Genomic DNA, 43,785 nt, shown 5'->3' on the forward strand with positions numbered 1-43,785 from the left:
CGGCCGACGGCGCGGACAGCGGGTAGCCGAACCAGGTCCACTCGCCGGTCGCGACGTCGTACCGCCCGATGCGGGCGTAGCCGCCCACACCGTCGTCGCTGGTCAGGCCGCGCTGCAGCGCGACGAACAGGTGCTCGCCCGTACGGTCAACGGTCCCGGTCACGCCCTCGATGCCCCACTTGCCGAGGCCGGCGGCGACGTCGTCGGGCAGGCTTACGCGCTCCTGCACCCGGCCCGAGGCCGATACGCGCACCAGCGCGTTCTCCGGCCCGGTCTCGCCTTCGACGCCGAGCCAGAAGCCGCCCGCCCGGCCCTTGACCGACGGCTGGGCCCAGATGCCCTCGGCGTCCAGTCCGACCGGTGCGCCGTTCTCCGTGACGACGATCTCGCGGTCGATCACCGCGGGTCCGGCCTTCCTGCCGCGCTGGCCTGCGGTCGAGACGGAGAGGATCGACGTCGGCGACATCGCGGCGTCAGTCACGGTCCAGAGGCGGTCCCGCTTCTTCGGGTCGGCGGAGAGTGCGCCGAGCGCGGTCCAACCGATCGGCTTCGCCGCACCGGTCTCGGTGCGCGCGTCGGCGGAGACCACCGACGGGAACGCAGGCGTCCCGGCGTCGCGGGCGTACCGGTGGCCCTTGCCGAACACGGACACGGAGGCGCGGACGCCGTCCTCGGCCGAGTCCTCCTCGGAGGACACGACGAGCAGGTTCCGCGACGGCACCGGCAGGAGCCCTTCCGGACCGTTGGTGGTGGCCAGGACCTGCACGAACCGCGGGGAAGCCGGGTCGGACACGTCGTAGACGGCCACGAAGTTGGACCGCTCGGAGCCCACGAACGCGTAGCGGACGCCGTCGAGCGTCGCTACCGAGAGGCCCTCGATCTCCACGCCCTTCTTGCCGGCGCGGTCATCGTTGTGCAGGCCGACGCGCACGGCGAGCTCCTCGAGCTCGGCACCCGCGTCCCACACGACGTCGCCCGTCGCGGCCTCGAAGACCGTCCAGCCGCGCGTGCCGCCCTTCCAGTCGCCCTCGTTCGCGGTCGCGACGTGCTCGTCGTCGACCCAGCCGATGGCGTCGGGCTCGCGCGGGGCCGCCTCGACGGAGCCGGTCTGGTCGACGGCGCCGTCGTCATCGGTGTCCACGCCCTCCAGTGCGACTTCGCCGGCCGAGAACACGTTCAGGAGCTCGCCGGATACGACGTCGAGCACGGCGACGCCGTTGTTCTCCTGGAGGGTCACCGCGACCTTGGTGTCGGACGGGTTGATCGACACGTACTCCGGTTCGACGTCCTGCGGGGTGTCGAGCCCGGCCGCGGCGAGCGCCGGGACGTCGAGCGTCACGGGACGGGTCTGCCAGGCCGCCGGGTCCGTGCCCCGGAGATCGACGAACTGCAGGAATCCCGCCGGCGCCTGCGGCAGGTCGCCCTCCTCCCCCTCGCCGGTGTCAGCAAGGACGTCCTCGTCCCGCTGGTTCTCCATGGCGATGACGGCGCGGGCACCGTCGTGCGTGACGGCTATCGAGTCGGGCTGGCCGCCCAGGTCGATCGAGCGGACGCGGGTGCGCGTCGCGAGGTCGACGACGTCGAGGCGACCCGACGGCGCGGTGAACGACGTCGAGCTGTCGACCACGACGAGCACGTACTCGCCGACGACGGCGACCGACGTCGGCTCGTCGTGCTCGGAGCCGAGCTCGGCGAGCGACAGCGACCCGAGGCCCTGTGGGTCGGCGGGGTCGCTGATGTCGACGAACCCGATGCGGCGCGCGGCGGCGTCGGTGTGGATGAGGGTGCTGCCGTCCTCGCTGACGGCGGAGATCTCGGCGACCGTCTCGTCCGCGGGGTCAGCGTCGGCGGGCGCGTTCTGGAAGACGGGGTAGGTGGCGAGGCGGTGGAAGGTCTCGCGGGGCTTGGTCGAGCCAAACCCGCTGGCCGAGCTGAACCCGCTGGTCGAGCTGGTCGAGCTTGTCGAGACCTGCTGCCCGGCGGCGAATGCCGGGAACGCGCTCAGCCCCAGTGCGAGGGCGGCGCCGGAGGCGATGAAGGCCGCGTGGCGGCGGTTGGGGGACACGCTGCGCACGCTGGCCCCATCGGGTGGCGACCTGGCTGACCTGAGATGTCGACGGAGCGACCTTGCGGTGAACGTTCTAGCGGGCATACGGGGCGGGAGGATGTGCTCCTCCCACCCCATACGTCGGTCCGGCGCCCAGAGTCACAGCACGCGGAGCGCTGCCTCCGCCGCCTGTCGGCGCAGCTCGCCGACCGCCGTGCAGGTGAACGGCACCTGGGAGCCGTCGTCGAGCACGAGCCAGTGCCGGCGCGACGCGAGGGCGCGCGGCTCTCCGCTGATCAGCGCGCGCGCCGTCGCCTCGAGGCCGCCAACGCGCACCCTGCCGCCGTCGTGCAGCTCGATCCGGGTCTTGCCTGGTGGCACGGAGGTCGGTCCGGGAGGAGGCACGTCGTCGGGCAGCACCTGTACCGCGAGACCGGGGCCGCCTGATCGGGCGGCCAGGTCCCTGACCAGGAACGAGCCGTAGATCAGGACGGCTGGGACCGCGACGATCCCCACACCGACCACCACCTCGGTGGTGGTGATACCGGACCGGGCCCGGACCGCGAGCACGAGGACGCCCGCGAAGGCCACCGGAAGCATGCGGAGCCCGTGCCGACGCCAGCTCGCTCCGATCCCGGCGCGTGGCTCGTCCTGCCCGCGCAGCACCCGCCAACCGGTCCAGCGGCGCACGTCGTCGTTCTCGAGCGCGACCAATGCCATCCCGTCACCGAAGCGCCACCAGGCCCGTGCGGTAGCGAACAGCCCGGTCAGGAACACAGGCACCGCGGCGGGGAGCAGCACGGCGGTGCCCGCGAGGTCGTCCTGGTCAAGGGCGATCACGATCAGGAGCACCCCCACGGCGAGGATCACCGGATAGAAGCACGCCCGGAGGAAGTCGAGGAACCCGTCGACGCCACCGTGGGAACGGAATCCAAAGGTGTTGACGAGCTCGGCGCGGTCACGGGTGCGATAGACACTCTGGTTCTCGGGATCGGTGCCCCACTCCGACGACGTGCCTCGCTCGGGCAGCGCCAGGACGTCGGGGCGACGGAGGGCTCGCGACCAGGCGTGACGCAGCCGGCGCGCCCGCACCCAGTCGCGCCGGTACCAGAACCACCAGGTCAGGGTGCCCAGCATGAGCGCCGTGCCGACGACGAGCGCCGCGGTGTCTGCTTCTTCCCCCGCGCTGCCGCCCCCGACCAGCACCAAGAGCGGTGCCGTCGCCATGTTCAGGCCGACGATGGTGAGCAGCAGCATCCCCAGCCCGGCCGCGAGCCGCCTTGCGCCGGAGTCCTTCTTCTCGGCCCGTCCCAGGTTCACCGCCGCCAGGTCGTGCCAGTCGCCGAACGTCGCCGGGAGCGGCACCTCGCCGGGAAAGGGGGGCAAGGGCCGTCGCGTTCTCCTCGCCATCGATCAGGCCTCCGACGGCGGGGCACTCGCCCCGTTCGTCGGCGGACCGGAGGCGGGCAGGGGGGTGATCGTCGCAGGCCCCGCGATCCTGGCCAGCAGCATGCCGAGTGTGTTGCGCTGGGCGGGGTCGAGCGACCACCCAGCGAGCACAAGGCTCGGTCCGCCGTTCGCCGGGACCGCCACGACTGTGGCGAGGCCCACCGTGCGCGTCGTCGGCTCGGCGCCCGCCGGGGCTCCCGGAACCTCGATCGGCATCTCGTACTCGGTGGTCATACCGATCGCGGGGCCGATACCGGTCTCGAAGAGCTCGGTGTACGCATCGTCCGGCTCGAACCCCATCTTGGCGGGGAGCACGTGCCGCAGGACCTCCTGGGTCGACAGCGGCCCGTCGAACTGCTTGATCTCGGTCACCGTCCCGATGACGTCCCAGAAGACCTCCGTGCCCGTCGCCGTGGTGCCCTCGTACTCGGCCCCCTGGTACACGAACCCGTGGATGACGAGGTTCTGCTGGCGGGAGATGTCGTGCCACGCCTCGATGCCGCCGCGCAGCAGCTCGATGTCCTGGGCAGCGACCTCGACGCCCACGTCGTCGAAGGCGGCCCGGATGACACCGAGCGACTCCTCGACCGAGACGGACCCGGACAGGTCCACCCAGTCATCGGGGACGCGGGTGCTCAGCGTCCAGCGCGTCGGGTTGTCGGCCTCGGCCGAGGTCAGGACCGTCACCGGGCCTCCTGGTTCTCGAGAGTGTTGGCAAGCAGCGCGCCGTCGCCGTCCCGCTTGACGTTCCACCCCATGTTCATGACACCCAGCGGGTTGGTCACGATCCAGGTGGCTTGGTCAATGGTGACGTCCAGCGCGCGCCAGCCTAGCTCGGCCGTCGTCGCGATCGACCCACCCTTGGCCGCCATGCTGAAGAAGCCGGGGAACGCGGCGACCGCGGACGTGCCCACCCGCGACATCGGGTTCATGAACTGCCCGAACGTCGGTGCGACGCGACCGGCTGCGGTCGCGGCGGAGGCCACGCCGCGGAACGTGGCGAAAACCGCTCCCGCACCCAGGGCGGTCCCGATGGCCCCGACGATGACGCCCGGGGTCAGCCCCGCCGACCAGCTGCCGCCCTGGCCTGCCGCCGAGAGGAAGCCCGCCAGGGTGCTTGCCGCACCCAGGCCGACGCTGAGGCCGGCCAGGAAGGGCGACCACGGACCGGGGATGAGCGAGGCGAATCCCGCGATCATGCTTCCGATGGACAGGATGTTGGACAGCGAGTTCAGCAGCCCCGCGTGCTCGGCCGCCCACTCGAGGATGATGTCCCCGATCGCGGCGAACCCGTCCTTGATCGCGTCGACCTGGTCACCGGCCCAGTCCACGGCCTTGTCCCACCAGGACGGGTCGTCGGGAGCCATGGCGGCGGCCGTCTCGAACGCGCTGAGCAGAGCCTGTGCGGCGGTGGCGTAGTCACCGACGAGCACCTCGATCTCTGACCAGATGCCGTCGACGACGCCCTGTGCGGACGACATGTTCTCGGCAGCCTGCTGACGATGGCGCTGGTCGGCCTGGTACTCGTCCTGCTCGGCATCGGTGGCGTCGTCCCCAGGACGGGCCGGGTCCTCGGCGCCGTAGTAGCTCGACTGCGCGGCCTCCAGCTCAGCCTTGGCCACGCCCAGCCGACGGTTCAGGCCGTCGGCGTCGGTACGGAACTGGCGCAACTTGCCCGCCCAGGTCGCGAGGGCGGTGGCCGCCTGCTCGAAGGCCTTCTCGACCTCGCTCACCTTGGGCGCGAAGTCGTCGCTCATCGTGGAACGGAAGGCGATCGCGACCGAGCCGGCCCACTCGCCCTCGTTGATGTTGCTGAGCAGGAAGTGGATGCGCCGGATAGTCTCGTGCCCCGCCGTCAGGTCGTCGGACATCCCGCCGACCACCTCGTGCTCGCCCGGCGTCGGGTCGTACCCGATGTGCTCGTAGTGGGCCATCACTTGCCTCCGAGCGCGGCGGCGAGGCTCGCGTCGATCTTCGCGAACTCGGCACGGATGATCTCGAGCTGCTTCTTCGCGTTCTCGGCGCCCTCGCACATCTTGTCGATGCTGTGGTCCCACTTGTTCTTGAAGTGGTCCACCTTGTCGACGAGCTCGGGTTCGCCGACGGCGCTCGTGTCAGCGGCCCTCAGATCGTCGAGCGGCTCATAGAGCCGGTTCTTGACCTCACCCAGATCGTTCTCGACCCGAGCAAGGAACTCGTCGTCCATGACGAGATCGCCCATGCGCATTCCACCCGTTCTTCAGTGCCGACCGTACCGTGCAGCACCCTCGCACCCCCTCGCCTGCCGGACAACGGGTAGCCCTACCCTTGCCCGGCGGCCGCACTACTGTGAGCAAGTGACCGTCCTGGCCGAACTGCGCGCACTGCTACGCCTGCCCGGGTTCCGCAAGCTGTTCGCGGTCCGCCTGGTGTCCCAGGCCGCCGACGGCATGTTCCAAGTAGGTCTCGCCAACCTGTTGTTCTTCAGCCCGCAGTCACAGGGGTCAGCCGCGGCGATCGCAGGCGCGTTCGCCATCATGCTCGCGCCGTTCACGATCGTCGGCCCGTTCGCCGGCGTCTTCCTGGACCGGTGGCAGCGCCGGCAGGTGCTGGTGCTCGGCAACGCGGTGCGCGTGCTGATCACCGGCACGATGGCGGTGCTCATGCTCACGCAGGGCGTCACCCCCGCGATCTACGTGCTGGGGCTCGCCGCCCTGAGCGTCAACCGATTCCTCCTCGCGGGCCTCTCGGCCGGCCTGCCGCGCGTGGTCCAGGGCGACCTGCTGCTCACGGCCAACGCGCTCACACCGACGCTCGGCGCGGGCGCGGCGTTCCTCGGCGGTGGCCTGAGCTTCGTGCTCGGCTTCGCGATGCCTGCCGGCCGCATCCAGGACGCGACCGCCCTGATCTGCGCCTGCGTCGTCATGGGCTGCGCCGCGCTGTTGGGCCTGCGGATGTCCCGCACGCTGCTGGGCCCGACACGGCCCGCCGTCGGCTCGATCCGGAACGAGCTGGTGGTCGTCGCCCGCGGTCTGGCCGACGGCGCCCGCTACCTGGCCGCACGCCGCACCCCTGGCCAGGCGTTGCTGGTGATGGCGTTCCACCGCTTCCTGTACGGGGTGGTGTTCATCGCGTCGATCCTGATGTCGCGCAACCTGCTGGTCGAACCAGGCGACCACACGGCTGGCCTCGCCACCTTCGCCACGGTGATCGGCGCGACCGGCGTAGGCGGCGGGCTCGCGATCCTCCTCACCGCCGTGCTGGCACGGCGCATGGCCCCGCAGTCCTGGATCGCCGTGATGCTGCTGGTGGCAGGGCTGTCACAGCTGATCCTCGTGCCCGAACCCGGCTTCGTCACCGTGGTCACTGCCGCCGCCTTGCTCGGGCTCGCGGCGCAGGGCGCGAAGATCGCCGTCGACACGATCGTGCAGCGCGACTCCGAGGACGCCTATCGCGGCCGCGCGTTCGCCTTCTACGACGTCCTCTACAACGCGGCGTTCGTGGGCGCCGCCGCCCTCGCGGCCTTCCTCGTGCCCGACGCCGGATGGTCGCCCGGGCTCTTCGTCGCCCTGTCCGTGGGTTACCTGGCGGCGGCGATCCTGTTCGGCCTCCGCGGCACACGCACCGCTGTCCTGCCAAGGCAAACGCCGAGCGGGTGAATTTGTGGATGAGGTCCGGCTCCCAGAGCCGATCATGTCTGATTTGCCTGCCGAACGGTGCAAGGATTGAGGCAACTTACCTAAAGGGACTGGAGGTATCCGCTCATGTCCGACGCACCCGCCGTCGCCCCGACGCCCACCTGGGGTGAGGTGTTCCCCTGGTTCCGCGAGGTCATGGCCGAAGACGACGCCTGGTACGTCGGTCAGGTCGACAGCAAGACCGACGTCGGTACTGCCCGCCTCGCCGAGGCCGCCGTTACCCGGCTCAAGTCGCTGCCCGTCGGCCGGCTCTTTCCCGCAGTGCGGCGGGTCGAGCGCCTCGACGAGCTCGGCTGGCCCAAGCACCGGCTCCTCAACGCTCTGCACCGCGGCGGCTGCTTCACCGGGGACGACCTGTCCTACATGGTAATCGCCGAGATGCTGTCGTGGGAGTCGGTCGGCCCGATCATCGTGAAGCAGATTCTCGAGGTCGTCGCACTCGAGGAGATCCGGGTCAGCTCCGCGCGGTAAGGCTCCCGGATCCGGCGCCGGTCCGGCGGGCTGCCGCCAGCCGCCGACCCGCGACCACCGCGAGCGGCACGGCCGCCAGCGTGATCAGCCCCTGCACGATCTGGACCGCCCCGTACACCCCGCCGATCGCAGCGATCGCACGGCTACCCGCCACGATCCCGAGTATGCCGACCACGGCAGCGAGCAGCGCGCCGATCCGCCGCGTGGTGGGCGCGGCCCAGCCACACAGCGCCACCGCCGCGACGACGAGCAGGCTCAGGGCCATGGTCAGCAGCAGGGACCAGATCCATCCGGGCGCCGGCCCGCCGTAGGGCAGGACCGCGACAAGCGGCAGCAGCACGTTTGTCCACAGGGTGTGGATAACCGCGCCGACCAGGGCCACCACCAGGCCGGCGCGGCGGGCCGTCGTCGGATCGCGCATGAGGCGCGCGAGCAGCACACCCGCCAGGGCCAGCAGCAGCACGAGGATCCCGGCAAGAGTGCCGAGGATCAGCTCGGGCGGGGCACCCTTCATGAGCTGAACCGCCGCCGTGCCGAGCTGGAACAGCAGGTGCACGCCGACCACGACCACCGCACCGGTGAGGACGCGTCTGCCCCGGACTGCCGCGGATCCGACCGCCAGCACGACGGTGCCTGCCATCGCCGCGTTCTCGATCACGAAGATCGCGTTGTCCAGGGTGAAGCCGAAGTCGAGCTCGCTCCCGGGGATCAGCAGGCGCAGCGGAACGGACATCCACAGGGCGATCGCGAGAACGAGGACGCTGAGCGCGGCGGGCCGACGTCCGGCGTCGGGCAGGGTGTGCATGCCGATACTCTCCCAGAGGCCACCAACATCGTGGAGTTGAGGGCACGCTGTGGATAACTCCACGGACCAGTCGTCCGGGCGTGGAACCATGGTGGGGTGCCCATGACCGTTCCCGCCCCGCGTATCCACCCCGCGGCGATCAAGCTGCTGGTGGGCAGTGGCGCCTACCAGCGCGGCGAGGACTATCAGGAGCAGGGTCGGGTCATCTCGTGGGAGTGGCTGCCGGACGACCTCCTCCTCATCTCCTGGGTACGCGGCAGCGGCCGCAGCACCTACTCGTGCTCTATCGAGTTCAAGACCAACCGACCAGGGCCGCCCGTCGTCGTCGGCACGGACTGCACCTGCCCGGTCAGGTCCGCCTGCAAGCACGTGGCCGCGACGCTCCTCGAGGCCGGCTCGGACGGGCTCGCTTCGATGGTCCGGCCCGCGTCGTCGCTGAAGCGCGCACCGCAGGTCCCGGAGTGGAAGGCGGCGGTGCAGCGGCTCGTGCCGACGGCACCGGTCGCGCCACCACCCGCATACCCCGCGGCGACCGAGGCCCGGCCGGTGCTGGCACTGCAGTTCCGGGTCGACGGCGCGCCCTCCGGCGACACGCTGTCCCTGTCGATCCGGCCGGTCCAGCGCAACGACCGCGGCTCATGGGTGGGCGGCTCGGCATCGTGGAACTACATCCGCAACGGGTTCCTCCGCGGCATAGAACCCAGCGTGCGGGAGTGGTTCACCACCCTGGACGCGCTGCGTGCCACCAGCCCGCGCGGCTACGGCTACGTCAGCTCCGGCGACTGGATCGGCCTGGACGACGTGCTCCCCCGCCCGTTCTGGCGCCATCTCGCCGACGCTGCCGACCTCGGCATCGAGCTCGTCGGCAAGTCCAAGCGGGAGTCGATGCGCCTGGCCGGCGAGGCCTCCATCGCCCTGGACCTCTCCCTGCCCGACGGCGGCGCGCGCCTCGAGCGGACCGTCGCCTTCGACGGCGCCGTCAGCCTGGCGACATCCGTCGGAGCCCTGGGCCACCATGGCCTGTTCGCGGTCGAGGAGTCGTCCCCGGGCCGCACCATCACCCTCGGCCCGACGGCGGCGCCACTCACCGACCAGGAGCACGCGGCGGTCCACCTGGCCGACGTCGCGATCCCGGCCGAAGCCGTCGACGAGTTCCTCGCGGACTACCTGCCCCTGCTCCGCCGCGAGGTACAGGTCCACGCCGACGCCGGCGTCGAGCTGCCGGATCTGCCGCATCCCGAGCTCGTGGCGTCGGTGGACGTCGTGACGCCACAGGAGATCAGCGTGGTGTGGCGGTGGGCGTACCCGCCGTCGGACAAGGAGTATCCGCTGACCACCGCCCTGGAGGCGGGCGCGGGCCTGCGCGACCTCGCGGCGGAGGCCGCGACGCTCGGCAACGTGGTCGCCTCAGTGCGCGACGTGCCGGGGTTCGGCCATTTCCGTGTGGCGCCCGAATCGTTCCACGGGCTCCAGGCGATGGACTTCGCCACCACCGTGCTGCCGGTGCTCAGGGAGCTGCCGGACGTTCGCGTCGAGAGCGAGAAGCTGCCCGAGTACGAAGGCCTCGAGGCCACTCCGGTGGTCAGCATGCGCGCGGACGACAGCACCGACCTGGACTGGTTCGACCTGGGCGTCATGGTCACGGTCAACGGGCGCGAGATCCCGTTCGGGCCGCTGTTCGACGCCCTTGCCCGGGGCAAGAAGCGGTTCATGCTGACCGACGGCACCTGGCTGCGCACCGATCTGCCCGTGTTCGCGCAGCTGCGTGCCCTGATCGACGAGGCCCAGCGACTGTCGGACCAGCCGGGCAAGCTGCGGATCAGCCGGTTCAACGCCGGTCTGTGGGCGGAGCTGGAGGAGATCGCCGACGTCGTCGAACAGTCGGACAGGTGGCGGCGCTCGGTGAGCGACCTGGTCGCGCTGACCGCCGACGGCGTCGACGGGCCGGAGGCGGTGCCGCCGCCGGTGGGGCTGAAGGCCGAGCTGCGGCCGTACCAGCAGCACGGCTTCGAGTGGCTGACGTTCCTGTGGCGGCACGGGCTGGGCGGCATACTCGCCGACGACATGGGGCTCGGCAAGACCGTCCAGACCCTCGCCTTCATCGCGCAGGCCCGCGACGAGATGCCTGACGCCGATCGGCCCCCGTTCCTGGTGGTCGCGCCGGCGTCCGTGGTGAGCAACTGGGCGGCAGAGGCCGCCAAGTTCACGCCGGACCTGAAGGTGGCGATGCTGTCGACCACCGCCGCGAAGGCGCGGACCACCGTCGCGCAGGTGGCAGCGGGCGCGGACATCGTCGTGACGTCGTACGCGATCTTCCGCCTGGACTTCGAGTCGTTCGCCGACGTCGAGTGGGGCGGTTTGATCCTGGACGAGGCGCAGTTCGCGAAGAACCACCAGACCCGCGCCAACGAGTCGGCCCGCCGCCTCAAGGCACCGTTCAAGCTGGCGATCACGGGCACGCCCATGGAGAACAACCTCATGGAGCTGTGGGCGATGCTCGCGATCGTGGCGCCCGGGCTGTACGGGTCACCGACCAAGTTCCGCGAGGACTACGTCAAGCCGGTCTCGGGCGAGGGCGACTCGACGCCGCTGCTGGCCCGGCTCCGCCGTCGGATCCGGCCGTTGCTGCTGCGCCGCACGAAGGAACAGGTGGCGCCCGAGCTGCCCGAGCGGCAGGAGCAGGTGCTCCGCGTGACCCTGGACGCGAAGCATCGCCGAATCTACGACACGCACCTGCAGCGGGAACGGTCGCGTTTGCTCGGCCTGCTCGAGAGCTTCGACGAGAACCGGGTGGCGGTCTTCCGCGCGCTGACCACGCTGCGGCGGATGGCGTTGGACGCCTCGCTGGTGGACCCGTCGTACGACGGAGTGCCGTCGGCCAAGCTGAGCCTGCTCGCCGATCAGCTCGCCGAGGTCGCGGCAGAGGGGCATCGCGCACTCGTGTTCTCCCAGTTCACGTCGTTCCTGGCCAAGGCGGCCGAGGTGTGCGACTCGCTGGGCATCCCCTACGAATACCTCGACGGGTCCACGCGGAAGCGGGCCGAGGTGATCAACCGGTTCAAGGACGGCACGGCGCCCGTGTTCCTGATCAGCCTCAAGGCCGGCGGGTTCGGGCTCAACCTGACGGAGGCCGACTACGTCTATCTGCTCGACCCCTGGTGGAACCCGGCGACGGAGGCCCAGGCGATCGACCGGACGCACCGGATCGGGCAGACGCGAAACGTGAACGTGTTCCGGATGGTCTCGGAGAACACGATCGAGGACAAGGTGATGGCGCTCAAGGAGCGTAAGGCGCGGCTCTTCGACGCTGTGCTGAGTGATGACGCAGGGGCGTTTGCTGGGGCGCTGGGGGCGGAGGAGATCCGGGGGTTGCTGGAGGGCTGACCTGCCCGGCCGCTGGTCGAGCTTGTCGAGACCCCACCACCGCTGACCGAGCCGCCTACCGCAGGTCGAGCTTGTCGAGACCTACCCGGCCGCAAATCAGCGCACCGGCGGCCCCGCGTACGCAGCCTGTGCTTCCCGCAGGTCCGTCTCGTGTTCGACGGCCCACTCCCCCAGCGCGATGACCAGGGGAAGCAGGCTGCGCCCGAGCGGCGTCGCGGCGTATTCGACGCGTTCGACCGCACCATGGTGCGAGACCCCGAGCACCGAGCGTTGCACGAGTCCGTCCCGTTCGAGGGTCCGAAGGGTTCTCGTGAGGATCCGGCGGCTCAGCCCTTCGATCGCGCGGTCGAGCTCGTTGAACCCGTACGTCCGATCGGCCACGAGACTGAGGACAAGCACGCTCCAGCGCTCGCCCACCCTCGCCATCACATCGGAGACGTGGCATTCCGCCCGCTGCTCGGTGGTGACGGGTACCTCGACCAGTGACATGGATGTTCCTTCTTTCGGTGATGCCGGACCGATCCCAGACTTCAGCGTATGGCGACAACAGTGATCACCGGCGGCACCAACGGCATCGGGGCAGCCCTGGCTGGCAGACTCGTTCAGGCGGGACACCGGGTACTGGTGGTGGGGCGGTCCGCGGCTGCGCCTGCGGGCGCTGAGCTCGTCCAGGCAGACCTCAGCACGCTTGCCGGAACGGCACAGGCCGCGGACGAGATCGCCGAGCGGACGTCCGGCATCGACGGGCTGGTGCTCGGCGCGGGACGGTTCAACCGCCGTCGGACGCTGACGCCCGACGGACTCGAGCAGACCTTCGCGCTCCACGTCGTCAGCCGGTACCTGTTGACCGACCTGCTCGTATCGCGCCTTACGAGCGACGCCGTGATGGTGAGCCTGTGCGGTGTGGCCGGCCTGGGCGGCCCGGGTATTCGCTGGGACGATCTGAACTTTGGGAAGTCGTACCGGCCGTTCGCAGCGGTCTCGCAGGTGGCGCGGGCTTCGGATCTGCTCGGGGCGGGTTTCCACGACCGATATGCGTCGGTCGCGGATCAGCCAGCTGGCTCTGCCGCTCGCGGGTCCGCCGGGGGCCTGCGTTATGTGCTGCACAATCCGATGTTCGTCGACTCCGGCCTCGGTCGGCAGGTGGGCGGCATGGCCGGCAAGGCGCTCGACGGCGTCGCGCGAGTCCTCGGTCAGCCGACCGACAAGGCGGCTGCGCTGGTAGAGCCATTTGTCCGTGACGCGGGAGCTACCGTCGGTCCGTTGACGGTGTCGCGGCGCGGTGTGCTGCTGGGAGTCGACCGGCCTGAGCTCGACCGGACTGCTGCCGCGCGGCTGTACGGGGTGCTCGAAACGTTGACGGTGGCTAATCGCTGAGCCGCGCCCCGTTGGTCGAGCTTGTCGAGACCCCGGTGCGTCGCCCTTCGAGCCTCACCGGCGGCCCTATCGCGATCCCGCCGATCGAGGCCTACGCCTCATCCAGTTCCGCGAGCAACCGTTTCGGCGCGACCTGCCGGTAGGCGTCCTCGATGATGGCGGCGATCTCGTCCCAGTCCACATCGACATCCAGCCGTACGCCCAGCCACCCGCGCACCCCGACGTACGGCGGGCGGAAGAAGCGGTCCGGTTCCTTCTCGACCGCTTCCTCTTGCGCGCCGGGCGCAGCCGCGCACCAGATCGCGAGCGGGCCACCGTGCGTGTGGTCGGCGAAGCTCACGAAGGTCTTCTTCACGAACCACGTGGGCGAGCCGTGGCTCAGCTTCTCGGTCACCTCGGGCAGCGCGAGGCAGATCTCGCGAACACGGTCGAGCGGCTCGGTCACTGGTGGATCCCCGTTGTTCGGCAGTGCCTGGCGTTTGTCCACCCCATCATCCTCTGACCGGTACGTTTACCCCGTGGCCGACCTGATCAGCGCTATCGCCGCCCTGTTGTGGCCCCTGCTCGTCATCGTCGTACTGCTGGTATTCGGGCGGCAGCTCCTGTCTAAGCTGAGAAACTCCGATGACGTGACGCTTGAGATCGGCGGTCAGCGGCTCAACTTCAAGCAGGCGACGGATCAGCAGTCGGACATGATCACCGACCTGCAGCGGGAGGTGGCGTCGTTGAAGGCCCGCCTGGTGGATCTCGAGGTCACTGGCGGTGCGAGCCTCCGGCTTCGTCCTACCGATCTACGGCCCTACGAGTCCTCCGAGGGTGGGGTCGACAACGGCTGGACCGGACCATTCGCGACGCCGGACGAAGTCGTGCCGGAAGGGACCGCGGACGAAAGCGATCGGGTGCCCGAGTCGGTCCCTTGGAGCGGAACGGGTCCCGAAAGGCCGAACCATCCGGACCGCCGGACGTCGCATTCGATTCTCTGGGTCGACGACCATCCCGAGAACAACGCGGTACTCGCCGACTCCTGGCGGCGTGACGGCGCGCACGTCGAGACCGCACGCTCAACCAGTGAGGCGTTGCACCTGCTCGAGACGCAGGCGTACGGCCTGATCATCTCGGACATGGGACGTCGAGAATCCGGCACGGATGTGCCCGACGCCGGACTAAGACTGCTGGCGAAGGTCCGAGCAAGTGACCCCGTCACGCCGTTCGTGCTCTACGGCAATGTCGGGCCGTTCTCGGATCCCGCGCGGGCGGCTGGCGCGACACTGGTGACGGGCTCGACGTTCGAGCTGATGGAGTTCGCGAGCGGACTGGGGATGCTCGACGGGGCATAGGGATAGGCGGTAGACCTGGGCTGCACCGGCCGCCTCTTGCCGGTATATTTTCTGGCATGTTCTCGCCCAGAGATTCGCATACGGTACTTGACGAGCTCGGCAGCAAGTTCCTCCTCGCCCTCGTGCGAGCCACCGACTCCGCCCGCGACGACCTCGCCTCAATGCGGACGTGGAATCCGGGATGGTTCCCGTACTTCTTTCAGCGGGACGTCGCCTGCCTGGTGCACTCACGTATCTGGGCGGCGCTCATGTCTGAACTCGAGGGTGTCGATGGCGTGAATCTTCGGACAGAGGAGCCGTTCCGGGAGGTCCGCATATCCACGGTCTCAGGTCGCACATACACGCTCCGGATCAAGCGTCACTCCGAGGACGATCAGATCCGCTCGTACGCGACGCCGACGGACATCGCCTTTTGGGGCGGGATCTCCGCGACCTTCGAAGGCATGGAGGAGGTTCGTCTTGCCGCCGGGTACCGTTGGCTTGCAGCATCAGGCGACGTTGGCAACCCGGTGGTCTCCTACCGAGAGGGCAAGGAAAACCCGATCTGGGCAGTCGAGATCGATACCGGTGCCGCAGGCTCTGTGACACCCATCGAGTACTACCCGGTCGAGCCGACGATGCCGCAGGTCGACCTGATTCAAAACGAGCAAGCGAAGGACGAAGACACAGCATGACTGGAATCGGTGAAGTCCTCGAGACCGCTCGCCGAGCCCGCGGACTATCCCAGCACGACGTCGCTGACGCCATCGGGATCACCCAGGCCGCACTGTCCAGGTATGAGCACGATCTGCGTGCACCTGACCGCGATGTGCTGAGCCGACTTGCCGAAGCGCTCGGTGTGACGCCAAGCCTGCTGGAGCACGGTGAGCGGATGGAGGGTGGGATCGCCGTCGGTTCCCACATGCGCCGGCGTGCCACTGCTCGCCCCACGGTCTGGCGCGAGCTCGAAGCTCGGCTCAACATGCTGCGGTTGCATGCGTCACGCCTGATGGAAGAAGTGAGCATCCGGGCGGATCGACAGATCCCAACCTTCGATCCGATCGACACGTCTCCAGAAGCCGCGGCTCGGATGCTGCGAGCACAGTGGCGCATTCCTGTCGGGCCCATCCACTCGCTGACGAACTGGCTCGATGCTGCAGGCGTATTGGTTGTCGAGGATGACTTCGGCACGGCAGCGCGCGTGGATGGTCTCTCCCAGTGGGTCGGTGCCTATCCTGTCGTCCTCATCAACAGTTCTGCACCCACCGACAGAAAGCGCCTCACGCTGGCCCACGAGTTGGGCCACCTGGTGCTGCATTCCGAGTACGTGGACGAGGACGCAGAGTTGCAGGCCAACGCTTTTGCCGCGGAACTGCTTATGCCGGCCGCGGAGATCACGCCGATCCTTCGCGGGCGCATGACGTTGGACACGTTGCTCGACCTCAAGCGCTACTGGGGCACGTCGATGCAGTCGTTGATCGAACGAGCGTTCACACTTGGAACGATCACCGCGCAGGAACGCAGCAACCTCTACAAGCGCCTGAGCGCGCGCGGTATGCGGACCCAGGAGCCAGCCTCAAATCAGCTGGCCCCGGAGGTTCCGCGCCTGGCAAGGCACATCGCAGAGTCGCTGCATAGCAAGGGCTTGGACGCCGGCGAAATAGCCCAACTCGCCGGCTTCAGTTCGCCGCGGGAGAACCTGGTCTTCTCAGTGGGCGAGCCTCGTCCGCTGCACGCGGTCTGAGCCTGCTGACTGGAAGTCCACCAACCGATCTCGTCCCGGCCGTTCCGGTGGTCCAACTGGTCGACTTCAGTTGAACACGCGGAAGAGTCCACCGATACCGCGCAAGACCGCCCCGACAACCCTGCCGATGGCATGCACCAGCTCCAAGATGTCGAGCAGGCCGCTGAGCGTCTCCCGCGCGCCCGGGGTAGTCGCAGCGAGCAGACCCCAGGTGACGAGCGCCGAAACGATGCCGCCGACGGCGAAGATGCCTGGCGTCGACCAGGGATTGTCACGCGTGAACACCATGACGACGCCGATCACCGCGCAGACCACGCTGAGGATGGCGAGGATTCCGAAGGGGATGACGAGGATCCCTGCGAGGATGCGGACTGCGCGGAGGAGCCAGCGGAAGAACGGCATGGGAGAAGGATCGTGGACGGCGCCCATTGGTCCAAGACGGTTTCGCTGGTTGGCGTTGTCGCCGCTGGTCGAGGTCCCGCTGCTGGTCGACCTCTCTCGCCGGTTGAGCTCCCTCGGTGGTCGAGCTCCCTCGGCGGTCGAGCTCCCTCGGCGGTCGAGCTTGTCGAGACCCCTACCGACGGGTAGTAGCCCACGCCCAGGCAATCAGCACCGGCTGACCCAGTAGCCGCAGCGCGCGCTTCCGATCGGTGTCCAGGCCGAACGCGTCCCGGTGCTCCACGAGCTGTGCGATGTTCCCTGGGAAGACCGCCACGAAGAACGCTGCGACCAACGCACCGAGCCGCCGCCGGGCCGGCTGCTTCCAGGTGGCGACGAGCGCGGTGCCGAGGCCGATCTCGACAATGCCGGAACCGACGACGACCGTGTCGGGCTCGACCGGGAACCACGTGGGGACCTGGGCTTGGAACTCCTTGCGCGCCTTGGTGAGGTGGCCGATCCCTGCGGTGAGGAGGGCGGCGCCGAGTGCCACTTGTCCGATGCCGCGGATGGTGCTGCTGGTGGTCGCCATGGGCCCATCTTGCCTTCTGTCAGTGTGGACTTCCTGGTCACAAGCGCAGCACCCCACACAACTCACCCCACGCTGGGGTATCCCGGTCCACGTCCATCTGATGAAGTGTCCTCATGGAATCCGCGGTTGAACACGCCCTGCGCGCCCAAATTATCTCGTGGGTCCAGGAGCGCGCCGAAGCCAACGGGGGCTTCCTTCGGCGACTCGAGCTTCTCGATTTTCGGATTGGCGATCAAAAGCTTCCTATCATCGACTACTCCCGCGGTATTCGTAACCCAGCATCCTTTGAATCGACGCTTTCGATCGTCAGCGCCACAAATGGGCCCTACGACGATACAGAGTCCGAGGATGGTCTGCTCCACTACGCCTACCGTGAAGGCGATCCGTGGTCCGGAGACAACCGGAAACTCCGCAATGCGATGACGACCGGTGCGCCTCTGATTTTGTTCCGGAAAGAGGTGCCAAATATCTACACACCAGTGGCTCCGGTGTACGTCGTTGACGACTATCCCGAGGAACGCACCTTCATCATCGCTCTGGATGAGTCCTTCAATTTTGTTCCAGACGTCATGCAGATGCCGGAGCCGCAGCGCGACTATGCTCGCCGCCTTGCGAAGCAGCGGTTGCACCAGCCTGCGTTCCGCACGCGGGTGCTAGTCGCGTATGAGATCCGTTGCGCCGTATGTGAGCTCAAGCATGGCTCCTTGCTCGACGCAGCACACATCGTTCCGGACTCGGATGAGCGTGGCGTCCCGACCGTCAACAACGGCCTGGCCCTATGCAAGATCCACCACGCCGCCTACGACCAGAACATGCTCGGCGTGACACCCGACTTCGAGGTCCGCATTGCCCACAAACTGCTCGATGAGGTGGACGGGCCGATGCTGAAGCACGGTCTGCAGGAGATGCACGGGCGCCACATCAAGCTTCCGAATCGCCGAGCTGACCGACCGAGTGCGGACCTTCTCGCCTGGCGGTATGAGCGCTTCGGGGTTCATGCGTGACCAGCTCGAAGCATGTCCGCGGAATGGATCGGTCTCGTGGCAACCGCAGATTCATCACCCGATAGCTGGCAACCCATCACCCTTCGCAGGTAGTCGAGCGTGGGCATTGCCCCCTACGAAGGTACGCGGCGACAAGGCCTACGCCTCGGCGGGCAATCACCGCCTGCTGCGGCGCCGGGGCATCCGCCCAACGATCCCGGACAAGAAGGACCACCGCGCCCACCGGCTCGCGAAGGGCTCCAAGGGTGGACGGCCTCCGAAGGCGAGGGCCCTCGTGAAGGCCGCCTGAGGTTGGCGTCCTGGGACGCGTGGAGTTCTAGCCGAAGCCGAGGGCGCCACCCGCCTGCCGAACCCGACCCGCACCGGCCTGATCGGCCTGATCGACGAGCTGGACGAGACCGACAACACGTTCATCGTCGTCCACTCCGACGACGTGCTGGACTGGATCAGCCGACGCTGACCCATTCCCAAACCGGCCCTAGTCCTGCACGAGCATCTGGAGTTCGCCGATGCGAATCTGGGTGTTTTTGGACTGCGGCGGAACGTCTATCTGACCGGCCTGCTCACCGCCTTCCCATTCAACGGACCAGTAAGCCGTGCCCGTCAGCGTGAGGGTCCCCGAACTGCTGTTTAGGTCCGCCCCGAATCCACAGGTAGGCGACGGCTCCGCGCTGTCACGTCCGTCGTAAGGCGTTCCCGGTGCGTTGACCCCGTCGCACGTAATAGCACCCACTGTGGTGCCATTCGCATCGGTAAGCGTCCACTCGACGCGGTTAAGCGTGCCTGTCGCACTGACGGTCAGTCCGCCGTCGCTCGCAGTGCGTGTGATCGGGCCGATCGTATTCTCTGCGCGGTTGGCGATCCACAGCCAAATTGGCAAGCCGATTGCACCGACAGCATTCGTAGTAGTGGACGCCGGCGGGGTGGAGCCGATCTCACCCATGGTGAGTTGCATCTCGGCATAGGCACGACGAGCGAGTTCCTCGGCGGACGGGCCAGGTGCCGCCGGAGCCGTGGCCGACCAATAGAAGCTCCTGTCCGGACATGGGGCTGCGCCACCCACGCAGCTCGGTGGGTTGCACTCCAGAATTACCCCGTCGTCGTTGCCTTCCCAAACGGGTGTTGACTGCGGCGGCTGCGGTGCTGCGGACCGCGCATAGCAACGCCCGTCCCAAACCCCGAAGGCGCTCACACACGGAATCTCACTCTCATTGAACTCACATGTGCGATCGCCAGTGCCACCCCCACCACCGCCGGGGTCGTCTGGACCACCACCACCACCGCCGCCATCGTCGCAAATAACTTTGACCGTACCGTCGGGAAGAGGAACCTCACGGCAATCTTCCCCAGCCGTCGCTGGAGATGCACCACCCAGCAGGCCGACCAGAATCAGGCCAAGCCCGAAGACGACAGTAGACATCCTCGCCGACCGGGCGCGGCTCAACATGCCTGCCCCACGTGTCGCTCCTCGTCATTCACAGTCCAGACTCCGCCCACCCCTTGGTGGAGCATTACGTACGTAAACATGTACCGGCTTGGAACACCCTCACTACGCCGGATCGCCGTCCCATCCTCTTCGAACGTCGCAACATCCGAGAAATCGACACAGACGTCCATAGTCACGCGCTCAAAACGATTGTCGTCCGGCTCGTACTTAGTTACTTTCACGCTTTCAACATTCGCGGCACCGGTCGTATAAGTACCCGATTTTGCACTTTCTTCGTATACTGCTGTCCGTGAGGCCGCGATAACCGGATGCCCCCAGAATTTGGAGAGCTTCTTCTCCCACCCCTTATAGCCGTTGTTTGCCACCTGCGCCGTCTTCTCGTAGTACTCCACGAGCCGCGCCTTCGCGTCCGCGATGTTCTTCGCCTTGATCTGCGCTGGCGTCGTCGGCTTTGGCGAGGCTGTCGGAGCCGAAGACGGCAAAGCCGTAGGGCTCTCAGAGGGAGACGGTGAAGCCGAAGGCGACGACGAGCCCGGCCCAGGCATCGCACCTTGGACCGTCTCCGGCTCGAACACACCCGAGCGCACTACCCCGAACCCGCCTACCGCAATGACTGCGACTCCGATGAGGACGGCGATGGTGCGCGTGGGCGTGATGGCGGACGAGACCATCGGCGACTCCCTCAACTTCGGGCAGAACTCATGAACACGGCCGTAAGCAAGGGTGCGCTACATCGGTCTTCCCAGCAAGGTGTCTCCGTGATAATTCACAACATCTCGTCAAGGTAGGACAACGAAGGTCCTGGATCCGGCCGCGGGCTGGGCCGGCACCGCCGGGCGGTCATGTGGTTTCGTTGCGTATACGCAACTCCGGTGGCGGATGCTGCAATCTCTCTACAGGCTTGCGCTATGACTGTTTCAAGCAGCCACGATGTGGCAGTCGAGCCCGAAGGTTTCGCGGAGTTCATCGCTGACCTGAAGGAACGTGTGCGATCGGCCCAGTTCCGCATGTCCCGCTCGGTCAACACCGACCTGCTCCGCCTCTACTGGTCTGTCGGTCGCGACATCCTCGACCGGCAGAAGAGCGCGGGCTGGGGTGGCAAGGTGGTAGCCCGAATCGCGGCTGATATGAAGCGCGACTTCCCCAACGAGCGTGGCTGGTCGCGGTCCAGCCTGCTCTACATGCGACGCGTCGCAGAGGTCTGGCCGACCGAGGCTGAGTTCGTCCAGCACGTTGCTGGACGATTGCCATGGACCTTCGTTCAAATACTGCTCGACCGACTCGACACCCGCGAGGAGCGTGATTGGTACGCGGCCCGAGCAGCGGAATCCGGCTGGAGCCGAAACGTCCTTGAGCACCAGATCAAGGTCAATCTTCGTAGCGCCCTCGGGGCAGCTCCCACGAACTTCACTGAGGCACTCGACTCTCCAGACTCGGAGCTGGCCCAGCAGCTCGCGAAGGATCCCTACGTCTTCGAGCACCTCGCATTGTCGGACCGACTCGACGAACGCGAGGTCAAGCAGGCGCTCATGGATCGTCTCCAGGACACTCTGCTGGAGTTCGGCCGCGGCATGTCGTTCGCCGGCCGACAGGTACGGCTTGCCGTCTCGGACGAAGCGACAGGCGAGACCGATGAGTTCTACGTGGACCTGCTGTTCTTCTCGACCGAGCAGCTGCGCTTCGTCGTCGTAGAACTGAAGGTCGGAAAGTTCGAGCCGGCGCATGTCGGTCAGCTCGGCACCTACGTCGCCATCGTCGACGACCTCTACCGCAACCCCACCATCCACAGGCCGACCGTCGGCGTGCTCCTGTGTACAGGCGAGAGCGGCCCAGCGGTTCGCTACGCCCTCGCATCTGCTGCCTCACCCGTCGCGGTCGCTGACTATTACGGCCTACCGGACGACGCCCGTGCCGCGCTTCCCAGCGCAACAGAACTCCAAGCCGTCATCACCGACGAGATCGCGAGGATCGAATCATGAGCTTCTTCCAGCGCACCGAAGACTTCCGGCCCGAGGGATTTGAGGACGTCGTCGGCGAGCTCGTCGACTCCATCCGACGCTCGTTCACCGGCGTCGTCGTGGACCACCTGGAGGACATGCTTGCCGTGCCACCTCGCCATATGTGTCTGGTCGATCGGCACCTGAGCATCACCGAGGACGACCGCGACTACACCATCGACCTGTTGCTCTTCCACGTCACCCAGATGCGCTACGTCGCCATTCAGGTCCAAGCCGGCCGGTTCGATCCCGCCCTGGTCGCCCGCACCCGCTACACGCTCGACCTTGTGGATGACCTGGTCCGCGTCCCCGAGGTCCACGCCCCCAGCGTCGGTGTGCTGCTCTGTACCGACGCCGCAGCCGACCAACAGCCTGGCCCAGTCGCCGTCATGCTCTACGACGATGTCACGCCTGCCGAACAGGCCGAGCTCCCGCTCTCACTCGAGCTCACTGCTCTGATCGACCGCTGCCTCGACACCACCGGTCAGCCATCAGCGCCGCGGTAGGGGTCAGCCGCCGTATAGGTCTTCGACCAGCCGTGCCCTCGCTTCGAGGATTTCCAGGCTGTCCGACGACGACACCGTGGTTCCCTCTCCCGCCACGTCATGCCAGGTCAGTTCGCCAGCCAACCGGAACTGGCCACGCCACGTCGTGGTGAGCGAGATGGTCGCTGCACCCTGCTTCACGTACGCGTGGGCGATCGTGTGCGCCGGGTAGGGCGCACCGGGGTCGGTAGTGACCAAGGGAGCTGATCCGTCCCCGAAGTCCCACGCGTAACTGCTCGGAACCGCTCTGATCTGTACGGGTATGCCGAACAGACTGGTGCTCATTGTGCGAGGGGCGGTGTCAGTGAAGGCGATGGTGTCGGCATTGACCAGTGTCCAGCCGTCTGGCGGCTGTACGTTCACCTCCGACGGCGCGATCTGCATCTCCTGGAACGCACGCGCGGCGGCTGCCGGGATATCAATCTGCTGTCGCTGCTCGGCCAGGCAGGACTCCTCCTCGACCAAGGCGGCGTCCGACCAACCGTCCGAGTCCCGGCGCTGCTCGAACAAGGCCCCAACTGCCTGCTCGTCTTCTTCGCACTCGATCCCGGCGTAGGCGAGCTGGTAGCCCTCGTCGCAGGACTCGGCGAACCCGGTAGCGCCGTTGAGGTCACTCAGCAAACACATTGCGGGAGTGACACGCCATTGGCGCACAGGTGGTCCAGTGGCTTTCGAGCCACTGCTGGCCGCTGAATCTACCGCTGGAACGGATGGGCGACTCGGTGCGTACTGTTCTGCAGTGACATGAACGGACTCATTCGCCGTTGCACCGCCGAGAGTCGTCCGTTCGCCAGCCGGAGGCGGTGTGAGAGCCATTGCCATCGCTAATCCAACTGCCGCTGTAGTTCTCATTGGTTATTTTCCGGAATCGGTGCGACTGTCACCATCACCCATTCGCCATTACGGCGACCGATCTCAATCCGTCGGTCAAGAACCTCGCGCTTGGCGTCCAGCACGACGCGGCCATCAGCGCCAGTGATCGTCTGCGCTTCCTGCGTGATCTTGGAGTCAAACGGATAGATTCCAGTTACTTCATCACGCTGGTACTCGTTGGTGATTTCTACAGTCGTCTTTCCGCCGATGAACGTCTCTTTGGCGTCCTGGATTGCTGACGCTTGACTGGCAAGCTCATCGCAGAACCCGCACGCCCGATGCGACATCGCCTCGAACTCCTCGGTATCCCCCGTCGCCATCACATACGGGTAGAGCTCGATGAAGTACTCCGCCGCGGCAGCAGCACCCTTCGCGTCCTTCCGCTTCATCGCGTCCGGCCGCTCCGGCTTGGCAGGCCCGGACGGGGACGGGCTCGCAGAAGGTGACGCCGAGGGCGGTTGACCGGTCGGGGACGCGTTGGCATCAGCATCCGGAGTCGATCCGGTACAGCCTGACAAGACCAAGCCGGCCGCCACGACCAACCCCGCCATGCGTATCACCGCGTTACCCATCCGCGTCCCCTTGCCGCTCACGCCACGCCGTTGCGTATCCGCAACAGCCGAGAATGACGCTAGCCGGGCCTGCCCGATCCGGAAAGTGGGCCCTGTGGAAAACCCTTGGTCTCGACAGGCTCGACCAGCTGGGTCTCGACAAGCTCGACCACCGAGAGAGCTCGGCCAACGACAGAGCTCGACCAACGAGAAGACCGGCGTCAGCCGCGCGGCGCCCGGCCCGCGTCGGCCCCGCGACGACGGTCCTGCTCGTCCACCTGGGCCAGCAGCTCCTCGGTGTCCGGCTCGGGCTCCATCGCGAGCTGCTCCAGGTGGTCCCTCAAGCGGTCCACGAGCCGGCCCACCGCATCACGCCGTCCGGAGGCGATCTCCGCGCGGATCCCGTTGCGCCACGAGCGCTCGTCCACCGGGTCAGCGAGGCGCCCCACCTGGGACGCGTGCCGCGCCATCGCCACGTCACCGGCGAGCAAGGCACGACGCGCCACCTCGTGGGACACGTCCACCACACCCGACGAGATCGTGTGCATCAGTTGCTCGGCCCACACGTACTTGCGCAGCGGGACGCCCTCGAACGGCCGCCCGCGCACGAGGTCCAGCGCGGCCAGCAGGTCCGACGTCGGCGTCTGGGTCAGGTCTGATCCGACCAGGTCGCAGAAGGTGTGCCAGTCCGTCCGCACGCCGCGCAGGCGGTACCCGGCGGACTCGAGGTCGGCCTGGCCGCCGTCGTCCGTGGACCAGTAGCGCGGCAGGTACTCGTAGCCTCCCGGGTCGGTGCCGAGCCAGCGGCGCGCCCGCGATACCGCGGAACGCCGGGTCGCGAGGTTCGGCTCGCGGGACGGCCACAGCGCCTTCGAGATGTCCGACCCGCGCGAGCCCGGGTTGAACGCCAGGAACGCGATGAGCTCGGTCGCCTGCCGCTGGTGCGTGGACGGCAGCTCGACGCCGGTCGTACCGGCGAGCTCGACGGTTCCGAGGACGCGCACGAGCGGCTTCACCGCGGGCTTGGTCTCGACAAGCTCGACCCGCGAACCCGGCTCGACCAACGAACCCGGCTCGACCAACGGACCACCCGACTCGACCCGTCGGCCAGGGACCACCGGCGTACCCAGCGGTGGCGTCGCCACGCTCACCGCGGCGGTCGCCCACGGCGAGAAGCCTTCGGAGCGCCCGCCCGACGTCGTCGGGGCACCGCCCGCGGTCGCCGTCCCGTAGCCGGGTGCTGGTGCCGGCCCCGATCCCTCTCCGACCACGACGTCCGAATCCGCGGCACCGGCGCGGACAACGTCCATGGGGATCTCCTCGAGCGTCGGTTCCGTGCGGTCGATCGAACGGCTCCAGCTGGGGCCAGGTGCGGTCTCGGGATCGGCCAACAGGGCCAAGGCTTGTGCGTAGGTGGCGGCGTCGAGCTGCTGCGGGCGCACCGCTATGTAGGCGGGCATGAGGATGCCGCGGGTGGTGTCGCCGTTGGTGAGCTCACCGGTGAGGTCGAGCACCCATTCGCCGACCTCCGCGCTGGAGGTCACCGCCGCGATTCCCACGCCTGGTACCCGCTCGACCAGGCCCTCGAGCTTGGCGCGCTCGACCAGGCCGAGCCGCTCCCCCACCAGCAGGATCTCGGGTGTCCAGGCATCCGTCGCCAGCCCGCGACCGCGCGCTTCGGCGACGGAGGCGGCACCCACCTGGGCGAGCGTGCGGTCGACGTCGGCCGCGCGGGCCTCCAGCTCGCGGATGATCCCGGCGAGGCTGGAGACGTGCCGGACCCGGCCCGTGTCGACCACGCCCGGCAGCTCACCGAGCGTGCCGACCACGGTCACTTGCAGGTCGTCGGCCCAGAGGCTCGTCGCCAGCTCGACCGCGAGCGCCGCGAGCGTCGCCTGTGCGGCGGCGTCCGTGCCGCGGATGTCGAGGCACGCGAGGTTCTCGAGGTCGAGCATGAGGTGCGTGTCCTCGTCGTCGTGGCCGACGGTGACGAGGGCCGGGTAGGGCGCCTCGCCGTCGGTCTCGACAGGCTCGACCCGCTGTGCGGCGGTCTCGGCAGGCTCGACCACCGAACCCCGGACCGCGGCGTCGACGTCGCCCGCTGCGAGCTGCCAGACGAACCGGTCGGTGGTGCTCGCCCAGGGCTCGGGCAGGTCGGCCGCGTGATCGAGGTAGAGCTCGACGAACTCGCCGCTCTTGAGCCGCGCGACGCGCACGCCGGGTAGCGGGAGGCCGCGTTCGCGGTGCCACTGGGCGAGGCTGCGCAGCGCGCGGTCGACGTGCTCGCGTCCGAAGGAGTCCTCGACGCTGCGCAGGTCGCGCTCGAGCGCACCCGCCGGAGTCTCCGGTCCGGGCACGACGACGGTCTGGCCGGGCTCGCGGCCCTTGCGCGTCCGCCGGCGCTTGACGGCGACCAGCGCGATCAGTCCCGCCGCGAGCAGCCCGCCGACGCCGGCCGCGGTGCGGATCCCCACCGCCTCGTCGACGTCCTCGACGGCCTCCGAGACGACGTCGGTCGCCGCGTCGAGCACGGACGCACCGTCGCCGGCTGTCGTGGCGGCGGCTCCAGCGGTCGCCGTTGCCGTGGGTCCTGCCGTGGTGACACCTGCGACGTCGACGGGCGGGAGCGCCTCCACCGACGCCGTAGCCTCGACCGACGCCGTAGCCTCCACCGGCGTCCCCCCGGACGCGTTCACAGACGCCGACGCCTCCGTGGGCGCGAACGTCTCCACGGCGACCTCGGGGGCGCTGTCCTCGGCGACCGGATCGTTCCCGGCAAGCTCTTCGGGCAGAACCTCTTCGGTGACCGAGCCGCCGGTAGAGCTGTCGGCGGCGTCAGACCTCGGGAGAGCCGGCGCTTGCCCCCCGGTCAGCGCTGCCGCACCGTTCTCGACGGCTACGTCCTGGTCCGGCGTGCGGTCGCCGCCCCAGGTGGTGCCACTGCTGGACGACGTCTCACCGTCCGAGGGCTCGTCGAGCCAGCCCTCGGGCATGAGCTCGTCGGCGATCAAGCCGTCCCCGGGGCGCGAGTCGCCTGGCGCAGGGCTCTGCGACGTCGACTCCTCCGGGTCGAGGTCGGGATCGTTCCGGAGGTCCTCAGGAGTGACCTCGTCGTACTGCGGCTCGGGCGTGTCCCGAGGGGCCGGCGGAGCCTCGGGGACGAGGATTCCGTCCGCCGTCTCCTCGGGCGTGGGCTCCTTGGTCTCGCGCCCGCCGATTCCCGCTGTGCCGGTCCCGGCGTCGGCGGGATCTGGCTTGTCGGAGCCGTTCTGCTCTGCACCGCTCTGACCAGTGCCCTGTCCTGCGTCGTCCCGGTCCGCGGGGGGCGTCTTGGGCTCCGCGTTCTGGCCCACACGATTCGGCTGCGGGGTGGGCGGGACCTCGCCGGCCGGCCGCTCGTTGCTGGGCCGCTCGGCGGGCTGTCCGTCCTCCTCGACGACGTCGCTCCCCGCGCCGCCCTGCTCCTCGATGTCTTCCGGCTCGACCTCGACGGCGCCATCCGGCGTCACCTCGGTCGACGGCGTCGCCGGCTCCGGCGCATCGGACTTCTCGGACCGCTCCGACTCGTCCGACAGCCCGGCAGCCCCGCCCGCGGACTCCGCGGGGTTCGGCTTCTCGTCGCCGGAACCCTCCTGCGGCGCACCCGACTCGTCGGCCGCGCCGCCAGCCTCGTCCGCGGCCTCTCCGTCAGACGGTCCCTCATCCGAGGACGCCTCGTCGGAAGACCGGTCGGAAGACCCTTCCCCCTCCGGCGAACGCTGCGCCGCGTCATCGGCACGCGCACCGTCAGACCCGGCGTCCGACGTCGACCCGGCACCCGGGACGGTCACGGTCCAGCCCGGAAGGATCAGGTCGGGGTCGGTGAGCCGCGCCCCGCCCGGCTGCTCGGTGTCCCGTGACGCCTCAAAGACCTCGGGGTACTTGGTCCCGTCACCGAGCTCCTCCTCGGCGATACCCCACAGGGTGTCGCCGGACTCGACGACGACCTCGGCGTCCTTCGGCTCGGCGCCCCGGTTGCGCACGTCGACGGTCCCCACCGGGTCCGAGACCGCGGCGTCCGAACCCGGGCCACCCGCCTCAGCCTCCTCGACGGCAGTGCTCTTGGACGGAGCGATCCCGACAGGATCGTCCCCGGCGTCGTCGGCCTGGCCGGTCGACGTCGGCGACACCCCGGTCCGGGTCTCGACAGGCTCGACCAGCGACGGCTCGACCCGCGACGACTCGACCCCCGACGGCTCGGCTTCCGCGGGCAGCCTCAGCACCCAGCCCGGCTCGATCCAGTTCCCGGCGTCGAGCGCGCTGCCGTCGGCCTGCGGTACGCCGTAGTTGAGGTCGGCGATCTGCTTGAACCGCGCGCCGTCGCCCAGGGTCTGCTCGGCGATCCGCCACAGCGAGTCGCCCGGCTGCACGGTGTACGTGGCCGACGGCGCCTCGTCCGCCCCGGCGCGCTCCCCCACCTTCTCCGCGGCACCGGCACCGCCCACCGGACCAGCGGCCGGCGTGACAGCACCCGGCAGGGCCGGGGCAGACACGACAGTCCCGGTAGCACCCGTCTCGAGCGGCGTGGTCGCGGCCATCGCCGGCGCCACCGTCGGGGCAGCGACGAGCATCGTGATGACCGCGCCGACCAGCACGGAGGCGGCACGCTGCTGCGCCCCGAGCCCGCGCACGTGCGGCGAACGGCGACCCCGCAGCGCCGCGACGACCTCGATCAGCACGGCGATGGCGAACGTCAGCCACGCGATCCAGCCGACGACCTTGACCAGCCCGATCAGCACCGCACCCGTCACGTCGGGCGTGGTCAGCACGGAGATGACCCGGTCGAGGGTGACGGGACCCGTCCACAGCGGACCGCCGAGCAGCCACAGACCGATCGGGATCCCGACCACGAGCGCGATCAGCAGCAGCGCCGCGCCCAGACCTCTCACCACACGTGCGCCCGTGCCTCGCCGCGGTTCGGGCCCGCCCGACACCGCACGACCCTGGACCGTCGAGGTGCTCATCAGGATCCCTCCTGTCCTATTCCGCGGACTGCTCGCGCCTCGGCGTCGGCCGAGACACTGAGCGAGCTGATTCCGATCAACGTCAGGAACGTGGTCTCGTAGGTGACCTGGGTTCCCACGTTGACGGTGGCACCGTTGACGGCCGTCACGCCGCCCTGCACCCCCAGTGCGCCGAGGGTGTCGGCGGCAGCCTGGGTCGCGCGTGCGGGGTCCAGCTCGGGAGGCAGCCCCAGCTGGGCGCGATCGATCCGGATCTGTTGCGCGGCAGCCCGTGCGGCCTGGTCAGCGGCGTACTCGGCCTCGTCCTCGGCATGCAGCCGCCCGCCGCCGTCGACCACCAGGCCGATCGCGATGATGAGCGCGGGCACCATGCCCGCCGCGAGGATGTTGACCTCGCCCCGCTCCCGCACTGCCCGAACACCTGGCGGCGATCCAGCCGTCCGCACACGCCGCACCCACATCCGCCCAACCCCCCTGGTCATGACCGCCCCCGATAGGCGTCCAGCACCGACGTCCCGGTAGCGCTGATGGTTCGCGAGCCGGGCGCACCCGGCAGGCCGAGATCGCGCAGCGGCACCACACACTCCACCCGCACCGTGATGGTCCCGACGGTCCCGAGCGGCAGCTCGAACGCGTCGGTCGCCGGATCCACCGACGTCGACGCGCACCGCACCCCGGAGTTCACGAGCGTCGAGGTCGCGGTCGACGTCGCCTGCGCGCCGGCCACGGCGGCCGTCCGGCTGATCGACGCCGCCCGCGCTGCCTCGTTCGCGGCGGACTGCACCACGCCCTCGGCCAGGACTATCCGTCCCGCCATCACGAGCAGCAGCCCGATGAGCAGCAGCATCGGAAAGATCACAGCGGTATTGATGGCTACGTTGCCGCGCTCGGGACGACCATGCAGCTGCTGCCAGACCGAGGCGATTTCTGGCAGCAGGTGCATGGTCACCTTTCGGTGCCCGCCGCTCATGGCCCCACCACCGCCGACGTGAACCGCTCGACGGGCCCAGTGGCCGACTGCTCGATCCGCAGCCCGCGGAATCCCGGGACGATCGAGGGCGCCAGCCCCGTCACGACCGCGGTAGCCGTCTCTTCCCCACGTGTCACCGACACGTCGACCGTCGCGAACGCGTCGCCCCCACGATCGAGGCGCGCTGCCGCTTCCGCGTATCCCGAGTCGACGGTGCCACCCTCGACGCGCGCGGCCTGGACGGCCCCGTTGGCCACGGACTGAGCCGTGTTCTGCGCGTGGAAGTAGAGCATGCCTTGCACCATCGCGAAGATGAGCATCAGAACGATCGGGTATGTCAGTACGGTCTGCAGAGAGGCGGCACCGCGCTCGTTCATGCTTTACGGCCCCCCGAGCTGCGACATGTAGCGGTCGACGAGGCCCTTGATCGCCGCGCCGAGCGCGATGGCGATACCGAGCCCGACCACGGAGAGCACGACCACCTCGATGGACTCCAGTCCGGCCTCGTCGGGCTCGCCGTCGCGACCAGCGGCCAGCCGACGGCGCAGCTCGGCCGAACGCTCGGCGAAGCGGGTGTTCAGGGCGTCGACGCGACCACGCGCCGCAGCCGCGCGCAACGACGCCCGTGCGGCGACGCGCGACGTCGCCGACCGGCCCTGGCTCAGGTGCTGGTTCATGTTGACTCCTGGGGTGCTGTCGACTTCAACAAATGGGTAAGAACCGGCTCGTGTGACACGGGGGACGACCAGGTTCAGGGTGCAGTCTGAAACATTGTGACCCCGATCGGGAAAATGAGCATCAAAAAGTACACGAAAACGGTCATGGTCCCGGGCACCGTCATGCGGACGGTCGCATCGTGGGCAAGCTGCTGTTCGACGTCGAGCTGCGCGTCCCGCATCGCCGCCGCCTTGGACTGCAGCTGGTCGTGGATCGCCGAGCCCTGGGTACCCGCGAGCTCCACGATGGAGGCGACCTCGCCGAGCGCGTCGACCTGGACCTCCTCGCCGAGCTCGCGCAACGCCACCCAGGGCGCCTGCCCCTCCCAGCGGCTCCGTTCGAGCGTCGCCGCGATCCGCCGGAACGGCCACGACCCCGCGACCTGCGCCGCCGCGAACGTGGCCTGCGTGGCGCCGGCGCCGGAGATGCGCTCGATCGCGAGCAGCTCGAGGTACGTCGAGACGGCCCGGGCGAACTCCTGCCGGGCTCGCTTCGCCTTGCTCCGTGCGTCGAGGTCCGGCAGGAACCAGGCGCCAAGGGCGAACACGACCGCCGCCCCCACCGGCACCGACACCGGCATGCCCAGGTTCAAGAGCCCCACGCACAGCCCGAGGAACGGCACCGCGACCAGCGCGATGACCGTGCCGAGGGCCTTCTCGCCGTAGTGGTCGGTGGCGGTCTTGCCGATGAGGTCGAGGTCCGCGCGGGAGGGACCGCCACGGCCCAGCACCGAGATGGGCAGCCGGCGCTGCGCCCACGCCCCGAACAGCTGGGTGTACCGCTGGGTGGCGGTGAGCTCACCGCCGTCGGACACCGTGATGGGCTCGATCCTGTCATCGCCGCTCAGGCGGTCGAGCGCGGACTGGAGCCGCGGCGTCGACGGCAGCAGCTCACGCACCACGAGGAACAGGCCGAACCCGGCGACCACACCGCTTCCCACTGCCCATGGCCACATGTCAGGCCCTCCGCTCGTCGGGAAGGAACCGCGGGATCGGCTGTCCGAGGCTGATCTTGCGCATCCACAACAGGCAGACGACGTACGCGCAGAACAGGACGACCGCCACCACCTGGCCGAGCGGTGAGTCGTACCCGCTGAGGTACCCGGACATCGCCGTGGCGGCCAGCACCACGAGCGTCACGATCGTCACCCAGCGCACCGTCGCGCGACCGGTCGAGCGCTCGGTCTCGATCTCGCGCCGCGCCTTGGCCTGGGCCGACAGGGACTCGGCGAGCTGCCGGAGCGCGGGCGCCACGGCTCCCGTGCGGTTGTCCGACTCGAGGATCATCGCCGACGCGATCATGTCGGCCGAGTAGTCGTCCATCTCGTCCGCCCAGCGGTAGAGCGCCGGCTTGATGGGCTGACGCGCCTCCAGACGCGCGACGAGCCGCGCGAGCGACGGCCGCACGGACGGCGCCGCACTGTGCAGCGTGGCCGCGATGGCCTGCTCCAGCCCGACGGCGCCCCCGGACAGCACGCCGATCAGCGACCGCACCCAGGCGGTCAGGTCGGTCAGCTTCTCCACCTCGTTGGACTGCGTGGTGGTGCGGAACAGCGAGGGCAGACCGACGATCAGCACGGGCACGATGAGCACGAGCGACCACCAGCCGGTCACGATCCCGGCGACCAGCCCCGCGGCGGCGCCGATACCCAGCACCTTGCGCTGGGGGTGGAGCGGGCCGCCCTTGGTCAGGCCGAACAGCCGGAGCAGCCCGTGGAAGGGCGGGGTGGTCCGGACGGGCTTGGGGGTCGGCTCGTGCTTCTGCGCCCCGACGACCACGAACCACAGACCGAGGCCCAGGCCGAGGCCCGTCAGCACGGCGATCAGCAGGGTCATGCGAGCTCCCAGAGTCCTTCGCGGTAGTTCAGCAAGCTCGCGTCGAAGCCGACCGCCTCCAGGTCAGCGAGGAACGACGGCGTCGTCTTCGGCACCGCACGGCCGTTCGGCCCGGGCTCGAAGACGTCGGTGATCGCCACCGGGTTGCCGGCCTCGCCGCGCGTCACCTCGATCACCTCGGAGACGTAGCGGTGCCTTCGGCCGTCGCCCGCCGAGTCGACCCGGAGGAAGACGATGAGGTCCACCGACTGCGCCACCTGCCGGTACGCGTACGTCTCCGACAGCGTGGAGTCCTGCACGGCCATGCCCACCAGGCGTTCGACGACGTCGCGTGCGCCGTCGGCGTGCACCGTCGACAGCGAGCCGTTGCCCATCTGCATCGCCTGGAACATGGACACGATCTCGGGCCCGCGCACCTCGCCGACGATCACGCGGGAGATGTTGTGCCGCAGCGACTCGTACACGTTGACGTTCGTGTTGATCTCGCCCACACGGCGGCCCGTCGCGTTCATCTCGCCGGAACCCTCGCGGGTGCGCAGGGCCACCACGCGCTTGTGCTTCTCGGGCTCGAGGTGCAGGTAGAGCTCGTAGTCGGTCTCGATGGTGGCGATGGACTCCCAGGAATCCAGCCCAGCACACAAAGCGCGCAAAAGGGTCGTTTTACCGCTGCCCTGGCCCTGGCCCGACACCACTATCGACTTGCGGGCGCGGACCGCCGCCGTGAGGAACTCGACCAGCACGGTGTCGATCGTGCTGTTCCGGCGCAGCAGCTCCAGGTCCACCGACTGCAGGCGCTGCAGACGGATCGTGACGCGCGGCCACGGCACCACCCAGCCGACGGCGGCCAGCCGCACGCGACCAGGCAGGTCCAGGTTGAGGAACGGGTTGGCGCGCGTGAACGACCGCTCGTTCGCGGGGTCGCGTGCCGCGAGGAACTGGAGGAAGTCGATGAGCTCGGCGTCGGAGTCCGCGATCGGCTCCGCGTACGTGCGGCGCCCGTCGCCCATCAGCAGGAGCACGGGCGCCGTGCCCGTGATCTCGATGTTCTCGACGTCGGGCGTGTCGATGAGCGGCTGCAGGCGGCCGAGCCGGAAGAGCGCGTCGAACAGCGCGCGCGTCACCTCGACCTGGTACTCGGGGGTCCAGTTCCGCTGACCACCGGAGAGCAGAGCGTCGTTGTGGTCGCGCACCACCTGCTGGATCAGTTCCTGGCCCAGCGCCTCACGCTGCTCCTCGTCCAGCTCGCGCGTCGACAGCGCCGTCGTCAGCCGCGACGAGACCTCGCCGCGCAGGCTGTTGACCTGACGCCAGAACTCGGAGTCGCGCAGCCGCGGGTTGCCCGGCTGTCCGTGGTACTCCCGCCCGGCGCGGGCGACTGCCCCGACCCAGGGCGAGGAGCCGTTGCCGGACGAGGGTGCGGCGCCGCGGTGCGCCGCGGGAGCGCCGGAGCCGGCGTTACGGGCGCTGCCGTTGGCACGCTCGACCGGTAGTGCCCGGTTCTGTACGGAGGTGGAGCGCGCCTCGGGCCCCGAACCTCCGTCGGCGCCGGAACGGCGCGGCAGCGCACGCGGCTGGTCGTCCGCTTCATGGAAGATCGGCAGCGACGAGAGGTCCGGGAACTCGGGCGTGCTCATGCGTTCCCCCTGCCGTCACGCCAGGGCGCGCCACCCTGCACGATCCCCGAGAGGCCGTCCGCGTACTCGGGCGGGCGCCGCGGGCCGGATGCCCCACCGCCGTCGCGGGGGCCGGTCGAGAAGCGGGCGCGCCGCTTCTCGGTGCGGTCCTGGAGACGCGAGATCACTGGCCCGGCCGAGCGCACGAGCGGCGACGTCGAGTACCGGCGGCCTGCCGGCGAGCCGACGGACAACACCTCGGCGTTCACCGGGTCCCACGCCATGGAGCCTACGGTCCCGAGGCCGAGGGTCCGCGCGATCTCGCCCGCGTCGTACGGCCGGCCGGGGCCGACGGTCAGGGCGGTGAGGTTGGTGAGCTCGCGCGCCGCGGCGTCGACCACCGAGGTACGGGACTTGACGAGCTCCCGCGTCACCGCGATGTCGGGCAGGCGCGAGCCGGTGGTGATCAGCACCTGGTCCGCGAGCCGGACTATCGGCTCCCGGTCCTCGCGCACGACGCCGCCGGTGCCGAGCCGTCCGAGGTCGACCAGGACGTCGATGCCGCCGCGCTCCAGCGCGACCAGCTGGTTGGCCAGCGGCGCCCAGAGATTCGCGATGGCGGGGGCGGTGTGCGGGCTGACGATCCCGGGCAACAGCTTCTTGTCCGGATCGTTTCGCACGAGCGGGATGGTCTGCTCCCAGAAGGAGGCTTCGAGGTCGCCGTGGGAGTGCGCGATCGCGAGCGGCTGGAGGCCGCGGTCGTGCGGCAGCTGTCCACGGAAGTACCCGGCCAGGATCGACGACCCGGCGAGGTCGGCCTCCACGAGGAGCACCGGACGAGGCCACTGGAGCGCCAGCACGAGGGCCGCCGTCGTCGTGCCGGGGGAGCCCTTCGCGTTGGCGAGGGCAATGAGAGCCACCCGGATCACCCAGCCCCGACGGCGTCGATCACGAGGGCGACGCGGCCGGTCGCGGCACGGGCGGCGAGCGCCGCCGCGTTGTTCGAGGCGACCTCGACGTCGACGACCTTCTGGTCCGCGAGGGTGGACTCCGTGACCCCGAGCACGGTGGCGGAGATCGTGAACGGCGCCTCGGCGGGCGGCTCGCCACCGGTCGCTGGTGTCTCGACCACGCGCACGGCGTCGCCGGGCTGCAGCGTGTTCCCGGCTGGCATCTGGTTGGCTGCGAGTGCGATGCCCACGATGGACCGGCCGGCCGGCGGCTGGAGCTCGTCCGCGAAGCTGTCCTCCGTGAGGAGCTGACCGCTGCGGAGGTCGGTCGTTGCGACCTTGCCCTGGTCCACGATCTGCTCGAACTGCGCGGCGGGCAACGACTTGAGCGAGGTAGGTCCGGTGGGCAGCTCGACGACTCCGATGTGGGTCGACTCGATCTCGGTGCCGCGCGGGACGGGGGCAGTGATCGCGAGCACCCGTTGGGTCTCGCCCAGCATGCTGGTCACGTACACGGACGCGAGCACGCTCAGGGCCACGAGCGCGAGGCCCAGTGCGATGAGTGCCGGCCGGCGGCGGGCGCGCGTCGGTTTCAGCGGCCCGGGGGGTGCGGGTCGCTGGGGTTGCGCCGCTGACCGGGCGTGCTTCTCCTGGTTGGCGACCTTCGTGCTGCTACTCACCGTGCCGTCTCCTCCGAGCCCGTCGGCGGAGTCCGCCTCGGGTTCCCCCGGTGCGGGACCCATCGAGGTTCCCATCCGTGCGCCTGTCTCCACCGTGCTCCCGCCCGTGCTGATCGAGGGCTTCCCCGCGGTGGCACACGCGTGTCACCGCAGGTAATCCTCATCCACACGGGCGAACCCGGCAGGTTGAACGCTAATCAGGGTTCCGGGTACCCGCTAGGTCAAGCAGACTTCAAAGTTGTGGAGATGACTTGAATATTGAGTGACCTTGAAACGATCTGCCGCTTACGCGTCGGTACCACAGCCGTGGTGTTGACTCCGCAGGTCAGGCATGAGAATAGCCTCCCGCGCCGCGTGCCCCGCGCAAAGGCCGTCTCCGGGTGACCTTTACATTTGGTACACGTCCGGACGTATGGGGACAGAACGAGAGGGCCCCGCTGGCGGTGGGGCCCTCTCGCGATGAGGTGGACTTCGGACGACATCAGGGCTTCACGCACCCCCCAGTGCTCAGCCCGTCGGTCGTCGTCGCCCCTCACCGTCCCGTTCGCCCGGCTGTCCCCCAGACAGACCACCGGACTGAACGGCTTCCGCCAGCCGTCGCACTGCGCGACTCGCCCGCTGGCGCAAGGCTGCGTGCGAGATGCCCAGCTCGTGGGCCACCCGCCGCTGATAGTTCCCGCGACCCGAGCCGAGCTCGGCGTACTCCGGGAGATCGGGGTCCGGCGCGTACAGCCGCGCCAGAAGTGCTGACTCGTCCCGCGTCAGCGCGCACTTGTCGAGGCCCCACGCGATGACGTCGAGCACCTCGCCCGTGGTGCCGAGGGACATGCTCGCGAGCGAGTAGACGGCGTCCGGCCCTGGCTCGGGCGCCGTCGGCCGCTCGAGGACCGTCAGCGTGAACGCGTCGGTGGGGATCTCCGCGACCCGTGGCCCGCGGCTCGCCCGGCCGCCCTGTGCGTGCGGGGCCCGGTCGCCGACGACGCGCGTGAGGGTGTGCCCCTGCAACCGCATCGCGACCCGGCTGCTGCGGTCGAGGTCGTAGTGGGTGATCGCGTCCCACATCGCGGCGGCGGCCTCCTGCTCGAGGTCCTGCACGTCCGGGTAGTGGCGGCGTGAGCGGCGCACGATGGTGCGCACCGCGGGAAGCATGCACTGCAGCACGGCACGCCCGGCGGCGAAGCTGCCGCCCGCGTGCTCGATGATGAGCGCGTACAGCACCTCGTCCGCCTCGTCGGGGGCGAGCTGGACCGTCTCCCCCGTGCGCAGTCCCGCGATCTGCGGGAACCGTGTGGCGAGGCGCTCGATCTCGGTCGCGAACGATCGGGTGCGGACCAGGTCGGCCCAGTCGTGGTCGAGCTCTCGCATCAGCGTTCCTGCTGGTGCAGGCGTCCGTGCAGGCATGGCGGTTCCCCCCTCCGGTCTGACCCGAGTCCATCGAGGGGGTGTTGCCCGCCACTGTTGCCCGTTCCGTTTGCATGGTTGTGACCTGCGTCACAGTTGGCCAAAACCCGGGGACTACCGATGTCACACGAACTCCTCACCTGCCATTTGTGCTCAGCAGACGCAAGAGACGGAGAAACGGGAGAGGCGAGATGAGCAAGGACGAGCTCGACCAGGCGCCCGGCGCCGGACTCGGCAGCACCGACCTCGGCAGTGCGGGCGTCCGCAGTGCGGAACCCGATGCACCGGACTTCGACCACACGTGGTCCCTGCTCCGCGACACCGCCGAGGTGCACGCAGCCCGCGGTGAGGTGGCGCCCCTGGTGCGCGACCTCATCGCCTCCCTCACCGAGGACCCCCTCGGCGAGGAGGACACGACGGTCCGCCTGACCGAGGCGCTCGACAGCCCCCGCGCGCGCAGCGCCCGTGAGGCTCGCGCGCGCATCCGTGCGGACCTGCAGAACGAGGTGCGCACGCGATGAGCTCGCTCCTCGTACGTCGGCGTGGCAAGAAGGCCGCCAAGCCGGCCGAGCTGCCCGCCCCGGCCGACGGCGCCTCCAGTACCGGCTCGCCGTGGACCGGCGGACCCGACCAGCCCGCGGCGCCCCCCGCGGAGACAGGAGGCGATGGCGACGGCGAGAGCTCTCCCCCGCAGGTCGTGGAGTGGTCCAACGGACCCGCTCTGGCGACCAAGGCCTGGGGCGCCGCGCTCGCGCTGGCTCTGCTGGCCGGGCCCGCCGCCCTGGTGTGGACCGCGCTGCGACCGGCGCCCGCCCCCGTCTCCGCGGCCGCCGGCACGACGAGCACGTCCGAGACCGCCGCCGCCGGCGAGCGAGCGGTCGAGCTCGTGGAGAGCTGGCTGCGGGCCGACAGCAACGACCAGCAGCTGCTCGCCTCCCTGACGAGCGCCCCGGTCGGCTCGCTCCCCCAGGAGGGCCTGACCATCCGTGACTCGTCGGTGGCCCAGGCCGAGCAGACGGACGACGGCGTGTGGTCCGTGACCGTCGGCGTGGACGTCGCCGAGCCCGCGCCCGGCTCGACGCCTCCGGCAGAGGATGACGCCAAGGCGGACAAGAAAGAAGCGGAGGTGTCCCTCGTCTGGGTGCGCCGCTACTTCCAGGTTCCGGTGCTGGTCGACCGCACGGACACCGAGTGGTCCGGGCCCGACCTGGCCGTGACCGCTCTCGCGCTGCCCGCACCCGTCCCAGGCCCTGCGGCTGCCGCGGAGCCGCCCAGCCTCGACTACCCCGAGACCATCTCTCCGACGTCGGCCGCCGGGCAGTCCGTCTCCGGGTTCCTCGCGGCCATGGTCGCCGGTGACGGCGAGATCACGCGCTACCTGCGCCCCGAGACGTCGATCGCCGCCGTGGCACCCGCCCCGTACGCGGCCGTCGCCGTGACGGGGATCAAGGGTTCGCACGAGGTCACGGAAGACCCGACCGACGGCGACGGCACGCACGCCCTGACCACCGTCGAGCTCACCCGGCTCGACGGAGAGAAGACCACCGCCCAGTACGTCCTCACGCTGGTTGCGCGAGACGGCCGCTGGGAGGTTGCCGGCCTCGAGCCGGCCGTCCGTATCGACACGACGCCATCCGGCACCGACCCCGGCATCGCCGGGGAGTAGCGAAGGAGAGAACCATGATCAACGAGATCGTTATGGCCAGCGGTGGCTTCCTCGACCTCATCACCGTCAAGTCCGAGGAGGTCAAGAGTGCCATCGAGTCGGTGACCTTCGTGGTCGTCATCCTCATGGTCGTCATCACTGCCGTGAAGACGAAGCTCTCGATCGCCGCGATCCTGATGTCGGCGATCGTCGGCGGCATCGTCCTGTGGCTCGTGAACGGAGGCATCAACGTCACCTCCGAGCTCGCAAGGGACGAGTTCGGCTCGGCTCCGGCCATCGTGAACACGCAGACAGTTCTCTGACTGCCGCCGGGGCCGACAGGGCCGGAATATGGGCAGGACGCTGAGGGCACGACACAGGGTTGGTCAGGCGGGCGCGTTCGCGCGCCCGGCACGTGGTGAGGAGGGTGTCCGGTGACCGAGACCGCGAAGTTCTACACGAAGGCCCGACGCATCCCCATGCTGGTGGGGAAGCTACCCAGCGGCGGGCGCATCTGGGGCGGCCCGTACACGATCACCCAGGTGGGAGCGGGCGCCGTGGTGGCGTTCGCGCTGTGGAAGACCGCTCCGCTGTGGGCGCAGCTGGGCGGGTTCATGAACATCGTGGTCGCCGTGGGTGTCGTCGTCGGCGTGGTCTGGGCCACCGGCAAGCTCCCGAGCAGCGGCCGCAATCCCATCGCGTTCGTCATGGACGCGATGAACCTGACCTCGAGCCCCGGACGGCTGGTCGGAGGGCAGGTGGCCCTGCCCAAGCCGCGGCTCATGACCCATCGGGTCATGGTGGTGCTGCCACGGCCGACCGCCGTCGCCGCACCGCGTGTCGAGGCGCCCGCCAGAACGGCCCGGCCGGTGGCCGAGCCGCAGCGGCCCGTCGCGGTCCAGCCGATCCCGACCGAGCTCCTGCCGGAGCTGACCAGCCGGGGCCCCGCGGACGCGACCTTCGAGGGCAGGCGTCTGCAACCCGCACCGACCCAGGAGCCCAGCCCGCTCCCGGACAAACGCTCGCCCGCGGACTGGGCAGCGGCCGCTGCCACCGCGGCGGCGACAGCCCCTGACCGCAAGACCGCCGACCTCACCGGCGTCGGGCAGCTGCTCGCCGGGAAGCCCAAGCCGACCGACCGAACAGCCCCCACCACCCCGCGAGAGGACTGAGCCCCCATGCTGAGCCACATCTCGGCCCTGACCGACGGCCTCATGTGGACCCGCACCGGGACCGTCTGGGCGGTCTGGCGTGTGTCCCCTGTGCCCTACGCGTTCCAGCCCGAGGACAAGAAGCACGCCGCGCGGCGCCACCACACCGCGCTGTACCGCGCCCTGCGCGGCGAGTCCCTGCACCTCGGCCTGACGGCGGCCACCGACCCCGCCTCGGTGGTGCTCTCGATGATCGAGGGAGTCGACCTGACCGAGCGCGAGGCGTGGGCCGCCGAGTGCGAGGCCACCCTCGACTTCCTGGAGCAGATCCCGATCGGACGGCGCGTCCACTGGATCGCCGCTCCCCTGGCCAACCCGGGCGCGAAGGCGTTCATGGAGCCGCTGCACGCGAGCTGGACCACGCTCCAGGACACGCTGATGATGCCGCGCTCCGTGCCGGGCAGGCATGCGATCGGCGAGCGGGCCGCGCAGTCCGAGGCGCTGCGCAAGGAGATGCCCTCGGCGTTCGATCCCCGGCCGGCGACGGTGGCGGAGATGGCGTGGATGTTCGGGCACGCGATGCAACGCGGCCTCGGGCTGGACACGGCGGTGCCCGTCGACGGGTCGCTGGACGCCGAGATGCACCTGTCAGGACCGTCCGTGCTGCCGTCGGCGCTGGTGGACCCGGCCGGGCAGACCGACTCCGAGAAGAAGCTGGGTCCCCTCCAGATCCTGAAGCGCCCCTACGTCAAGGTGCTCGACCCCACCAACCCAGAGCTCGCGTCGTACCAGACGACACTCGTGGTGAGCGATACGCCGTCGGGCGGGATCGTCTACCCGGGGTGCGAGTGGATCGGCCGGGTCGACGAGTCGGGCGTGCCCTGCGACTGGGCCATCCGCATGACCGTGCGCTCGCGCGACGAGGTGACCAACCGCAACCGGCGCGCGGTGCGCACCCTGAACGACCAGTTCGACCAGCGCTCCGAGGAGGAGCGCGCCGGGTCCTCCCTTGACACGACGGCGCGCGCCCTGGGCGAGTACCAGGCGGTCATGGACGCGGACGAGCTCGAGGTGGAGGTGGACGCCACCACGATGTTCACCGTCTCCGGCCACACCCCCGAACAGGTGCTCGACGACGCCCGCGACCTGACCAAGTACTTCGCCGCGATGCAGTTCTCGCTGCGCACGGACCCCACCATCCAGCCGACGCTCTTCGAGGCCACCCTGCCCGGCATGCCGACGCCGCGGGCCGTGCGGGAGTACTCGCAGATCACCACGGCGCGGGCGTTCTCGGCCGCGGTGCCGTTCGCGACCACGGAGCTCGGGGACACCTCGGGTGCGCTGTTCGCCCTCGAGATCTCCAACGGGGCCGCCCGGCCGAACCCGGTGTTCGTGAACTTGGCGGGCGCAACGGACAAGTTGGACGTAGCGCTAGCAATGGGATTTGTCGGCGAGCTCGGCAGTGGGAAAAGCGTTTCCATGAAGACCGTGGCCATGGACAACGTCGACATGGGGGCCACGCTCATGGCGGTGGACCACACCGAGATGGGCGAGTGGGGTGTCGCCGTCTCGGAGATCCCCGACTCACAGGTGGTCGAGATCTCCGAGGACGCGACCGTGTCCATGGACCCGCTGCGGATCCTGCCGCCGGCGCAGGCACCACGGGTGGCTCGTGCCTTCATCACGGTGCTGCTGTCGGTGCAGACCAAGTCCGAGCAGAACGTGTTGCTGTCCAAGGTGCTGCAGACCGAGTACATGTGGCGCCACAAGATCACCTCGCTCGGCTCGCTCGCCCGGCACCTCGAGATGGACTGCGAGTACCCGGGCGCCCGGATGCTCGCCGACGAGATGCGGATCTTCTCCGAGCTCGACTTCGGGCGCGCCCTCTTCGACGACTCGCTGCCGCCGCTCGACCTGAGCTCGCCGGCGATCGTGCTGCACACCCACAAGATGCAGCTGCCGTCGAAGGCCGACATGGAGCACGGGCACCTGTTCGCAGAGCTCAAGGCGGAGAAGGTGTTCGGGCGCGCCACGTTCGCGCTGATCGCGGCGCTCGCCAGGTACCGCTGCTTCGCCGACCGCTCGCGACTCGACATCTTCGCCGCCGACGAGGCGTCCAAGACCATGTCGTCACCGGAGGCCGCCGAGGAGATCGGCATGTTCATCCGGGACGGCCGTAAGCACAAGGCGGCGCTGCTGCTCGGCAGCCACGACGCGGAGGAGGACTTCGGCAACGAGGTGGTCCGCGGGCTGATCCCGTTCCGCGTGCTGCTGCGCCACCGCGACGCGAACCTCGCCCGCCGTGGGCTGCGCTGGCTGCACGGCCTGCCGGTGAGCGCGCCGGTGGACGAGGGCCTGGTCAAGCTCGTCACCGAGGGCACCGCCCCGGTGACCGACGCCGCCGTCGGCGTGACCGAGGAGCGGCGGGGCGAGTGCCTCATCCGCGACTTCCAGGCCCGGTACGGCCGGGCGAAGGTCATGGCGCCGCTGGTGGAGACCCGCGCGCAGACCGTGAAGACCACACCGACCAGCTCCACCGGTGCGGTGATCGGGTCATGATCCGGCTGGCGCCGCTCCCGGCTGCCGATCCGGGCGGGGGGCTGAACCTGGAGGACACCCAGGGGGTGGCCGTCGACCGGTTCACGCTCCAGTGGGACACGGGCTCGCCGTGGAACCCGCTGAACGTGGACTCCGAGATCTTCTCGACCCTCGCCGGCATGTTCTGGGTCTGGTACCGGGACATGGTGGCCGTACAGATCTGGGTGCTCGACTGGGTGCTCGGTATGGACTGGCTCGGCTACATCCTGGCGCCGCTCGCCGGGCTGAGCATCATCGTGCAGGGCATGATCGCGCAGATCGGCCTGCTCAACGTCATGCTCATCATCCTGGCGTTCGTGGTGGGCTTCTGGCTGCTCAAGGGCCGGTACGCCGGCGGGTTCATGGAGCTGCTGATCGGTTGTCTCATCGCCGCCCTGGCGACGGGCTTCCTCGCGAACCCGATGGCGACCATCGGCGGCGAGCAGGGCGTCATCATGCAGTCGCGGAACGCCGGCATGGACATCGCCACCGGTTTCGCGACCGAGGGTGCGTCGTTCCAGCGGGACTCCACGGTGATCCGTGAGGGCCTGAAGGGACAGCTCGTGGACACCCTGCTCCGCGCGCCGCACCAGATCATCAACTACGGCACGGTCATCGACGGCACGGGCTGCGAGGACACCTATACCGACAACGTCGGGCGGGACAACGCCGTCGACGCGATCGGGTCCTGCGACGAGGCGTACCAGGAGGCGGCGTCCACGGTCGATGCCGGCACCGTCGTCTCGACGCTCAGCCTGCTCACCACCGGCTTCGTGTTCCTGCTGCTGTCCGTGGTGATCGTCGGCGGCACCATCTTCGCGGTGCTGCTGCTTGGCTGGTCGGCGATCAAGCTGCTGTGGCAGCTCCCCGTCGGCGTGATCTCGAGCGGTACCCGGGCCCAGCTCTTCCGCACGTTCGCGAGCGTCGGCTTCGGGTGCATCCTCGTCGCGATGGCCACGATGTTCCTGGTGGCGTGGATGAAGATGCTCCTCGGCTTCTACGACGCCACTAGCGGCCTGCCGTTCCTCGTGCGGCTGTACCTGTTCAACACGCTCGTCATCGCGGGCGCCGTGTTCTACGTGCTGATGGGCGCGAGCGTGCGGCAGGGCCTGCGTGCGCTGGCCGACAAGCTCGCGGCGGCCGGCGTCCCCTCCCAGGTGGGCGAGCCCGCCGCGATGCCGTGGGACGGCAGCGCGAAGTGGCGCGACCGCTACAACAAGGCCAGGGAATGGGCCGGCGTCGGCCTGGGCCCCGCCCCGGTGAAGCCGAACGGCCAGGCGCTCGACGTCGACGGCGACGACGTCCCCGCCGCTGGCCCGTCCGCCATGGACGGGAACCCGGGTGGCGGCACCGTCGGCAGCACCACGGGTGGCGTCTCTGCTGGTGGTTCGGGTGGTGGACCGGGTGGTACGGGCGACGAGAACCGCACCATGCCCATCCCGGTCGACAGTTCCGGCACTCCGATCGGACCCGACGGCACCACCGGGAACGACGGCCGCGGCAACGCCTGGACGACGGCCGCGCGCACGGTCCAGGACGGGTCGCCCGACGGCGGACGCACCGGCACCGAGCCGCTGCCGGAGGGC

41 protein-coding genes and 1 pseudogene (1 of these 42 running past the window's edge) are annotated in these 43,785 nt (G+C 69.4%); 17 read left to right on the plus strand and 25 right to left on the minus strand.

Annotation, left to right across the window (positions count from 1 at the left end):
- The 5 genes from AB0F40_RS03680 to AB0F40_RS03700 form a co-directional block, all read right to left on the minus strand.
- Positions 1 to 2,065: the 5' portion of an esterase-like activity of phytase family protein gene (locus AB0F40_RS03680; protein WP_357464316.1), read on the minus strand. Its footprint begins 353 nt before the window's first position; 2,065 of the gene's 2,418 nt are visible here — the first part of the coding sequence; its start codon is at positions 2,063 to 2,065; its stop codon lies beyond the left edge, outside the window.
- A gap of 141 nt (positions 2,066 to 2,206) precedes the next feature.
- Complete coding sequence (locus AB0F40_RS03685) at positions 2,207 to 3,433, minus strand: hypothetical protein (RefSeq protein ID WP_357464318.1); 1,227 nt, start codon at positions 3,431 to 3,433, stop codon at positions 2,207 to 2,209.
- A 27-nt stretch (positions 3,434 to 3,460) separates the two neighbouring features.
- Positions 3,461 to 4,183 (minus strand): hypothetical protein, encoded by a 723-nt coding sequence (locus AB0F40_RS03690; RefSeq protein ID WP_357464320.1) that lies wholly within the window; start codon positions 4,181 to 4,183, stop codon positions 3,461 to 3,463.
- Positions 4,180 to 5,430 (minus strand): hypothetical protein, encoded by a 1,251-nt coding sequence (locus tag AB0F40_RS03695; RefSeq protein WP_357464322.1) that lies wholly within the window; start codon positions 5,428 to 5,430, stop codon positions 4,180 to 4,182. The genes AB0F40_RS03690 and AB0F40_RS03695 overlap by 4 nt, the downstream gene beginning before the upstream one ends.
- Positions 5,430 to 5,717, minus strand: a complete 288-nt coding sequence (locus tag AB0F40_RS03700; protein ID WP_357464324.1) for a hypothetical protein — start codon at positions 5,715 to 5,717, stop codon at positions 5,430 to 5,432. Before AB0F40_RS03700 ends, AB0F40_RS03695 begins: the two co-directional genes overlap by 1 nt.
- Positions 5,718 to 5,832: 115 nt before the next feature.
- Between AB0F40_RS03700 and AB0F40_RS03705 the strand changes: the two genes are divergently transcribed.
- Both AB0F40_RS03705 and AB0F40_RS03710 read left to right on the plus strand, forming a co-directional pair.
- Positions 5,833 to 7,134 (plus strand): MFS transporter, encoded by a 1,302-nt coding sequence (locus AB0F40_RS03705; RefSeq protein WP_357464326.1) that lies wholly within the window; start codon positions 5,833 to 5,835, stop codon positions 7,132 to 7,134.
- A 105-nt stretch (positions 7,135 to 7,239) separates the two neighbouring features.
- Positions 7,240 to 7,644, plus strand: coding sequence for a hypothetical protein (locus AB0F40_RS03710; RefSeq protein ID WP_357464328.1), 405 nt, complete (start codon positions 7,240 to 7,242; stop codon positions 7,642 to 7,644).
- Here the strand turns inward: AB0F40_RS03710 and AB0F40_RS03715 are convergent.
- Positions 7,628 to 8,449, minus strand: coding sequence for a hypothetical protein (locus AB0F40_RS03715; RefSeq protein ID WP_357464330.1), 822 nt, complete (start codon positions 8,447 to 8,449; stop codon positions 7,628 to 7,630). The two genes, AB0F40_RS03710 and AB0F40_RS03715, sit on opposite strands and share 17 nt — an antisense overlap.
- Positions 8,450 to 8,551: 102 nt before the next feature.
- On the opposite strand from AB0F40_RS03715, the gene AB0F40_RS03720 reads away from it, so the two are divergent.
- Entirely contained in the window at positions 8,552 to 11,833 is a 3,282-nt protein-coding gene (locus tag AB0F40_RS03720) for a DEAD/DEAH box helicase (RefSeq protein ID WP_357464332.1), read from the plus strand.
- Positions 11,834 to 11,929: 96 nt separating this feature from the next.
- Here AB0F40_RS03720 and AB0F40_RS03725 read toward each other — a convergent pair whose 3' ends face one another.
- Positions 11,930 to 12,322 (minus strand): helix-turn-helix domain-containing protein, encoded by a 393-nt coding sequence (locus AB0F40_RS03725; RefSeq protein WP_357464334.1) that lies wholly within the window; start codon positions 12,320 to 12,322, stop codon positions 11,930 to 11,932.
- A gap of 48 nt (positions 12,323 to 12,370) precedes the next feature.
- Here AB0F40_RS03725 and AB0F40_RS03730 point away from each other — a divergent pair, with 48 nt between their 5' ends.
- The gene (locus AB0F40_RS03730) at positions 12,371 to 13,210 is read left to right on the plus strand and encodes an SDR family NAD(P)-dependent oxidoreductase (protein WP_357464336.1); all 840 of its coding nucleotides are present in this window, start codon (positions 12,371 to 12,373) and stop codon (positions 13,208 to 13,210) included.
- Between the two features lie 91 nt (positions 13,211 to 13,301).
- Here AB0F40_RS03730 and AB0F40_RS03735 read toward each other — a convergent pair whose 3' ends face one another.
- Positions 13,302 to 13,655: an MmcQ/YjbR family DNA-binding protein gene (locus tag AB0F40_RS03735; RefSeq protein ID WP_357464338.1), complete on the minus strand. Its 354-nt coding sequence runs from the start codon at positions 13,653 to 13,655 to the stop codon at positions 13,302 to 13,304.
- A 73-nt stretch (positions 13,656 to 13,728) separates the two neighbouring features.
- Here AB0F40_RS03735 and AB0F40_RS03740 point away from each other — a divergent pair, with 73 nt between their 5' ends.
- Genes AB0F40_RS03740 through AB0F40_RS03750 form a run of 3 tightly spaced genes read left to right on the plus strand, consistent with a single transcriptional unit; the run spans position 13,729 to position 16,270 of the window.
- The gene (locus AB0F40_RS03740) at positions 13,729 to 14,547 is read left to right on the plus strand and encodes a response regulator (protein ID WP_357464340.1); all 819 of its coding nucleotides are present in this window, start codon (positions 13,729 to 13,731) and stop codon (positions 14,545 to 14,547) included.
- 56 nt (positions 14,548 to 14,603) lie between these two features.
- Positions 14,604 to 15,221 carry a hypothetical protein gene (locus AB0F40_RS03745; protein ID WP_357464342.1) on the plus strand — a complete coding sequence of 206 codons (618 nt, stop codon included), beginning with the start codon at positions 14,604 to 14,606 and terminating at the stop codon, positions 15,219 to 15,221.
- The gene (locus AB0F40_RS03750; RefSeq protein WP_357464343.1) at positions 15,218 to 16,270 is read left to right on the plus strand and encodes an XRE family transcriptional regulator; all 1,053 of its coding nucleotides are present in this window, start codon (positions 15,218 to 15,220) and stop codon (positions 16,268 to 16,270) included. The genes AB0F40_RS03745 and AB0F40_RS03750 overlap by 4 nt, the downstream gene beginning before the upstream one ends.
- A 66-nt stretch (positions 16,271 to 16,336) precedes the next feature.
- Here the strand turns inward: AB0F40_RS03750 and AB0F40_RS03755 are convergent, their stop codons facing one another.
- Together AB0F40_RS03755 and AB0F40_RS03760 are read right to left on the minus strand one after the other, a co-directional pair.
- Positions 16,337 to 16,672 (minus strand): hypothetical protein, encoded by a 336-nt coding sequence (locus AB0F40_RS03755; protein ID WP_357464345.1) that lies wholly within the window; start codon positions 16,670 to 16,672, stop codon positions 16,337 to 16,339.
- Between the two features lie 172 nt (positions 16,673 to 16,844).
- Entirely contained in the window at positions 16,845 to 17,240 is a 396-nt protein-coding gene (locus AB0F40_RS03760; protein ID WP_357464347.1) for a hypothetical protein, read from the minus strand.
- Between the two features lie 113 nt (positions 17,241 to 17,353).
- Between AB0F40_RS03760 and AB0F40_RS03765 the strand changes: the two genes are divergently transcribed.
- Both AB0F40_RS03765 and AB0F40_RS03770 read left to right on the plus strand, forming a co-directional pair.
- Positions 17,354 to 18,244, plus strand: a complete 891-nt coding sequence (locus AB0F40_RS03765; RefSeq protein ID WP_357464349.1) for an HNH endonuclease — start codon at positions 17,354 to 17,356, stop codon at positions 18,242 to 18,244.
- Between the two features lie 130 nt (positions 18,245 to 18,374).
- Positions 18,375 to 18,500 (plus strand): annotated as a pseudogene (locus tag AB0F40_RS03770) (IS5/IS1182 family transposase); the annotation flags it as partial.
- A gap of 222 nt (positions 18,501 to 18,722) precedes the next feature.
- Here AB0F40_RS03770 and AB0F40_RS03775 read toward each other — a convergent pair.
- Positions 18,723 to 19,199, minus strand: a complete 477-nt coding sequence (locus tag AB0F40_RS03775) for a hypothetical protein (RefSeq protein WP_357464351.1) — start codon at positions 19,197 to 19,199, stop codon at positions 18,723 to 18,725.
- 485 nt (positions 19,200 to 19,684) lie between these two features.
- On the minus strand, positions 19,685 to 20,083 hold the full coding sequence (locus AB0F40_RS03780) for a hypothetical protein (protein WP_357464353.1): 399 nt from the start codon (positions 20,081 to 20,083) through the stop codon (positions 19,685 to 19,687).
- 516 nt (positions 20,084 to 20,599) lie between these two features.
- Here AB0F40_RS03780 and AB0F40_RS03785 point away from each other — a divergent pair.
- Both AB0F40_RS03785 and AB0F40_RS03790 read left to right on the plus strand, forming a co-directional pair.
- Complete coding sequence (locus AB0F40_RS03785) at positions 20,600 to 21,670, plus strand: PDDEXK nuclease domain-containing protein (RefSeq protein ID WP_357464355.1); 1,071 nt, start codon at positions 20,600 to 20,602, stop codon at positions 21,668 to 21,670.
- Positions 21,667 to 22,194 carry a PDDEXK nuclease domain-containing protein gene (locus AB0F40_RS03790; protein WP_357464357.1) on the plus strand — a complete coding sequence of 176 codons (528 nt, stop codon included), beginning with the start codon at positions 21,667 to 21,669 and terminating at the stop codon, positions 22,192 to 22,194. The genes AB0F40_RS03785 and AB0F40_RS03790 overlap by 4 nt, the downstream gene beginning before the upstream one ends.
- Before the next feature lie 3 nt (positions 22,195 to 22,197).
- Here the strand turns inward: AB0F40_RS03790 and AB0F40_RS03795 are convergent, their stop codons facing one another.
- From AB0F40_RS03795 to AB0F40_RS03855, 13 genes are all read right to left on the minus strand, one after another.
- Complete coding sequence (locus AB0F40_RS03795) at positions 22,198 to 22,860, minus strand: PKD domain-containing protein (protein ID WP_357464359.1); 663 nt, start codon at positions 22,858 to 22,860, stop codon at positions 22,198 to 22,200.
- A 221-nt stretch (positions 22,861 to 23,081) separates the two neighbouring features.
- Positions 23,082 to 23,678 (minus strand): DUF6318 family protein, encoded by a 597-nt coding sequence (locus tag AB0F40_RS03800; protein WP_357464361.1) that lies wholly within the window; start codon positions 23,676 to 23,678, stop codon positions 23,082 to 23,084.
- Positions 23,679 to 23,878: 200 nt separating this feature from the next.
- Entirely contained in the window at positions 23,879 to 28,660 is a 4,782-nt protein-coding gene (locus AB0F40_RS03805) for a LysM peptidoglycan-binding domain-containing protein (RefSeq protein ID WP_357464362.1), read from the minus strand.
- Positions 28,660 to 29,070, minus strand: a complete 411-nt coding sequence (locus tag AB0F40_RS03810) for a pilus assembly protein TadG-related protein (protein WP_357464364.1) — start codon at positions 29,068 to 29,070, stop codon at positions 28,660 to 28,662. Before AB0F40_RS03810 ends, AB0F40_RS03805 begins: the two co-directional genes overlap by 1 nt.
- 68 nt (positions 29,071 to 29,138) lie before the next feature.
- Positions 29,139 to 29,630, minus strand: coding sequence for a TadE/TadG family type IV pilus assembly protein (locus AB0F40_RS03815; RefSeq protein ID WP_357464366.1), 492 nt, complete (start codon positions 29,628 to 29,630; stop codon positions 29,139 to 29,141).
- A complete protein-coding gene (locus tag AB0F40_RS03820) occupies positions 29,627 to 30,007 on the minus strand; it encodes a TadE family protein (protein WP_357464368.1) in 381 nt (126 codons plus the stop codon). Before AB0F40_RS03820 ends, AB0F40_RS03815 begins: the two co-directional genes overlap by 4 nt.
- Positions 30,008 to 30,010: 3 nt before the next feature.
- Entirely contained in the window at positions 30,011 to 30,307 is a 297-nt protein-coding gene (locus tag AB0F40_RS03825) for a hypothetical protein (protein WP_357464370.1), read from the minus strand.
- A gap of 74 nt (positions 30,308 to 30,381) precedes the next feature.
- Positions 30,382 to 31,302 carry a hypothetical protein gene (locus tag AB0F40_RS03830; RefSeq protein ID WP_357464372.1) on the minus strand — a complete coding sequence of 307 codons (921 nt, stop codon included), beginning with the start codon at positions 31,300 to 31,302 and terminating at the stop codon, positions 30,382 to 30,384.
- 1 nt (position 31,303) lies between these two features.
- A complete protein-coding gene (locus AB0F40_RS03835) occupies positions 31,304 to 32,182 on the minus strand; it encodes a type II secretion system F family protein (protein WP_357464374.1) in 879 nt (292 codons plus the stop codon).
- On the minus strand, positions 32,179 to 33,816 hold the full coding sequence (locus AB0F40_RS03840) for a CpaF/VirB11 family protein (protein ID WP_357464376.1): 1,638 nt from the start codon (positions 33,814 to 33,816) through the stop codon (positions 32,179 to 32,181). The genes AB0F40_RS03835 and AB0F40_RS03840 overlap by 4 nt, the downstream gene beginning before the upstream one ends.
- Positions 33,813 to 34,715, minus strand: a complete 903-nt coding sequence (locus tag AB0F40_RS03845; RefSeq protein WP_357464378.1) for a hypothetical protein — start codon at positions 34,713 to 34,715, stop codon at positions 33,813 to 33,815. The genes AB0F40_RS03840 and AB0F40_RS03845 overlap by 4 nt, the downstream gene beginning before the upstream one ends.
- 5 nt (positions 34,716 to 34,720) lie before the next feature.
- Positions 34,721 to 35,425: an SAF domain-containing protein gene (locus tag AB0F40_RS03850; RefSeq protein WP_357464380.1), complete on the minus strand. Its 705-nt coding sequence runs from the start codon at positions 35,423 to 35,425 to the stop codon at positions 34,721 to 34,723.
- Positions 35,426 to 35,932: 507 nt separating this feature from the next.
- Entirely contained in the window at positions 35,933 to 36,790 is an 858-nt protein-coding gene (locus AB0F40_RS03855; protein WP_357464382.1) for a hypothetical protein, read from the minus strand.
- Between the two features lie 227 nt (positions 36,791 to 37,017).
- Here AB0F40_RS03855 and AB0F40_RS03860 point away from each other — a divergent pair, with 227 nt between their 5' ends.
- The 6 genes from AB0F40_RS03860 to AB0F40_RS03885 form a co-directional block, all read left to right on the plus strand.
- On the plus strand, positions 37,018 to 37,347 hold the full coding sequence (locus tag AB0F40_RS03860) for a hypothetical protein (RefSeq protein ID WP_357464383.1): 330 nt from the start codon (positions 37,018 to 37,020) through the stop codon (positions 37,345 to 37,347).
- Positions 37,344 to 38,492: a conjugal transfer protein gene (locus AB0F40_RS03865; protein WP_357464385.1), complete on the plus strand. Its 1,149-nt coding sequence runs from the start codon at positions 37,344 to 37,346 to the stop codon at positions 38,490 to 38,492. Before AB0F40_RS03860 ends, AB0F40_RS03865 begins: the two co-directional genes overlap by 4 nt.
- Before the next feature lie 14 nt (positions 38,493 to 38,506).
- The gene (locus tag AB0F40_RS03870) at positions 38,507 to 38,794 is read left to right on the plus strand and encodes a hypothetical protein (RefSeq protein WP_357464387.1); all 288 of its coding nucleotides are present in this window, start codon (positions 38,507 to 38,509) and stop codon (positions 38,792 to 38,794) included.
- 111 nt (positions 38,795 to 38,905) lie between these two features.
- On the plus strand, positions 38,906 to 39,643 hold the full coding sequence (locus tag AB0F40_RS03875) for a hypothetical protein (RefSeq protein WP_357464389.1): 738 nt from the start codon (positions 38,906 to 38,908) through the stop codon (positions 39,641 to 39,643).
- A gap of 6 nt (positions 39,644 to 39,649) precedes the next feature.
- Positions 39,650 to 42,181, plus strand: a complete 2,532-nt coding sequence (locus AB0F40_RS03880; RefSeq protein WP_357464391.1) for an ATP-binding protein — start codon at positions 39,650 to 39,652, stop codon at positions 42,179 to 42,181.
- On the plus strand, positions 42,178 to 43,785 hold a 1,608-nt coding region (locus tag AB0F40_RS03885), incomplete at its 3' end, for a hypothetical protein (RefSeq protein WP_357464393.1). The genes AB0F40_RS03880 and AB0F40_RS03885, both read left to right, overlap by 4 nt.

Origin of the sequence: Promicromonospora sp. NPDC023987 (assembly GCF_040639055.1) — a bacterium.
Taxonomy (GTDB): Bacteria; Actinomycetota; Actinomycetes; order Actinomycetales; family Cellulomonadaceae; genus Promicromonospora.

Coding starts and splice junctions, on each gene's coding strand:
- AB0F40_RS03695 (WP_357464322.1), bottom strand. CDS start 5,430: ATGGCCCACTACGAGCACATCGGGTACGACCCGACGCCGGGCGAGCAC.
- AB0F40_RS03700 (WP_357464324.1), bottom strand. CDS start 5,717: ATGGGCGATCTCGTCATGGACGACGAGTTCCTTGCTCGGGTCGAGAAC.
- AB0F40_RS03710 (WP_357464328.1), top strand. CDS start 7,240: ATGTCCGACGCACCCGCCGTCGCCCCGACGCCCACCTGGGGTGAGGTG.
- AB0F40_RS03715 (WP_357464330.1), bottom strand. CDS start 8,449: ATGCACACCCTGCCCGACGCCGGACGTCGGCCCGCCGCGCTCAGCGTC.
- AB0F40_RS03720 (WP_357464332.1), top strand. CDS start 8,552: ATGACCGTTCCCGCCCCGCGTATCCACCCCGCGGCGATCAAGCTGCTG.
- AB0F40_RS03725 (WP_357464334.1), bottom strand. CDS start 12,322: ATGTCACTGGTCGAGGTACCCGTCACCACCGAGCAGCGGGCGGAATGC.
- AB0F40_RS03730 (WP_357464336.1), top strand. CDS start 12,371: ATGGCGACAACAGTGATCACCGGCGGCACCAACGGCATCGGGGCAGCC.
- AB0F40_RS03745 (WP_357464342.1), top strand. CDS start 14,604: ATGTTCTCGCCCAGAGATTCGCATACGGTACTTGACGAGCTCGGCAGC.
- AB0F40_RS03750 (WP_357464343.1), top strand. CDS start 15,218: ATGACTGGAATCGGTGAAGTCCTCGAGACCGCTCGCCGAGCCCGCGGA.
- AB0F40_RS03755 (WP_357464345.1), bottom strand. CDS start 16,672: ATGCCGTTCTTCCGCTGGCTCCTCCGCGCAGTCCGCATCCTCGCAGGG.
- AB0F40_RS03760 (WP_357464347.1), bottom strand. CDS start 17,240: ATGGCGACCACCAGCAGCACCATCCGCGGCATCGGACAAGTGGCACTC.
- AB0F40_RS03765 (WP_357464349.1), top strand. CDS start 17,354: ATGGAATCCGCGGTTGAACACGCCCTGCGCGCCCAAATTATCTCGTGG.
- AB0F40_RS03775 (WP_357464351.1), bottom strand. CDS start 19,199: ATGCAACTCACCATGGGTGAGATCGGCTCCACCCCGCCGGCGTCCACT.
- AB0F40_RS03785 (WP_357464355.1), top strand. CDS start 20,600: ATGACTGTTTCAAGCAGCCACGATGTGGCAGTCGAGCCCGAAGGTTTC.
- AB0F40_RS03790 (WP_357464357.1), top strand. CDS start 21,667: ATGAGCTTCTTCCAGCGCACCGAAGACTTCCGGCCCGAGGGATTTGAG.
- AB0F40_RS03795 (WP_357464359.1), bottom strand. CDS start 22,860: ATGTGTTTGCTGAGTGACCTCAACGGCGCTACCGGGTTCGCCGAGTCC.
- AB0F40_RS03800 (WP_357464361.1), bottom strand. CDS start 23,678: ATGGGTAACGCGGTGATACGCATGGCGGGGTTGGTCGTGGCGGCCGGC.
- AB0F40_RS03805 (WP_357464362.1), bottom strand. CDS start 28,660: ATGAGCACCTCGACGGTCCAGGGTCGTGCGGTGTCGGGCGGGCCCGAA.
- AB0F40_RS03815 (WP_357464366.1), bottom strand. CDS start 29,630: ATGAGCGGCGGGCACCGAAAGGTGACCATGCACCTGCTGCCAGAAATC.
- AB0F40_RS03820 (WP_357464368.1), bottom strand. CDS start 30,007: ATGAACGAGCGCGGTGCCGCCTCTCTGCAGACCGTACTGACATACCCG.
- AB0F40_RS03825 (WP_357464370.1), bottom strand. CDS start 30,307: ATGAACCAGCACCTGAGCCAGGGCCGGTCGGCGACGTCGCGCGTCGCC.
- AB0F40_RS03830 (WP_357464372.1), bottom strand. CDS start 31,302: ATGTGGCCATGGGCAGTGGGAAGCGGTGTGGTCGCCGGGTTCGGCCTG.
- AB0F40_RS03835 (WP_357464374.1), bottom strand. CDS start 32,182: ATGACCCTGCTGATCGCCGTGCTGACGGGCCTCGGCCTGGGCCTCGGT.
- AB0F40_RS03840 (WP_357464376.1), bottom strand. CDS start 33,816: ATGAGCACGCCCGAGTTCCCGGACCTCTCGTCGCTGCCGATCTTCCAT.
- AB0F40_RS03855 (WP_357464382.1), bottom strand. CDS start 36,790: ATGCGAGAGCTCGACCACGACTGGGCCGACCTGGTCCGCACCCGATCG.
- AB0F40_RS03860 (WP_357464383.1), top strand. CDS start 37,018: ATGAGCAAGGACGAGCTCGACCAGGCGCCCGGCGCCGGACTCGGCAGC.
- AB0F40_RS03865 (WP_357464385.1), top strand. CDS start 37,344: ATGAGCTCGCTCCTCGTACGTCGGCGTGGCAAGAAGGCCGCCAAGCCG.
- AB0F40_RS03870 (WP_357464387.1), top strand. CDS start 38,507: ATGATCAACGAGATCGTTATGGCCAGCGGTGGCTTCCTCGACCTCATC.
- AB0F40_RS03880 (WP_357464391.1), top strand. CDS start 39,650: ATGCTGAGCCACATCTCGGCCCTGACCGACGGCCTCATGTGGACCCGC.